Here is a 54162-nt window from a genome sequence, read left to right on the forward strand (position 1 = left end):
CCGGCCAAGTATTACGGGCTGGAAGCCGATGCCGAGGCAGTGGCCAAGGTCATCCGCCTGTGGCTCAACGAAAACGGCCGCTGGAACAGCCCCAAGTATCTCGGCGGCGAGAGCTATGGCACCACGCGCACCGCGATGGTCGCGCGCGAGCTTGAAGGCGGGACTTATAACGATGTCGGCCTCAACGGGCTGATCCTGATCTCGACCATTCTCGACTTCGCCGGGCGTGAACCGACACCGGGCAACGAAATGGCCTATGTCGTCACGCTGCCCAACATGGCCGCAGCCGCCTATTACCATGGCAAGGTGCAGGCCCCTTCGGTCGAAGAGATCGTCGACGAAGCGCGCCAGTTTGCCATCGGACCCTTCGCCACTGCGCTGCTCAAGGGGCAGGACCTGCCCGATGCCGAGCGTGCTGCAGTTCGCGCCGAACTCGCGCGGCTGACCGGCCTGTCCGAACGCTATCTCGACCAGGCCGACCTGCGCGTCACCTCGCAACGCTTCTACAAGGAATTGCTGCGCGACCGCGGGCTGACGATCGGGCGGCTCGACGCGCGCTATACCGGGCGCGATTTCGACGATGCCGGCGAGACCCCCGATAACGATCCCAGCTTCTACGGGATCGATGCGGGCTATACTGCGGCGATCAACAGCTGGACGCGCGACACGCTGGGCTTCGAGACGACCCGCGAATACCAGTCGATCGGCCGCGAGCCGGGACGCAATTGGGAATGGTCGGTCGGCAATGGCCGCGGCGCCTATCTCAATGTCGCGCCCTTCATCGGCCAGGCGATGCGGCAAAACTCGCAGCTGCGCGTGTTCAATGCGCAGGGCTATTACGATTTCGCCACGCCCTTTTTCGGCGCCGAATATTCGCTCAAGCGGATGGGGATTCCGCAGGACCGCGTGGAGTTCCAGTATTACGATGCGGGCCACATGATGTATATCCGCGACGAGGACCGCGCCAAGCTGTCACGCGACATCCGCGCCTTCATCCGCGCGCGCTGAGGATAGCGCGGGATGGCCGCTTGAATGCTGTCACGCCTGTGTCATAGCGCGCGCATGCGTCGCGCCTCCCCTCTCGTACTGCTGGCCGTTCTTGCGGCCTGCAAGCCCCCGGCCTCGGACGATTACGTCGAGCGTACGCGGATCGATACGCCCGTCGAAGGGCCGGCGGAACCGATCGATTCCCCCGATACCGAGGGCGCGATCTGGGCACCGGCGGCCGCAGGCGCGCGATTGCTTTACGGCAAGCCGGGCGAACGCCCGCTGTTCGCCGTGGAATGCCTGAGCGACGGGAGCGAACCGATGCTCGGCTATACCCGCTTCGCCCGCGCCGATGCGGACGCGCAGGCGGTGCTGGCGCTGATCGGCAATGGCCATGTCGCGCGGCTCAAGATCGATGCAGTGCAAATCGGCGATGTATGGCGCTGGGAAGGCGCGATCGAAGCCGCCGATCAGCGGCTCGACGTACTCACCGGCAACCGCGAGGTCGAAGCGACCGTGCCCGGGGCAGGCAGCGTGATCCTCAATTCCAGCGCGCTGCCCGGCGAACTCGTCGAGCGGTGCCGCGCATTGGGCGAGCCGCTGGGCGAGGACGACCCTCTTAGCGAGGGCGAGCCGACGCCCGCGCCTTCTCCACCAGCAGATCCGGCGTAAGCACCTGCGGCAATTGCTCGGCGTCGCCGCCGGGTTCGTACCACAGATAGAGCGGCACCCCGGCTGCGCCCTGCTGCGTCAGCATGCGCGAGATTTCCGCATCGGGCTGCGTCCAGTCGCCGCGCAGCGCGATGACCCCGGCGGCATCGAACGCATCGCGGGTCGCGCTGCGTTCGATCGCCACGCTTTCATTGACCTTGCAAGTGACGCACCAGTCGGCGGTAAACCAGACGAACACCGGGCTCCCCGAACCGCGCGCTTCGGCCAGCGCCGTTTCGCTATAGGCAATCGGATCGAGCAGGCTTGCGCCCGGCGAAGCCTGCGCCAGCGGACGCGGGAGCAGCGCAGTGCCCAGCCCCAGCACGACCACCAGGCTTACGCCCAGCATCATTGCGCCCGACCGGGACTTGCGCTGGAACAGCCCCACCAGCGCGAGCCCGCCCAGTGCCAGCGCGCCGAGGATCAGCACCAGAGCGAGATATTCGCCCTCGCCGATCCGCCAGACCAGCCATGCCAGCGCCAGCGCGGTCAGCCCCATCGGCAGCGCCATCCATTTGCGGAACCGCTCCATCCATGCGCCGGGCTTGGGCAGAAGGCGGCGGATCGCTGGGACGAACCCGACCAGCAGGAAGGGCAGCGCCAGCCCCAGCCCCAGTGCAGTGAATACAAGCAAACCGTTGATCGGCTCAATCACCAGCGCCGCGCCCAGCGCGACCGCCATGAACGGCCCCGTGCACGGCGTCGCCACGAACGCTGCAAGCAGCCCGGTCGAGAAGGACCCTGTCTGCGAGGGCGAGCCGCCCGAAACCGCCATGCCGGGGATCTCGAACAGACCGAGGAAATTGGCCGTGATCGCCAGCGCGAGCAGGAACAGGCTGACGACGACCACGGGCTCCTGCAACTGGAACGCCCAGCCGACCTGCTCGCCCGCCGCGCGCAGCAGCAGGATCGCCCCGCCCAGCGCCGCACAGGCCACCACCACGCCTGCCGTATAGGCGAGCGCATCGCGCCGCGCCGCGCGTTCGTCGCCGCCCGCCTTGGCCAGCGCCAGCGCCTTGAGGCTGAGAATGGGGAAGACGCAGGGCATGATATTGAGCAGCACCCCGCCCGCCAGCGCGGCGAGCAGCAGCCGCCACAGCACCGGCTCGGCGCTGCCGCCCAGCGGCTTGGCACCTTCGAGCGGGACATCGCCCGGAACGGCGGTCAGGCGCACCCCGCGTCCCTCGCCGAAATCGAGAATGCCCGCGATGGTCTGCGGACGCGGTTCGGCGGCGAGTTCGACACCCGGCGGCACGTCGAATTGCTCGATCGGCATCTCGACCACCAGCAAATCCCCTTCACGGATGAAGCGCTGCTGCGCGGCGTAGCTCGGCCGGTCGCCCTCTCCCAATTGCGAGGTACCAAGGTAGAAATGCGGTTCGCCCAAGGCGGTCGCTGCCGGGACCGGGATGCCGATACGCAAATGCGTCGCGGTGAATTCGAACTGCGCGCCGCTGTCGAGCGGGGGGACCACTGCCGCGCGCCAGCGGTCGAAACGCGGATCGGCCCCGGCGCGCGCCGGATCGAGCGACAGCGCCGCGCGCTGCGGCACGCAAATCGCATCGGTGCAGGCGAGATAGCTGGCGGTCACGGCGATCGGCGCGGGCTGTGCGCCTGCCGCGCCCTTGGGCACGGTGATGGGGACCAGCACCGCGTAGTCGCCTTCATAGACATGGTTCATCAAGCCGCCGATCACCAGCCGCTGCGGCAGCGGATAGAGCGGCTCTCCCGCCCGCCACCCCTCAGGCAGGTCCCAGTCGAGCTGCATGCCCAGCCCCGCATCACCGGGGTTCGACCAATAGCCATGCCATTCCGCCGACGAGGGGGTGAAATGCAGCGCAAGCGTCCATGTCTCGCCCGGCTGCGGCGCGCTTTCGGCGACCAGTTCGACCGCGATCCGGTCGCTGGTCGCATTCTGCGCCGCCACCGGCGCGGCGAATGCCAGTGCCACCAGCGCCACCAGCGCCGCCAATCGTTCCAATATCCTTGCTTCGATCACGTCGCTGGCTCTAGGGCTAGGCCCCATGACAGACAAGCGAGACCTGCTGATCCTGGGCGGCGGCCTGGTGGGCATGACCCTGGCGCTGGCTGCGGCGAAGAAGGGGCTGTCGAGCCACTTGGTCGACCGTGCCGATCCCGCCAGCCTGACCGCCGACGGCTTCGACGGGCGCGCCTCGGCGATCTCGACCGCGAGTTGGCGATTGTTCCGCCACATCGGGCTTGAGAGCGTGCTCGAACCGCATGGCTGCGACATTGCCGCGATCGGCGTACTCGACCAGATGAAGCCGGGCCGCCTCGATTTCCGGCCCGAACCGCATGAAGGCACGCTGGGGCGCATGTTCGCCAATCGCCAGCTGCGCCTCGCGCTGCACGAAGCTGCGACGCAGGAACCGCTGATTGCGTGGCATGCCCCGGTCGAAGTGGTCGCGCGCGAACGCGGCGAATTCGGCGTCTCGGCCACGCTGGGTGACGGGCGCACGCTCGAAGCCGCGCTGATGATCGGCGCCGAAGGGCGCGGTTCGCCATCGCGCGAAGAGGCGGGCTTCAAGATGGCGCAGTGGGATTACAGCCACCGCGCGATGATCGCCGGGCTCGACCACGCCAAGCCGCACGAAAACGTCGCATGGGAAATCTTCTATCCCGACGGCCCCTTCGCGCTACTCCCCATGCTCGACGGCCCCGATGGCCAGCACCGCAGTGCGTTGGTGTGGACCGTCGACGAGAAGGACGCTGCAGGCGTGCTCAAGCTGTCCGACCGCGCGTTCCTGGCCGAAGTGCTCAAGCGCATGGGCGACCTGCTCGGCGATCTCACGCTCAACAGCGCGCGTTCGTCCTATCCGCTCAGCTTCCAGCACACCGCCAGGATCGTCGACCACCGGCTCGCGCTGGTCGGCGACAGCGCGCATGGGATGCACCCGATCGCGGGCCAGGGTCTCAACCTCGGCCTGCGCGATGTCGGGGCGCTGGTAGACGTGCTCGACGAGGCACTGCGGCTCGGCCTCGACCTTGGGGATACGCAGGTGCTCAAGAAATACGAGGAATGGCGCGCGCTCGATGCGCTGATGGTGATGGGCGCGACCGACAGCCTGACGCGGGTCTTCGGCATTCGCGGCAAGACCGCGAGCGCGGTGCGGCGACTGGGCATGGCGGGTATCCAGCGCTCGGGCTGGCTCAAGCGCCTGTTCATGGACGAGGCGCGCGGCATCTCGGGCAAGCTGCCCGAATTGCTCAAGGCCTAGTTTTCTTCCGCAGGACTTGGCTGGTCGATCCGGTTGCCCGCCCCGTCACGCAGGCGCCGCGGTTCGAGCACGGCAGCGGTTTCGATCAGATCGAGCGAGCGCTGGAGCGTGGCATAGCGTTCGGCATCGCGCAGCCAGCCTTCGGCGTTTTCCGCGCCCGGCAGATTGCGTACTTCGGCAATCGCTGAATCGGTCCGCCCGCTTTCGAGAAACAGCCGCGCGCGATCGAGGCGGCGCTGCGGTTGCGGCGATGGCGCGCTTTCGCGGCGCACCACGAACAGCTGCGACAGTTCTTCGCCGAACCGCGCGAAACCGTTCTGGCTGCTTGGTTCGGCCAGCTTCGGCGACAGCCCTTCGAGCCGTGCGATCAGCTGGTCGAGCGTGATCGGATCGCGGCTGGTGCGGATGATCGTGTCCACCGCATTGGGCATGGCATCGCCGAAGCGCAGTCGCAGCTGGTCCGCCAGATACCCAAGCTCGGCACCCTTTTCGAGCGCGCGGCGCGTGGCGAAGGCGATCAGCAGCCCCTCGGCGCGCGCGGTATTGCCCGCGGCGGCCTGCGCCTGCAGGTCGAGCCGCGCGAGGCGCTGTTCGGCAGCGGCGAGCCGCGTGTCGAGCCCGCCCTGCTGTTCGGCCACGCGGTCGACCGCTTCTTGCGCCGCCTGGCTGGCGCTGGGCGTAGGAGTTGGTTCGGAGGTGGGGCTGGCCAGCGCCTGCGTTTCGACCGGATCCGGCGTGGCGACCGGCGCGTCACGATCGGTCAGCGTGTAGACGGCATAGCCCGCAATTGCCCCGCCAAGCAGGAAACTGGCGAGCACGGCGACCATGACCGGCCTTACCGACGGCACCTTGCGCCGGGTGCTGGTATAATTGTTCATCCGATTCCGTTCCGCGACCCCGTTGGCCCTCGTCCTGGGGCCATCCATAACATCAGCTATCGGTCTGACACAAAGCTTGCGCCAAGGCCAGTAGCTCGCTGTCTCCGGGGGCCTCGGCGATGTGGACCGAACGCCAGCCCGCGCCCGCCATTTCGGCGACCCGAGGGCCGATCACTGCCAGATCGACCAGATCGCGGGCAAGCCCGTGCCGGTCGAACTCGACCTTGAGCCGTTCCGCCGCCGCCCCCGAATGCAGCACGACCACCCCGCCGGTGTGCAGGATCGAGAGATCGTCCTCCGACAAGGCTTCGGGCACCGCGCGGTACAGGATCCGCGTATCGACTTCGAGCTGGTCGGGCACGCGCAAGGTCACGCGATCTTCCCCCGCCAGCCGCAGCAAGTGGAGCTTGCGGTTGCCGAGTTCGTCGAGCAGGTTCTGCAGCCCCCCGCGCCCCGTCCGTCCAACCAGGAAGCCCGCCCTGCGCGCGGCATCGGCGGTCGTATCGCCCACCGCATGGACCGGCAGCTTGGTCAGTTTGCCGAGCTGCTTGCCGCCATGGCGGAAGACATTGGCGCTACCGACCAGCAGCCCGTCGTAATCCGTCGCCGCGGGCGCATCCCAGGCGACCGGCTCAATGGTGAACAGCGGCCGGCCGTGCACATCGAGCCCCATCGCCTGCGCGGTCTCCGCGCTGACCGACCAGCCCGGTTCGGGGCGGAGCAGGAATAGCGGTTTCACAGCGGCTGGCCGAAATGTTCGGTGACTTCGCGCGGCGCGCGGCCGAGCAGGCTGCGCGCCAAAGCCAACGGCGCCTCGTCGTCCCCGGCGGCGAATTCGCTCTCGTCACCGATGCGGACCGTGCCATCGGAGCTGAAAATCGCTGCGCTCAGCGCAATGCGGCTCCCGCTGGTACGCGATAGCGCGGCAATCGGGCTGCTGCACGATCCGCCCAGCCCTTCGAGCAAGCGCCGTTCAGCGGCAATTTCGGCATGGCTTTCCGCGTGATTGATCTCACGCAGCAGGTCGTGCGCGCGCGCATCGTCGCTGCGGCATTCGATCCCGATGGCCGCTTGCGCGGGCGCGGGCATCCATACGGCGGGGTCGAGCCGTACGCCCACTGCATCCTCGCCCAGCCGGTCGAGACCGGCAGCGGCAAGAAAGGTCGCATCGGCGTCGCCCGCTTCGAGCTTGGCCATCCGCGTGGCGACATTGCCGCGAATGCCCACCACCGTCAGATCGGGCCGCAAGTGGAGCAATTGCGCGGCGCGGCGCGGGGCACTGGTGCCGATCCGCGCACCCGCCGCGATGGCGGCGATCGACTCTGCGCCGAGCAGCCGGTCGGCCTTGTCCGCACGCGGCAGGATCGCGGCGATGGCGATGGCTTCGGGGCGCAGCGTCTCGACATCCTTCATCGAATGGACCGCGCCGTCGATTCGCCCTTCGACCAGCCATTGGTCGAGTTCGCGCGTCCACAGCGCCTTGCCGCCGATCTCGGCGAGCGGACGGTCCTGTATGCGGTCGCCGCTGGCCACCACCGGCACCAGTTCGACCGCCGATTCGTCCCAGCCATGCGCGGCGCACAGCCGCGCGCGCGCTTCGTGCGCCTGCGCCATGGCAAGCGGAGAGCGACGGGTTCCGAGGCGAATGAGAGGTTGGTCCGGCATAGGGTCGGCTTGCCCTAGCGAGCCATGCCGCTAAGGGAAAGCTAGATGGCACTGGTTCTCGGCATAGAAAGCTCCTGCGACGAAACCGCGGTCGCGCTGGTCGATAGCCAGCGGCGGATCGTCGCACAGCGGATCGCCTCGCAGGATGCCGAGCACGCCCCCTTTGGCGGGGTGGTCCCCGAGATCGCCGCGCGTGCGCACGCCGAACGGCTTGCCCCGATGATTGCGGGCGTGCTGGATGATGCGGGTATCGCCCTGACCGATTGCGATGCCATCGCCGCCACAGCCGGGCCCGGCCTGATTGGCGGCGTGATGGTCGGGCTGGTCAGCGCCAAGGCGCTGGCGATGGCGACCGACACGCCATTGATCGCGATCAACCATCTCGAAGGCCACGCGCTGAGCCCGCGCCTAGCGGACGCGAGCATCGCCTTCCCCTATGCGCTGCTGCTGGTGTCGGGCGGGCACTGCCAGATTCTCCGTGTCGATGGCGTGGGCGAATATCGCCGCCTTGCCACCACGATCGACGACGCGCTGGGCGAAGCCTTCGACAAGACCGCCAAGATCCTCGGTCTCGGCTTCCCTGGTGGTCCCGCGGTCGAACGCAAGGCACGGGAAGGCGATCCCAGGGCTGTGCCGCTGCCCCGCCCGATGGTCGGCAGCGGCGAACCGCATTTCTCCTTCGCGGGCCTCAAGAGCGCGGTCCTGCGCGCGCATGACAGCGGACAGTACGAAGTCGCCGATATCGCCGCCAGCTTCCAGCAGGCCGCGGTCGATTGCGTAACCGACCGGTTGCGCATCGCCCTCGGCGAGATGGACGATGTCGAAACACTGGTGGTCGCGGGCGGGGTGGCGGCCAATGCCACCGTGCGCGCCGCGCTCGAACAGCTTGCCGCCGCGCATGGCATGCGCTTTGCCGCGCCGCCGCCCCGGCTGTGCACCGACAATGCCGCGATGATTGCCTGGGCGGGGATCGAACGGCTGGGGCAGGACGACCCGCTCGACATTTCGGCGCGGCCGCGCTGGCCGCTCGACCCGCAAGCCGAGCCGGTGCGCGGAGCAGGAGTAAAAGGATGACCCTTCGACAGGCTCAGGGCGAGCGGGTGGGCGTTCTCGGCGCGGGTGCGTGGGGTACCGCGCTGGCGCAAATGCTCGCGAGCGACGGCCGCGACGTGCTCATCTGGGCGCGCGAGAGCGAACTGGTCGCGGAAATCAATTCCGCGCACACCAATTCGGTTTTCCTCTCTTCCGTCACGCTGGCAAAGACCATCCGCGCGACCGGCGATCTGGCCGATATGGCCGCGCTGGACACGCTGCTGGTGGTCACGCCTGCACAGCATATGCGCAGCGTGCTCGAAGCCATGCCCTCGCATCCGCGCGATCTCGTGCTGTGTTCCAAGGGGATCGAGGCGGGCAGTGGGCGGCTGATGAATCATGTCGCCAAAGCCGCTGCCCCCGATAGCGCGGTGGCGGTCCTCTCCGGGCCAACCTTCGCGCATGAAGTCGCCGCGGGTCTGCCCACCGCGGTGACGCTCGCCTGCGCCGAGGGCGAAGCGCAATGGGACCGGCTGGCACCCGTGATCGCGCGCCAGACCTTCCGGCCCTATTATTCCGACGATGTGACCGGTGCCGAAATCGGCGGATCGGTCAAGAACGTGCTCGCGATCGCCTGCGGCGTGGTCGATGGGCTGGGCCTGGGACAGAATGCGCGCGCGGCGCTGATCGCGCGCGGCTATGCCGAGATGCTGCGGTTCGGCGAAGCGCTGGGCGCACGGGCCGAAACGCTCGCGGGCCTGTGCGGACTGGGCGACCTCGTGCTGACCTGCTCGTCCACCTCGAGCCGCAATTTCTCGCTCGGCAAGGCGCTGGGCGAAGGGCAGAAAGCCGAAGATTTGATGGCCGACCGCAAGACCGTGGCCGAAGGGGCGCATACTGCCCCTGTGCTGGTCGAACTGGCCGCACGTCACGGCATCGCGATGCCGATCGTCACTGCGGTCTATGGCCTGCTCAAGGGTGAAGAGCCACGCGCCGTCGTTTCCGGCCTGCTCGCCCGGCCACTGCGCGCCGAACAGGGCCACCCCGGGTGACCGACGCAAAACCGGACGAAGACCTTTCCGCACTGGCCAAGGGCGGGAGGCAGAATTTCTTCGGCTTCATCCTGCGGCTGGTCGCGCGGCTGCCGTTCCTGTTCATCGCCGGCCGTCTTTACGGCCCCGATGCGCTGGGCCGCTTCGCCTCGGCGCTGGTGGTGGTCGAACTGGTCGCGCTGCTATGCGCGATGGGCGAGAAGCGCGGGCTGGCACAGCGGATGGCCGAAGGCGACCAAAGCCATCCGGCCAATCTCGTCTATGACGGCATGCTGCTGGCGCTGCTGTTTTCCGCGCTGGCAGCGGCCTTCTTCTGGTTCGTCCCCGCCCCGCTGTTTCCCAGCGGCGACTATACCGAGCTCGACCGGTTCATCGTGCTGGCGATCCCCGCCTACGCGCTGACCGAAATCGTGCTCGCCGCGCAGGCTTACAAATACGATATCGCCACCACCGTGCGTGCGCGCGCGGTGATCGAACCGTGGACGATCTCGATCATGGCGGGCGTGTTCTATTTCCTGCCTGCGGTCAGCGATTCGGGGCTGGCGCTCGCCTATCTGGCGTCGATCTATGCCGGTCTGGCGACCGGGCTCTGGTCCTTCTTCCGCAGCTATGGCCGCCCGCGCGGCTGGCGCCCGCGCCCGGCCTATATGGGCAGGCTGACGATGCGCGCGCTGCCGCTCGCCACCGCCGATGCGATCGAATGGGGTACGAGGCGCATCGATATCTTCATCCTCGGCCTGTTCGCGGCCCCCGCAGCTGTCGGCGTCTATTATATCGCGCAGCAGGTCGCGAGCCTGCCGCAAAAGCTGAAGACCAGCTTCGAGCCGATCCTCGGCCCGGTCATCACCAAGAACCTCAAGACCAAGAACTACCAGGCGATTGCCAGCCAGATCTGCCAGGTGGGCTTCTGGATCGTGGCGATGCAGGCGGGCATCGCACTGGCGCTGGGCGTGCCGGGCGAAGCGGTGATGGGCCTTGTCGGGCCCGAATTCGTCGGCGGCACGGGGGCGCTTGCCTTCCTGCTCGCTGCCGAAGTCGTTGCCGCGACCGCAGTCGTGTCCGAAGCGGTGCTGGTCTATGTGGCGCGCGTTCGCAATCTGTGGATCTCGATCGGCACCATCGCGCTTCAGGCGGTACTGACCGTCGTGCTGATCAAGGCAATGGTCGCGGGCGGCTATGGCGAGCCGTACAAGGCCGCCGCCGCCGCGATCGCGCTGATGCTGGCGCTGGGCACCGCCAGCCTCGTGAAAGCGGTGCTGCTGTCGCGCATTTTGGGCCAGTCGATCAACACCTTCCGCTGGCCGCTGGTGTGGGCGGTCGCGCCTGCAGTGCTGGTCGGGTGGGCGGCGACGCAACTGCCCGAATGGGCCGAACTGATCGTGGGCATCCCGGCGATCCTCGGCATTTACGGCTACATCATCTGGACCCGCGGCTTCGGGCCCGAGGACCGCGTGCTGTTCCGGCGCAATCTGGACAAGGACGAGCCCGGACGAACCTGATCCGTTCGTCGTAAACCAGACACGTTCAGTAGGTATTCACCCCCCGAGCGGGTAGCGTGGAGCACTCGCAAGGAAGGGGAGGACTGCCCATGCGTTTCGCAAGATTTACCGTTACTTGTGCAGCAGCTGCGCTGATCGCCGGCTGCGCCACACAGCCCGGTGGCGATACTATCACCACCACCAGCGCCAAGGCCGATCGCACCGAAGCGGGCCGCACGCCGCCACCACCACCACCGCCACCACCACCTCCCCCGCCGCCAGCGCATATGGCCGGCCCTTCACCCCTTATCGTCAGCGGGTCCCGAGTTAGTGCCGACGCGGCTACCCCATCCACCGAAACATCGGTCATCGAGCCAGGTTATCGCTATTTCCCGCCGGTATTCGTGCCCACACGGCCCAGCCGCGAGCAGTATGACGGCGAGGAAGTGTCCGCCATCAAGGTGGTCGCCAGCGAACCCGTCTCGACCTTCTCGGTCGATGTCGACACCGGCGCCTATACCAATGCCCGCCGGTTCATTTCCGAAGGCCAGATGCCGCCCAAGGGCGCGGTGCGGATCGAGGAATTCATCAATTACTTCCGCTACGACTACGACCGGCCCGACAGTCTCGACCAGCCGTTCACGGTCAATACCGATGTCGCGGTGAGCCCGTGGAATGCCAACGCGCGCCTGCTGCGCATTGGCCTCGCCGGGTATGAACTGCCCGCGCAGGAACGCCCTGCCGCCAATCTCGTCTTCCTGCTCGACGTATCCGGGTCGATGGGCAGCCCCGACAAGCTCCCGCTGGTCAAGACCGCGATGCGCCAGCTCGCCGGGCAGCTGACCGAGCAGGACCGCGTGTCGATCGTCGTCTATGCCGGCGCCGCGGGCCTCGTGCTCGAACCGACCAATGACGAACACACAATCAAGGACGCGCTGAACCAGCTCAATGCCGGCGGATCGACTGCGGGCGGTGCGGGTATCGAACTCGCCTACCGCGTGGCCGAGGCCAACCGCATCGACGGCGGCGTCAACCGCGTGATCCTGGCAACCGATGGCGATTTCAACGTTGGCACCTCGAACCGCGAAGCGCTGGTCGAGCTGATCGAGAAGAAGCGCGAAACCGGGGTGACGCTGTCGGTGCTGGGCTTCGGCCGCGGCAATCTCAACGATGCGATGATGGAGCAGGTCGCCAATAACGGGAACGGCAATTACTCCTACATCGACAGCGCGCTGGAGGCGCGCAAGGTGCTGGGCGATGAAATGGGCGCGACGCTGTTCACCATCGCCAAGGACGTGAAGATCCAGGTCGAGTTCAACCCCGCGGTGATCAGCCAGTATCGGCTCGTCGGCTATGAGAACCGCGTGCTGCGCGAAGAGGATTTCGACAACGACGCAGTCGATGCCGGCGATATCGGCGCAGGCCACCAGGTCACCGCGCTGTACGAAGTCGTGCCGGTAGGCGCGGACGGCTGGATCAAGGCCCGCCGCTACGCCGACAAGCCCGACGCGCGTGCATCCGAACTGGCCAGCGAAGCCGCCTATGTGAAGCTGCGCTACAAGCGGCCCGATGGCGACACGTCGCAGCTGCTGACCTATACGCTGCCGGCCTCCGCGCTGGACACCAGTCGCGCACCCGCTGGCGATTTCGCCTTCGCCGCGGCGGTGGCAGCCTTTGGCCAGAAGCTGCGCGGCGATACCCTCCTGGCGGATATGTCCTACCGCCAGATCGCCGCGCTGGCGGGCACGCAGACCAGCTTCTGGCGGCAGGAATTCATCGAGCTGGTGAAGACTGCCGAGGGGTTGGAATAAGCGTCCGCTGACGCTTGGCAGGCGGGTCGGGAGGCGGCTAAGAGCCATGCCATGCCGATCCGCCCTTCCCTCGCCATCCTGGCCGGTGCCGTGCTGACGGGCGTCTCCGCCTTTCTGCTCGCCGAACCCGTGGCCCCCGACTTCATCCCCCGGATGGAAGTGCAAGCCGCCGAGGCGATCGAGTCGACGGGTGGAACCGGCGTCACCGCGCGTTTTGCCAACGCCAGCGGGGCGCCCTCGCGTCATCCACTGCTGCGCGGGGGCGAGGCGCTCGATCCCACCACGCGGACGCGGATCGCGCACGCCGTCGACGAGGTGTCCGGGGTCGGCGGAGTGATCTGGAGCGACGGGACCGCCCGCGCCGAAAGCGGCGAGCCGACCTACCAGCCGCTCCATTGCCAGGAGGACGTCGAAGGCTTGCTCCAGACACGCTCGATCCGTTTCGAGGAAGCCAGCAGCGCGCTGCTCCCCGCCAGCCGCATCCTGCTCGACGAGGTTGCCGAGGCGCTGCGCCCGTGCCTCGGTTCGATCATCGCGATCACCGGCCATACCGATAAATCGGGCACCGAACCCGGCAATCTCGCGCTTAGCATGGACCGCGCGCGCGCCGTTCGCGAAGCCCTTGTCCGCCGCGGTATCCCGCGCGACGGCCTGCGCGCCACCGGGGTCGGCTCGAGCCGGCCGGTCGCAGGTCTCGCGCCCAGCGATCCCGCCAATCGCCGGATCGAATTTTCGGTCATCCGCACCGAACCGCTGCGGCCCACTCCCGTCGATACGCCCGAGGCCAGGTAACATGCCGTTGTGGTTCGAACTCGCTGCGCTGATGATCGCCGCCTATGTTGCGGGGATCGGTATCGGCTGGGCCCTGTGGGGCCGCCACGACCAAGAAAAGGAATAGTCCATGAGCGAATTGCTGCAGACCTATTGGCCCCTGATCGTTGCCGCGCTGGTGCTCGGTCTCGCGGTCGCATGGTATGTCTTCAATGCCTCGCGCAAGACCCGCATTACCGGTACCAGCCGCGATGTGCTCGACGAAGGCGCCGCTCCGGCAGAGCGGAACAAGGCGCTGATCGACAGCGCCCCCGCGGCTACCCCGATGCAGCCCGCCGCCGGTGTGCCCGCCACCCCTGCGGCGTCTGGCGACGATCTGACCCGTATCAAGGGTCTTGGCCCCAAGCTCAGCGCCACGCTGCGCGATGCGGGCGTTACATCCTTCGCGCAGATCGCCGCGTGGGGCGATGCCGATATCGATCGCATCGATGCCCAGCTCGGCCGGTTCCAGGGGCGCATCCGCCGTGACGACTGGGTCGGCCAGGCCAAGTTGTTGGCGCAAGGCGACGAGAACGGGTTCGCCGAACGATACGGCAAGCTGTCCTAGGGACCGGAACTAACCTTCGTGTGTGGTATTTATATACTTGGGTCGACACACGAGGAGAGCCTGATGGGCCAGCAGTTACGAGTACTCGTTGCCGAAGACGAACTGATCGTCGGATACGACCTGTGCGATACGGTCGCCGAAGCAGGCTATATTGTAGAAGGACCGTTCGACGATTTGTCCTCGGCCATGCTCGCCTACCAGAAGACCAAACCCGATATTGCGATTCTCGACGTCCAGCTGGGCGACGGTATCGTCTATCCGCTGGCCGAACGGATGATGGCGGAAAACGTCCAGATTATCTTCCATTCGGGTCACATACGCCCCCACGACGTGACCGCCCGGTTCCCCAACGCGCAGGCACTGTTGAAGCCCTGCCCGCCAGCCGATGTCATCCACTCGATCCAGCGCGCCGCTGCCAACGGCTGACCGCTTTCCGGCGGACTGCCGGAACATCGGGACGGCGTGAGCCATTCCTTGGACAAACCCCCAAGGAAAGGAAGATCACATGTCCCTCCCAAAAATGATCAACGCCCACCCGCAGGTGCAGGACGAGACCGAGGAGCTCGTTCTCGCCGCGCGGCATGCGATGCTGTGTTCGCTGTTCTGTACCAGCTGTTCGGACGCCTGCGTGGCCGAAGACACGGACATGGCGCAGTGCATCCGCACCTGCCTCGATTGCGCCGATGTCTGTGCCGCGACCGCGCGGCTAGCAGTACGCCGGACCGCGCAGAACATCGATGTGCTGCGCGCCCAGCTCGAGGCCTGCATCACCGCCTGCGAAACCTGCGCCGCCGAATGCGAGAGCCATGACAATCCGCATTGTGCGCTGTGCGCCAAGATGTGCCGCGAATGCGCTGATGATTGCCGCAAGGCGCTGCCGCTGGTGAAGTAAGCTTCGGCACCCGCGCGGGCCTTGCCCCGCGCGGGCAACCCTGCCAGTGGCAAGGGTGGAACAGAGGAGACCACATGGCCGCTATGGTGCCTTTCGCCTGGGACGATCCCTTCAACCTCGACGACCAGTTGACCGAGGACGAGCGGATGATCCGCGATGCCGCCCATGCCTTTGCGCAGGGTGAATTGCAGCCGCGAGTGATCGAAAACTTCTCTAAGGAAGTCGACGATCCCGAGCTGTTCCCGATGATGGGCGAAGCGGGCCTGCTGGGCGCGACCGTGCCCGAGGAATATGGCGGCGCGGGTGCCAGCTATGTCGCCTATGGCCTGATCGCGCGCGAGATCGAGCGGGTCGACAGCGGCTATCGCTCGATGGCCAGCGTCCAGTCGAGCCTCGTGATGTACCCGATCCTTGCCTATGGTTCCGAAGACCAGCGCAAGAAGTACCTCCCCGGTCTTGCCAGCGGGCAGCTTATCGGCTGCTTCGGCCTGACCGAACCCGACGCGGGCAGCGACCCCGGGGGGATGAAGACCACCGCCAAGAAGGTCGATGGCGGCTACGTCATCTCCGGTTCCAAGACCTGGATTTCCAACGCCCCTTTCGCCGACGTCTTCGTCGTCTGGGCGAAGAGCGAGGCGCATGGCGGCGGTATCCGCGGCTTCGTGCTCGACAAGGGCATGAAAGGGCTGTCCGCCCCCAAGATCGAAGGCAAGCTCAGCCTGCGCGCCTCGACCACCGGGATGATCGTGATGGACGAGGTCGAAGTGGGCGAGGACGCTTTGCTACCCGAAGTCCAGGGGCTCAAGGGCCCGTTCGGCTGTCTCAACCGCGCGCGCTACGGCATCAGCTGGGGCGCGATGGGCGCGGCCGAGTTTTGCCTCCACGCCGCACGGCAATACGGTCTCGACCGGCACCAGTTCGGCGTGCCGCTGGCCAGCAAGCAGCTCTACCAGCTCAAACTCGCCGACATGATCACCGAGATCTCGCTCGGCCTGCAATCGAGCCTGCGCGTCGGGCGGCTGATGGACGAAGGCAAGTTCGCGCCCGAGATGATCAGCATCGTCAAGCGCAACAATGTCGGCAAGGCGCTCGATATCGCGCGCAAGTCGCGCGACATGCATGGCGGCAACGGCATTTCGCAGGAATACCAGGTGATCCGTCACATGGTGAATCTCGAGACGGTCAACACCTATGAAGGCACGCATGATGTCCATGCGCTTATCCTTGGCCGGGCGGTGACGGGGATCGCGGCGTTTTGACTCCTCGCGCGCGAGCGATCCTGTCCTACAGGGCGGCCCTGTGCCACATGGGCGCCATGCCCCACAGCCTTCCCCGCCCCGTTCGTATGCGTACCGCGCCGCGCGTGAGGGAGGCAGGTTTTTTGCGTTTGGACCGTGTAACATGCGGTCCATGTCGTGGAAGCACCCTCGGCCACTCCAACAAGACCGCAGCCGCAGGAGCCGCATCATGATCCGCCTTCACGGCTACTATCGCAGCTCCACCAGCTACCGCCTGCGCATTGCGCTCGAGCTGAAGGGGCTGGACTATGAATACGTCCCGGTGAACCTGCTCGAAAGCGAACAGAAGGGCGCCGCCTTCACCAGCCGCAACCCGTTCGGTTCTGTCCCGCTGCTCGAAGCGGGCGGCAAGGACCGCGTCCAGTCGATGGCGCAGCTCGAATGGCTCGACGAAGCCTATCCCGAGCGTCCGCTGCTCGGCCGCGATATCGAAGACCGCTATGTCACGCGCGAACTCGCCTATGCCATCGCCACCGAACTGCATGCCCCGCTGAACCTGGCGGTGCTCAAGTATCTCGCGCAGGAATACGGCAAGTCGCAGGACGAAATCGGCGTGTGGTACCGCCACTGGCTCGCGCGCACGCTCGACCCGCTCGAAGCGCGGCTGGCGCAGCTGGGCACGGGCGACTTCCTGCACGATGCCCCCGGCCTGTTCGAGGCCTGCCTGCTGCCGCAGGTGTACAATGCCCGGCGCTTCGGCTTCGACTTCGCCGACAAGCCGCACACCACCCGGATCGAGACCGCCTGTCTCGCCCTCCCCGCGTTCCAGCGCGCGCATCCGGACAACCAACCCGACAATCCCGAGAGGACATAACCCCCATGAAGCTCGCAACGATCAAGGACGGAACCCGCGACGGCAAGCTCGTCGTCGTCTCCAAGGACCTCACCCGCTACTGCGCGGCGGACAACATTGCGCCGACGCTGCAGGCTGCGCTCGACGATTGGGACACAATCGCGCCCAAGCTGCAAGCGCTCTACACCGATGTCGAGCATGAGGCGGTGCCGTGCGAACGGTTCCACGAACGCGAGGCGCATTCGCCGCTGCCGCGCGCCTATCAGTGGGCCGATGGCTCGGCCTATATCAACCATGTCGAACTGGTGCGCAAAGCGCGCGGGGCCGAGGTGCCCGAGAGCTTCTATCACGACCCGTTGATGTATCAGGGCGGCAGCGACAACTTCCTCGCCCCGCGCGACGACATCCCGCTGGGCGACACCAAGTGGGGCTGCGACATGGAAGGCGAGATCGCAGTGATCACCGACGATGTGCCGATGGGCGTGTCGAAAGGCGACGCAGCGGACCACATCAAGCTGGTCATGCTGGTCAACGACGTCAGCTTGCGCGGGTTGATCCCGGGCGAACTGGCCAAGGGCTTCGGCTTCTTCCAGTCCAAGCCCGCCAGCGCGTTCTCGCCCGTGGCGGTGACGCCCGACGAACTGGGCGATGCCTGGCAGGGCAGCGTGATCCACCTGCCGCTGATGGTCGATTACAACGGCCAGCCCTTCGGCCGCGCCAATGCGGGCGTCGATGCAACCTTCAGCCTCGCCGAGCTGGTCGCGCATGCGGCGAAGACGCGTACGCTGTCTGCGGGCACCATCATCGGGTCGGGTACAGTCTCGAACCAGGGGCCCGACGGCGATCCGGGCAAGCCGGTGGCCGAAGGGGGCCTTGGCTACAGTTGTATCGCCGAGATCCGCATGATCGAAACCATCGCCAGCGGCGAAGCGAGCACACGCTTCATGGTCCCCGGCGACAGCGTCCGCGTCGAGATGAAGGACGCCGCAGGCCACTCGATCTTCGGCGCGATCGAACAGAAGGTGGTCGAGGCCTGACCCGTTCGCCCTTAGCTGAAGTCGCACCATGTCCCCGAAACCGCAAAGCGCGCGCCGCTGGAAGCTGGCGCTCGGCCTGATTGCAGCAGCGCTATTGGCGCTCGTGCTGCTGTTCACGGGCAGCCAGCCATGGGTCAAGGAAACGCGGCATGCGAGCGCCGAACAGGTCGCGGTCGCACGCGCGCTGGCGAACGAAGCGCGCAAGAGCCGCGCGAGCGGCGAACCGGTCGCGATCAAGGTCGATGCAGCCGAGCTCGAGGCGATCTCGGCGATGGTAACGCAGGGTTTCGCCCCCAATCGCTTCGACGCTGAGGTCGAGGACGGCGTGCTCACGCTGACGGGGAGTCGCCCGTTCCTGTTCCGCTGGATCAACATCCGCGCCGAGGCGAGCGGAAGCAGTGCGGGTATCCCCGACTTCGCGGTGCGCATCGGGGCGGTCCCGCTGCCGCGCTGGCTGTCGGAATGGGCGCTCGCGCGGATCCAGCAGCGCATGGCGGACCAGGGTGAAACGCTGCCGTCCGTGGACACGATCGTCCGCTCCATGACCATAGGGAATGACGGCCTGACCGCGCGCGTGCTTGTGCCGCAGGGCAGCCTGCTAGCGCATGCGCGCGCAACCGGGACACCGCCGATCGATGAAGATGCGGTCGCGGCGATCTACTGCCGCCTCGCGCGTGCGGACGAAACGCAGCCCGAGCCGCTGCTGGCACGCCAGCTGGGCCGAGCATTAGCGGCCACCGAACCGACCAGCGAAGGACACAGTGCCGCGCTCGTCGCGCTGGCGCTGTTCGCTGCAGGACCCGAGGCCCGCGAAGTCGCGGGTGATCGCGTTGCGCTGGGCGATTGCAGCGGCCCTCCTGCACGCCTCACCCTGCAGGGACGCGAGGACTGGGCCAAGCACTGGGCGCTGTCCGCCGCGCTGGAAACCGCGGCCGGCAGCCGGATCAGCGCGGCGATCGGTGAATGGAAGGAACTCGCCGATACGCTGGCGAAGGGTCCGCTGCTGGCACCCAAGGACCCCAGCGGCTTCTCCTTCGTCGACCTCGCCGCCGACCGGTCGGGTATCATGACCGCGCAGGCGCTGCTCGATCCGGCGCGGCTCGAAGACAGCCGTGCCCGGTTGTTGCGGGCCAGCGAAGCCGGTCTACTACCAGCCCGCGTCCTCGAGCTCAGCGATGGGCTGACCGACGCTCAGTTCGCGCGTCGCTATGGCGCGACCGACGACCCGCGCTTCGCCGCCAAGGTCGAGCAGATCGACGCGATGCTGCGGCGGGGCGGGATCGGCGAATAGCGCCGCCCCGCCCTGCGCGCGAGCCGCTTACATCGAGCGGGCGATGACCATTTTCATCACTTCGTTCGACCCGCCGAAGATGCGGGTGATGCGGCTGTCGCGGAACATGCGCGCGATCGGGTAGTCGTTGATGAAGCCTGCGCCGCCGTGGAATTGCAGACATTTGTCGACCACTTCGCCCTGCAATTCAGTGACCATGTATTTGGCCATGCAGGCGGTCGGCACGTCGAGCTCGCCCTTGAGGTGCTTGGCAATACAGTCGTTGACGAACACCCGTGCCGCGGTGCCGCGCGCGTTGAGATCCGCGAGCACGAACTGCGTGTTCTGGAAGTCCCAGATCGTCTGGCCGAACGCCTTGCGGTCCTTGACGAACTCCAGGGTGACTTCGAGCGCCTTCTCGATCCCGGTCATCGCGCCCATGGCGATGATCAGGCGTTCCTGCGGCAGTTCGCCCATCAGCTGGTAGAAGCCCTTGCCTTCCTCGCCGCCGAGCACGTTCGCCGCGGGCACGAAGACATCGTCGAAGAACAGTTCGGACGTATCCGCCGCATCCATCCCGACCTTGTCGAGCTTCTTGCCGCGCTGGAAGCCTTCGGCGCCCTCGGTTTCGAGTAGCATGAGCGAAATGCCCTTGGCGCGCTCGTTGGGATCGGTCTTGGCGACGATGATGATGAAGTCCGCCGTCTGGCCGTTCGAGATATAGGTCTTGGCGCCGTTGATGCGGTAGCCATTACCATCCTTGAGCGCGGTGGTGGTGATGCTCTGGAGGTCGGAGCCGACGCCCGGTTCGGTCATCGCAATCGCGCTGACCAGTTCGCCGGTGACGAGCTTGGGCAGATATTTCTTCTTCTGCTCTTCGGTCCCATGACGCACCAGATAGGGCAGGATCACCGTGTTGTGCAGGCTAGCGGCGAAACCTTCGACGCCGTTCTTCGCCTGCTGGTCGATCACCACCATGTCATGCCGGAAATCGCCGCCATGGCCGCCATATTCCTCGGGCACCGACACGCCGAGCAGGCCGGCTTCGCCCGCCTCGTTCCAGAACTCGCGCTCGACCTGGCCGTCCTCGCGCCATTTGAGGATACGCTTTTCAGGGGCGTGCTGCTGGTAGAACTTGCCCACAGCATCGGCGAAGATCGAAATCTCCTCGTCTTCCATGAACTCGGGCTGCGGTACGTTGATTGCTGGCATTCTGGGTATCCTCTCGAATTTGGTCTCGTCGCGCCGAAGGGTCTTACTTGCCCTTCCAGTTCGGCGCGCGTTTCTCGGCAAAGGCGGCGGCGCCTTCGCGGGCGTCTTCGGAAACGAAGACCGGCGCGATCAGCTGGGTCTGGCGCTTGTAGCGCTCGTCCATCGGCCAGCCGCGCGATTGCTTGATCACTTGTTTCGACACGCGCACTGCGAGCGGGCCGTTGGCGACGATCCGCGCGGCGAGTTCCTTGGCCCCGGCCAGCGCATCGCCATCGGTCACGCGGTTGATCAGGCCCAGCTCATAGGCGCGCGGCGCGTCGATGAAATCGCCGGTCAGCGCCAGCTCCATCGCGATCCGTTCGGGGATCTGGTCGGGCAGCATCATCACCCCGCCGGCTGCGGCAACGAGGCCGCGCTTCACTTCGGGAATGCCGAACTTGGCGCCCGCGTTGGCGACTACGAGGTCGCAGGCGATCATCAGTTCGAGCCCGCCCGCCAGCGCATAGCCTTCGACGGCGGCGATGAGCGGCTTTTCGGGCGGCTGCTGCACCACCCCGCCAAAGCCGCGCCCTTCGACGCTAGGCGATTCGCCGCGCAGGAAACCCTTGAGATCCATGCCCGAACAGAAAGTTCCGCCTGCGCCGGTCAGGATCCCGACGCGCAGATTGTCGTCGCTGTCGAGCCGGTCCATCGCCGCCGCGATACCCTCGGCCGCGGCCTTGGTCATCGCGTTCTTGGCATCCGGCCGGTTGATGGTGACGACGAGGATGCCGTCTTCTTCGCTCGTCAGAACTTCCTCGGACATAGCCGCTCTCTCCCATTTCAAATCGAAACTTGTCTTGCGCCCTTGCTGCGCGACGTTTACGCAAACGTCAACCGGCATTCGCCGCACAAAAAGACAATTCGAGAGGAGTCCCAAGTCATGGCCGAAGCCTATATCATCGACGCTGTCCGCACCCCGCGCGGGATCGGCAAGCAGGGCAAGGGCGCTCTCGCCCACATGCATCCGCAGCATCTTGCCGCGACCTGTCTCAAGGCGATCAAGGACCGCAATCACCTCGATACGGCGACCGTCGACGATGTGATCTGGTCGGTCAGCACGCAGGACGGCATGCAGGCCGGCGACCTGGGCCGGATGGCGGCGCTCGATGCCGGCTATGACGTTACCTCGAGCGGCACCACGCTCGACCGGTTCTGCGGCGGCGGGATCACCAGCGTCGCGCTGGCCGCGGCGCAGGTGATGAGCGGCATGGAAGACTGCGTCGTCGCCGGCGGGACCGAGATGATGAGCCTCACCGCGCAGATGTCGAAGGACAAGATGGCCGCGGGCATCAAGCCGCCGATGATGGGCAGCCACAACGAACGCCTGATGCGCTCGCATCCGCAAAGCCACCAGGGCGTGTGCGGCGATGCGATTGCCACGATCGAGGGGTTCACCCGCGAAGAGCTTGACGAGGTCGGCTATCGCAGCCAGCAGCGCGCCGCCGCCGCAATTGCCGAGGGGCGGTTCGACAAATCGCTCGTCCCGGTGACCGACGACGACGGCAATGTCGTGCTCGACAAGGAAGAGTTTCCCCGCCCGCAGACGACCCGCGAAGGCCTCGCCCAGCTCGAGCCTGCCTTCACCAAGATCGCCAATGTCCCGCTCGACAAGAGCGGCACGACCTTCGCCGGGCTGGTGAATGCGAAATATCCCGATGTCGACATCAAGCACTTCCACCATGCGGGCAACAGCTCGGGCGTGGTCGATGGCGCCGCAGCAGTGCTGGTGGCGAGCAAGGATTACGCACAGAAGCACGGGCTCAAGCCGCGCGCGCGCATCGTCGCCACCGCCAATATGGGTGACGATCCCACGCTGATGCTCAACGCGCCGGTCCCCGCGGCCAGGAAAGTGCTCGAAAAGGCTGGCCTGACCAAGGACGACATCGACCTCTACGAAATCAACGAGGCCTTCGCCGTCGTTGCAGCCAAATTCGTCCGCGATCTCGATCTCGACTGGGACAAGGTCAACGTCAACGGCGGCTCGATCGCGCTTGGTCATCCGATCGGCGCGACCGGCTCGATCCTGATCGGCACGATGATCGACGAACTCGAACGCCAGAACAAGCGTTACGGCCTCGTCACCATGTGCGCGGCCGGCGGCATGGCCCCCGCCATCGTCATCGAACGGGTGAGCGATTTCGTCGACTGATCGCGTGTGAGCATGCGCGCCCTCGCCTCCGGTCGCGAAAGCGGCTAGAGGGCGCGCCATGCATTTCCTCGACCAAGCCAAGATCTATCTCAAAGCCGGCGCCGGCGGCCCCGGTGCCGTCAGCTTCCGGCGCGAAAAATATATCGAATATGGCGGCCCCGACGGCGGCAATGGCGGCAAGGGCGGCGATATCATCTTCGAAGCCGTCCAGGGCCTCAATACGCTGATCGATTTCCGCTACGCCCAGCACTTCAAGGCCAAGCGCGGCAATCACGGCCAGGGCAAGGACCAGACGGGTGCGGGTGCGCCCGACCTCCTGATCGAGGTTCCTGTCGGCACGCAGATCCTGAGCGAGGACAAGGAAGAAGTGCTCGCCGATTTCACCGAAGTCGGCCAGCGGATCGTCTTCATCGAAGGTGGTCTGGGTGGCCGCGGCAATGCCAGCTACAAATCCAGCACCAACCGCGCCCCGCGCCAGCACCAGCAAGGCGAACCGGGCGGCGAAATGTGGGTCTGGCTGCGGCTCAAGCTGCTGGCCGATGTCGGCCTGCTGGGCCTGCCCAATGCGGGCAAGAGCACCTTCATCAATCAGGTGTCGAACGCGCGGGCCAAGGTTGGCCATTACGCCTTCACCACGCTGATTCCCAAGCTGGGCGTGGTCACGCACAAGGGCCGCGAATTCGTGCTCGCCGATATTCCCGGCCTGATCGAGGGCGCCGCCGAAGGGGCGGGGATCGGTGACCGGTTCCTCGGCCATATCGAACGGTGCCGCGCGCTGATCCACCTGATCGACATTTCGGGCGACGATCCGGCCGAAGCCTATCGCACGGTCAATGCCGAGCTCGAAGCCTATGGCGACGAGCTGGCCGACAAGCCGCAGCTGGTCGCGCTCAACAAGCTCGACCTTGCCGACGAGGAACTGGGCGAAGGTTTCGCCGAGGAACTGCTGGCTGCGGGCGCGAAGAAGGTCTTCACGATCTCGGGCGCGACCGGCGCAGGCATTGGCGAATTGCTCGATGCCGTGCTCGGCTATCTTCCCGACCGAACCGCAACCGAAACCAACGCGGTCGAAATCGAGGACGTGCCCGAAGACGGCTCGGGCGACTGGTCGCCGATCTGAGCGCAAAGCCGCGCTTCGGTCCGGCCAAGCGAAGGCGGCTTCCGCGCACGACCCGCTTTGGCTAATCGTGCTTCGATGGATTTCGCCGCTCTCTCCGACCTGCGCAAGACGCGCCGCCTGGTCATCAAGGTCGGATCGGCCTTGCTGGTGCGGGACGGCGCGCCCCGTGCGGAATGGCTGGCGACGCTCGCTACCGAGATCGCCGAACTGCGGCGCAGCACCGAGATCATCGTCGTGTCCTCGGGCGCAATCGCGCTGGGCGCTGCCAAGCTCGGGCTTGCCCGCAGCGGCCGCGGGAGCCTCGCCGATGCTCAGGCCGCTGCTTCGGTGGGACAGGTCGAACTCGCGCGCCTGTGGGCGGATGCGCTCGGCGCGCATGGCATCACTGCCGCGCAAATGCTGGTGACGCTGGGCGATCTCGAGGATCGCCGGCGCTATCTCAACGCCTCGGCCACCCTCGCCCGCCTGCTGGAGGCAGGCGCGGTGCCGGTGGTCAATGAGAACGACAGCGTCGCCACCGAGGAAATCCGTTTTGGCGATAACGACCGGCTTGCCGCGCGCGTCGCGCAGGCCGCCGGGGCCGATGCCGTCCTGCTGCTCTCCGATGTCGACGGCTTGTACGACCGCGATCCGCGCGAGGCGGGCGCCACGCTGATCGAGCGAGTCGCAGGCGTCACACCCGAGATTATCGCCATGGCCAGCGGCGAATCGACTTCGGGCCTGGGTTCGGGCGGAATGCTCGCCAAGCTTCAGGCAGCGCGCATCGCTGGGCGGGCGGGAATAGCGCTCGCTATCGTCAATGGCACGCATGCCGCCCCGATCGGGCGCGCGCTCGATCACGAGGTCGGGACGCTGTTCCAACCCCAGTCCGATACCAGCGCGCGCAAGGCGTGGCTCGGCGGCCGTCTTGCCCCCGCAGGCGTGCTCTCGGTCGACGCCGGTTGCGCCGCCGCGCTCGACAAGGGCGCGAGCGTACTGGCCGCGGGGCTGACGGCGGTCGAGGGCGAGTTCGGGCGCGGCGACCTCGTCGCGCTTCACGGTCCGCAAGGCGAACGGCTTGGCCAGGGCCTGTGCGAATATTCTGCGGCGGAATGCCGCGCGATCCTCGGCCTGAGGGAGGAACAGCAATTGGCGAAGCTTGGCTACACGCCCCGCGCAGCGGTGATCCACCGCGATCACATGGTGCGGACATGACCATCGCAATGACGGGGGCCACCGGCTTCGTCGGGCAGGCAGTGCTGGCCGAAGCGCTGCGCTACGAAGAGCCGGTGCGCGCGTTGACCCGGCGGCACAGGTCGCAGCGAGAGGGTGTCGAATGGGTCGAGGGAACACTGGACGAGAAGCCCGCGCTCGCCCAGCTGGTCGCGGGCGTAGACGCGGTGATCCATGTCGCGGGGCTGACCAATACGCCCGATCCGGACGCATTTCACCAAGCCAATGTCGTGGGCACGCAGAACTTGCTGCGCGCCTGCCAGGATGCGCGGGTCAAACGCTTCATCTTCGTATCCTCGCTCTCCGCGCGCGAACCCGAACTGTCGCGCTATGGCCAATCGAAGGCCGAAGCCGAGAAATGGGTGAGCGCTAGCGGGCTCGACTGGACCATCGTCCGACCGCCAGGTGTCTATGGTCCGCACGATGTCGACTATTTCGAAATGTTCCGCAGCGCGCAATTCGGTTTCGTACCGCTACCGCCCGGCGGGGCCAGTTCGATCATCCATGTCGACGATCTTGCGCAGCTGTTGTTCGCGCTGGTCGACGCCTCTCCCGCGCTGGTGCGCCGCCGCACGTTCGAACCCGATGACGGGCGCGAAGGCGGCTGGTCGCACAAGGAATTGGCCAAGGTGATCGGCAAGGCGGTGGGGCGCCCGGTATTCGCCCCGCACCTGCCCCGCGCGGTGCTCGAAGCCGCGGCCAAGGTCGATCGCATGCTGCGCGGCGACAAGGCGCGGCTGACCGCCGACCGCGTGGGGTATATGACCCACCCCAACTGGGTCGCGCGCTCTGCGATGAAGGTACCCGAAGCGGTCTGGTCCCCGCGCGTACCGGGCGCTGAAGGCCTTGTCTCGACCGCGCGCTGGTATCGCATGGAGGGCTGGCTGTGAGGGTCTGGACATTCGCGCCGGTTTGCTTGAAAGGCGCGCTTTCGGAGTGCCGGCTTAGCTCAGTTGGTAGAGCAGTTGATTTGTAATCATCAGGCCGCGGGTTCGATTCCTGCAGCCGGCACCATTCACCGCAGGCGGGCTTAGAGGAACGGTTCCTCGCCCGGCTTGTGGATGCCGCATTCGACCTTGTCCCAGCCCGACCAGCGCCCCGCCCGCGCATCTTCGCCCTCGCCGACCTGGCGGGTGCAGGGTGAGCAGCCGATGCTGGGAAAACCGCGTTCGATCAGCGGGTGGCGCGGCAGATCGTGGGTTTCGAAATAGGCGGAGATGTCGTCCGCCGACCAGTCGATCAGCGGATTGATCTTGAGCCGCCCCTGTGCGTCGGAGGTATCGATCTCGAAGCGCGGCAGATTGGCACGTGTCGCCGACTGGAACGCCTTGCGACCGGTGAAGCTGGCATCGAAATTGACCAGCACCTTTTCGAGCGGCCGGACCTTGCGCAAGTCGCAGCACCCGTCGGGATCGTAGGACCAGCGCAGCCCGCTTTCGTCGCGTGTCTCCAGATCGGCGATCTCGGGATAGAGATCGACCCGATTCAAACCGAGGCGATCGGTCAGTTCGTCACGATAGGCGAGCGTTTCGGGGAAATGCTTGCCCGTTTCGAGAAACAGCACCGGGACGGTCGCATCGGCCTGCGCGATCAGGTGCAACAGCACCGCGCTTTCGGCGCCGAAGCTCGACACCACCGCCATATCGCCCGCCAGATTGCCCTCGATCACCGCGCGCAGCCATTCCTCGGTCTCGGTCCCGCGGAACATGCGGTTGAGACGGATGGCATCCTGCTCGGAAAACCGGGGGCCGGTGTCGATACGGTCGATGGCGCGCATGTCGTTCACGGGTGCCGCTTGCTCCAGATCGGCGTGCGGGTATCCGCCGCGTTCTGGTACACTTCGGGCCAGCGCTCGAAGGCCGCAGTCACATCCTCTTTGTCGAGCTGCTGGTCGGGCTCGAAGGCATCGAAACCGCAGCGGCGCATATAGGCGAGCTGGTCGACCAGCACATCACCCACCGCGCGCAGTTCGCCTTCGTAACCCGCCTCTCGCAGGATACGCGCCGAGGAATAGCCGCGCCCGTCGCCAAAGGCGGGAAAGTTGACCTCGACCAGCGCCAGCCGGCCCAGATGCGGCAGGAGCTCGCGGGCATCGTCGCCCGGTTCGATCCGCACCGCGGCTGCATTCGACTGATCGACGAAGGAATCGACGGTCACCGCCGGATGGTCGACGGGTTCGTCATCGCGATAGCGCAGCATCTCAGCCATAGAGCGCCTCCTTGAAGGGGTTCATGCCGATGCGGCGGTAGGTATCGAGGAAACGCTCGCCATCCTGGCGCTCGCTTTCGTAAACATTGGTCACGGTTTCGACCGCATCGATGATGCCATTCTCGTCGAAACCGGGGCCGGTGATCTTGGCGAGGCTGACATCTTCCGCCTCGCTGCCGCCGAGCAGAAGCTGGTAATTTTCCACCCCTTTCCGGTCGACGCCGAGAATGCCGATGTGACCCGCATGGTGATGCCCGCAGGCATTGATGCAGCCCGAAATCTTGAGCTTGAGTTCGCCCAGCGTGCCGGTTTTGCCATTAGCGGCGAAACGTTCCGAAATACGCTGCGCGATCGGGATCGAGCGGGCGTTGGCGAGGCTGCAATAGTCTAGCCCGGGACATGCGATGATATCTTCGACCGTGTCGAGATTGGGACTGCCCAGCCCGGCTTCCTCGAGCGCGGTCCACAGCGCGTGCAGATCGGCTTTGCGCACATGCGGCAGGACGATGTTCTGCGTATGCATCACGCGCAGTTCGTCGAAGCTGTAATCGCGCGCCAGATCGGCCATCAGCCGCATCTGTTCGGCGGTCGCATCGCCGGGAATGCCGCCTACCGGCTTGAGGCTGATCACCGCCGAAACATAGCCCGCTTCCTTGTGCGCGATCGTATTGCAATCGACCCACACCGCGAAATCGGGATCCGAACGATCGAGTTCGGTAGCCGCACCCGCTTCGAACAGCGGATCGGTGAAATATTCCTTGATCCGTTCGAGCTCGGCAAGCGGCGGCTCGACGCCCTGCTCGAGCAGATACGCGAATTCGGCATCGACCTGACGGGTATATTCCTCAGCGCCGAGTTCATGGACGAGGATCTTGATCCGCGCCTTGAACTTGTTGTCGCGCCGGCCATGGCGGTTGTAGACGCGCAGGCAAGCCTCCGAATAGGTCACCAGCTGGTCGAGCGGCACGAAGGGATTGATGCAGGGCGCGACCATCGGCGTGCGGCCCATGCCGCCACCGACATAGAAAGCGGCCCCCAGCTCGCCCGCATCATTGCGGACGATGTTGATGCCGATATCGTGCAAGCGCATCGCGGCGCGGTCATGCTCGCTGGCAATCACCGCGATCTTGAACTTGCGCGGCAAATAGCTGAATTCCGGATGGAAGCTCGACCACTGGCGCAACAATTCGGCATAGGGGCGCGGATCGACCAACTCGTCGGCGGCAGCGCCGGCAAAATGGTCGGACGAGATATTGCGGATGCAATTGCCGCTGGTCTGGATGGCGTGCATCTCGACCTTGGCGAGATCGGCGAGGATATCGGCCGCATCCTCCAGCTTGATCCAGTTGTACTGGATGTTCTGGCGCGTGGTGAAGTGGCCATAGCCGCGGTCGTATTTATCCGCGATATCCGCCAGCGCGTGCATCTGCTGGCCGTTGAGCGTGCCATAGGGAACGGCAACCCGCAGCATATAGGCGTGCAACTGGAGATAGAGCCCGTTCATCAACCGGAGCGGCTTGAACTGGTCTTCGGTGAGCTTGCCTTCGAGGCGGCGGCGCGCCTGGTCGCGGAATTCCTCGACGCGGGCATCGACCATCGCCTGGTCGTAATGATCGTATTTATACATCAGATCACCCAATTGCCGATTTCGGGATCGGCGGGCTTGAGGGTCAGGTCGGGGCGAACGGTGGGACCGAGCGCGCGGACGCGCTCCTTGATATGCGATGGCCGGGGGCTGCCGTCATGCAGTTCGGCATCGATCGGATAGGGCGAATTGACGCGGCGAGCGGCCTCCTCGCGGCGCGCGATCTCGTCTTCACCGCCGTCGACATCGGCGGCATCCTCGACATGGATCGACCAATCGCTGCCGGTCCACCAGGTGACCGCTCCGGTCAGCAAATCGTTTCCGGTCAGCAGTCTCATCGCGCTGCCTCCTGCGCAGCTTCGGCGAGCAGAACGGCGTCCGCACGCGCGGTAACTTCACCGATCACGATGAGCGCCGGACTGACCACGGCTTCACGCGCGACCAGATCGGGCAGGCCTGCAAGCACCCCGCGCAGCACACGCATATCGGGGCGTGTGCCGTTTTCGATCACTGCCACGGGCATGTCGGGGGCCAGCCCGTCGGCCATCAGCTTCTCGGCGATCTGCGGCGCGGTCTTCACGCCCATGTAGATGACCAGCGTCCGCCCCTTGCCTGCAAGCCCGGCCCAGTCCTGATCCTTGAGGCCCTTGCACTGGCCGGCAACAAAGCTGACGATGCTGGCGGCGTCGCGATGGGTCAGCGCGATCTGCGCCGCCGCTGCGGCGCCGTTGGCGGCACTGATACCGGGGACGACTTCGACGGGGACGCCCGCAGCGCGGGCCACTTCGACCTCTTCGCCGCCGCGTCCGAAGATGAAGGGGTCGCCGCCCTTGAGCCGCACGACATCCTCACCGGCACGCGCGAGGCGGACCAGCAGGTCGCTGATCTCTTCCTGCGGGAGCGTGTGGTGCGAACGGCGCTTGGCCACCGAGATGAGCACCGCGTCGGCGCTCGCGGTCGCGAGGATCGCCGGGTCGACGAGACCGTCGTGGACGATGGTGTGGGCGCGCTCGATCAGCCGAGCCGCGCGGATCGTCAGGAGGTCGGGGTCGCCCGGTCCTGCGCCGACGAGATAGATGGTTCCGGTTTCTGCCATGGTCGCAAGATGCGGCGCACGGCCGATCCGCGCCAATCAGAATGCGTGTCCGGCGGGGAAGGCGATATTTTAAAACCCGCGCTGTGCGCGCGGCAACCTAATCTTTCGCGCTGCCGGGGGTGCCGCCACCCTGCTCCATCACCCCGATCAGTCGTTCGAACTGGTCGCTGGCACGGATATGCAGATCGCGCTGCGGGAAGGGGATTTCGATCCCGTTGTCCTTGAACAGCCACCACAATTTCTTGAGCACCGCGCTGCGCACATTGCCGACGCCATCCTCCGGATCCTTGATCCAACAGTGGATGACAAAGTTGACCGAATTGTCGCCATATTCGCTCATCCACACGGTCGGCGGCGGGGCGCTGAGCACCCGGTCGCAGCTGCGTGCGGCCTCGAGCATCAATTCCTCGGCGAGGTTCATATCGGCCTCGTAGCTGACTCCGACCGAGACCTGCATGCGGACGTTCTTCGACGAATAGGACCAGTTTTCGACTTGGTTGATCATCAAATTTTCGTTGGGAATCAGATACTCGCGCTGGTCACGCGTAGTTACCGACACCGCGCGGATGCCGATCTTGCGGATCTGGCCGAAGCTTTCCTTGCCCACTGTATCGGCCACAGCGATCACATCGCCCGGCTTGATCGAGCGGTCCATCAGCAGGATGATCCCCGCGATGAGATTGCCGAAGGTCTTCTGCAGCCCGAAGCCGATCGCGAGACCGAAAGCGCCCGAGAACACCGCAAAGGCAGTCAAGTCGATACCGAGCAGGTCGATACCGAGGAAGAAAGCCGTCGCCCAGATGACAATGGTAACGAGCTTCTCGACCAGCAATTGCTGCGCATCGTCCAGCTTGGTCATCCGCCGTACCACGCGGCGTCCCATCCGGCTGACGAACCAGGCGAACACCAGGACGCCGGCGATCACTGCGCCGACAATCAGCACATCGAACACCGAGATGCGGAAATCGCCGAAGGACAGCGCCACCGCATCGACCGTGTCGATAACCGAGCCGACCGTTTCGCTCTGCGAGCTAAGCGCTTCCTTGGCGCCCTCGGCCGCGGCAACCGAGCTTTCCTCGCTTACCGGTTCGGCGAGGCTCCACGCCTGTTCGACCGGCGCTGCAGAACCTGCATCGGCGGCGCTTGGTGGGGTCTCGCCCTGCACATCTATCCTTCGGTTAGCGCCGCGAACCCGCTGGCGAGATCGGCGATCAGATCATTCTGGTCTTCCAGCCCGATCGATAGCCGGATGGCATGGCGATCCTCAACCCCCCATCCCGCTTTGGGCCATGGCATCGTATCGCGAACCGGTTCGACATCGAAGGGCAGCGCGAGGCTTTCGAACCCGCCCCAGCTATAGCCGATGCCGAACAGCGCAAGCGCATCGACGAGCCGGCAGCGCGCGGCATCGTCCCCGCCCTTGAGCACGAAGCTGAACAGGCCGCAGCCGCCCGAAAAATCGCGCTGCCACAGTTCGTGGCCGGGTGCGCCGGGGAGCATTGGCGCGAGAACATGCGCGACCTCGTCGCGGCCCGCGAGCCATTCGGCAACCGCCAGCGCGGTGGCGCTCTGTTTCTCCAGCCGGACGCCCATGGTGCGTAATCCGCGCAGCACGAGCGCGGCATCGTCAGGCGAAACGACATGGCCGAGCTGCTGCGCGCCCAGCCGCAGGCGGCGGTACCAGCGATCGCCCGCGCTCGCCGAACCCATCATCACATCCGAATGGCCGCCGACATGCTTGGTCAGCGCGGTAATCGCGATATCGCAGCCATGCTCGAGCGCAGGGAAGCCAAGCGAGGTCGCCCAGGTGTTGTCGATTAGGCTGACCGCACCCTTGGCGCGCGCGATCCGGGCGAGCGCGGGAATATCACACACTTCCATCGTCAGGCTGCCCGGCACTTCGAGCATGACCGCACGTGTGCGGTTGCAGAAGGCGGCCTCATAGGCGTCGAGGTCGAGCGGGTCGAAGAAGCGGTGCTCGATCCCGAACCCCGCGAGCAATCCGGTCGCGGTGTTGCGCGTCGGATCATAGGCATTGTCCGCCACCAGCAGCACATCGCCGCTGCGCAGCACGGTCAGCAGCGCTCCGACCAGCGCCGCCAGCCCGCTGGGGTAGAGCACGGTTCCGGCGGCCCCCGGTTCGAGTGCGGTCAGGGCCTCGGCCAGCGCCCATTGCGTCGGCGCACCGCGGCGTCCGTAGAAGAACTGCCCGTCGCGATTGGCCGCCTTGCGCGAACGCAAATCGGCACAATTCTCATAGAGATGCGTACTCGCGCGCCACACCGGCGGATTGACTACGTCGTGCGCGAAATCGCCCGACCGTCCGCCGGTGACCAGCCGCGTGGCCGGCCGGTATTTGCTGTCGTCGTCTCCAGCCATCGCTAGCGTGCCGCTCCCTGTTCTTTTGGCGTTTCCGGATCGCTGCCCCATTCGAGCCAGCTACCATCGTAAAGCGCAACATCCTGCTTGCCCGCCAAATGCAGGCCGAAGGCCAGCACCGCCGCGGTCATCCCGCTGTTGCAGGAGGTGACGACCGGACGATCGAGCGCGATCCCAGCCTCGGCGAAAAGCGCCGCGATCTGCTCAGGCGCGCGATAGGTTCCGTCCTTGGCGAACAGCAGCGGGAACGGGACATTCGCCGCGCCGGGAATATGGCCTGCCGATCCGCTGCCTGCCTCACCGGCATAGCGCGCGGCATCGCGGGCATCGACCACTTGCTCGGAGCCTTGGTCGGAGCCTTGGCCGCAATTGGCCATGATCTCGGCCTTCGAGCGGGTGCCAGGCTCGCGGCGAGGAACGGGAAATTCCGTCCGTGTCACCTCCGTTTGGCCAGCTTCGAGCGCGCGCCCCTCGGCCTTCCATTTGGCCAGCCCGCCATCGAGGATCGCCACCTTCGCGAAACCATAGAGCCGGAAGACAAACCACGCGCGCGCGGCGCTTTTGATCTGGCTGTCGTCATAGAGGACCACGCGGCTTTCCGGCGTGATGCCGAGGTGGCCGAGCCTGTTGGCAAACTGCTCTGCCGTCGGAACCGCCTTGGGCACCGGCGATCCCGCATCGACGAAGCTTGCCAGATCGAGCCAGCGCGCGTCCGGCACATGCGCCGCAGCATATTCCGCCGCGGCATCGCGCGGATTGTCGGGTAGGTGCATCGTGGCATCGAGCACCACCAGATCCTCGGCGCCGAGTTGGTCGGCCAGCCACCGGGTCGAAACAAGACTATCCATCATGGCCCGAGTAGCGGGCGGATCGGTGCAAGTCGAGCTAGGCGAGTTCGCGCTGCGCGATCGGCGCGTAGCTGCGCGGCCCTTCGTCGAGGCGGAAGGGTTGCACGCGGCCACTGCCCGGCGTGCCCTGCCCGACCACATAGGTCTTGAGCAAAGCGCCCTCGCCCGGTCCGTCGATCCGCACCCGCAGCAGCGGCACCAGCAGCGGATAGCGCCCCTGCCGGATGACATGCGCTCCGGCCAAAGCGAGCTGGACCTGTCCCTCCAGCGTCACGCTTTGCCGCGGCGAGATGCGTGCGATGGCATGGCGCTGGTCCAGCGCAGTCGCGATGGTCGCGACCTGGTCCTCCATTGGCGCGCCGGCATGGGCGGAGACGAGATCGAGACCCACCGCGACATCGGTCAGCGCGGCATCGGTCCGGTTGACCAGCGTCATGCGGTATTTGAGTGTGGCAAAGGCAGCGCTGCGGATCAGCTTGTCGTTCTCGACCTGCACCGCCAGTACAGCGGACATCGGTACCGGGCCGGACGGGGCGGCGGTGCCGACCGTGGGCCGCTCGATCTGCGGCACCGCTGCCGCGCTGCGGCGACGCCATGCGAAACCCGCCACTGCGAGAAGCGCCAGCATGATCGCGCCGCCGATCGGTAGCCACGGCCATTCTTGCGCAGGTTCCTCGACCGGCGCTGGCGCTTGCGGCATGGGAAGCGGCGTCGGTGATGGCGTCGGCGTGGCTGGGGCGCCGGGTGCCGGTGCATCGCTCGCCGCCGTCGTGGGTCCAGTGGCCGGGACCTGCGTTTCCGGGCTCCCCGTCTCGGCCGCGCGCGGCGTCCCCGCAGGGCTCGAGCGCAGCGCGGGTGTGGTCGCCGAAGGTTGCGGCGCCGGGGTTGTGGCCGCGGGCGTCGGACTGGGGGTGATCGCCGGTGAAGGCGCTCGCGTGGGCGTATTGACCGCACGCGGCCTGATCTCGACTCCGCTCTGCGTATCCGCCGGGCCCTGCGCCTGCGACGTAGCGGTCGGGCTAGGGGCCGGTTCGAGCGTAAAATCATTGACCGATTGCGCATGCACCAGCGCCGGGAGCGCGGCGGCCAGAGCCATCAGGGAAAGGCGAATAGGAGGGGGCATCCAGGGTCGTTTCACGGAAGGGAGGCGCGACAGTGCAGGGGCGCGCTGAATAGGTACTGAAGCGCGCGCTTCCAAGCCCCGGCTTGCGCTGCGCCGCGCTTCGCGGCAGGAGCGCGGCATGAGCGACACACCTGCCCCCAAGTTCCTCGGCACCAACACCGGGCTGCCCGATTCCCCCGAAGCGGCCGAACTCGATTACGTGCCCAATCCGCGCACCGGACAGCTGTATATAGTCCGCTTCGCCGCGCCCGAGTTTACCTCGCTATGCCCGGTGACCGGCCAGCCCGATTTCGCGCATCTGGTGATAGACTATGCGCCCGGCGAAACGATCGTGGAATCGAAAAGCCTCAAGCTGTTCCTCGGCTCGTTCCGCAACCACTGCGGCTTCCACGAGGATGTGACGGTGGGCATCGGGCAGCGCCTGTTCGACGAGATGCAGCCGCGCTGGCTGCGCATCGGCGGCTATTGGTATCCGCGCGGCGGCATCCCGATCGACGTGTTCTGGCAAAGCGGCGCCCCGCCGCAGGATCTGTGGCTGCCCGACCAGGGCGTCGCGTCCTACCGCGGACGCGGCTGACCCCGTCCGCCAGAGGGCGTTGCGCAGCATGAACGGCTGATCGAGAAGGTCCCGTGGCGGAGAGGGTGGGATTCGAACCCACGGTACTGTTGCCAGTACACTGCATTTCGAGTGCAGCGCATTCGACCTCTCTGCCACCTCTCCGCATATGTCGGGTGCGCTTCGGGCCAAAGGCCCCGGTCGAAGCAAGGCGCGCCGATTAGCCGAGCGCCCCCTCCTTGCCAAGCCCCTTTTCACGAGATTTCGGGGGATCGGCCGCGCATGCCCATTGTAAGCGGGCCGGTGCACCCCATATCGTCGGTTCTCATGGATCGAGCACAGTATTTCTCCGCCCAGGCTGGTCGCACCATCGATGCCCCGCGCCGCATGAAAAGCCGCTTCGCCATCGGCGATGTGGTGAAGCACCGCATGTTCGACTTCCGCGGCGTGATCTTCGACATCGACCCCGTCTTCGCCAATAGCGACGAATGGTACGAGGCGATCCCCGAAGACATCCGGCCCGACCGCAACCAGCCGTTCTACCACCTGCTCGCCGAAAGCGACGACAGCGATTATGTCGCTTATGTCAGCCAGCAGAATTTGGTGACGGATTCGATCTCGGGCCCGGTTTCGCATCCCGATGTGCACCAGTATTTCGAGCATTTCGAAAACGGCCGCTATCGTATGCGGCGGAGCATGACCCACTGATCGCGCGAAGCGATCAGTTCTTGATTTTCCAGCCTGATTTCAGCAGCTTGTAAGTGCCCAGCGCGAGCAGTGCGTTGAGCGCGAGCAGGCCCAGTGCCGCCATGGCCACCGCTGTTGCATCGCCGATATCGCTCTGGCCGAGAAAGCCGTAGCGAAAGCCCGAAATCACATAGAAGAACGGGTTGGCGCGGCTGACCGCCTGGAACGCGGGTGCCAACCGGTCGATCACGTAGAAGGTGCCCGACAGCATCGCCAGCGGGGCAATCACGAAATTGGTCACCGCGGCATTGTGGTCGAATTTCTCCGCCCAGATCGACGCGAGCAAGCCGAGCAGCGAGAGCATCATCGCCCCCATCAGCCCGAACCACAGGACCGCCCAGGGATGCGTCATCGCGAGGCTGACACCGGGATAGAGCATCATCGCACCGGCCACCACGAACCCCACCGCCACCGCGCGGGTCATGGCGGCGCCGACGATCCCGCCCATCAGCTCGCCTTCGGACAGCGGCGGCATCAGCAGGTCGATGATCGTGCCCTGGATCTTGCCCGAGAGCAGCGAGAAGGACGAATTGGCAAAGGCGTTCTGCATCATTGCCATGGCAATCAGCCCCGGCGCGACGAAGGTCGGGAAGTTGACGCCGAGCACTTCGCGTCCGCCGCGCCCCAGCGCGACAGAGAAGATGACAAGAAAAAGCAGCGTAGTGATCGCCGGGGCCCAGATTGTCTGCGTCTGGACCTTGAGAAACCGGCGGACCTCCTTCATATAGAGGCTCCACAGGCCGATCCCGTTGATCCCGCGAATCACCGGGTGTCCCCGCGGCGGAAACCGGCCCCCCCTTCCGGCATTACCCTCCACGAAGGAGGCGTCCGGGTGATCGCTTCCGGGCGATACGGGCGGGGCTTGATCGACCATGGGGGCGGCGACTAGGCCCAAGCGTCACGGCATGCAAGCTGCGACGTCGAGACACGAGATACAGGACTGCAAATGAGCTGGACCGACGAACGGATCGCAACGCTGAAAAAGATGTGGGAGGGCGGCTCGACCGCCAGCCAGATCGCCGACGAACTGGGCGGGGTCAGCCGCAATGCCGTGATCGGCAAGGCGCATCGCCTTGGCCTCAAGTCGCGTCCTTCGCCGGTGAAGGCCAACGATAAGAAAAAGGCCCCGACCAAGCCCGCACCGGCGCCCAAGCCGGCGGCCAAGAAAGCCGCCAAGCCTGCGCCGAAGACAGCGCCTGCCGCTGCCGCGCCTACCAAGCCCGCTGCTCCTGCCGCAGCCGGTCCCAAGCAGGACGGTGCGGCCCAGTCTCAGCCGCTGCCCAACCGGTCTTCCAACCTGCCCAAGATCGTATCGGTCGGCCCCGGCGGCTTCCTGCGCCAGGGTCCGGGCGATCAGCAACCGCCGATCCCGCCCGCGCCACCGCGCCGGCTGGTGCCCGCCAAGCCGAGCGCCGAGATTGCCGACAAGACCAGCCTGCTCGACCTGTCGGACAAGGTCTGCCGCTGGCCGATGGGCCATCCGGGCGAACCCGATTTCCATTTCTGCGGTGAAGCCGTGAACCCCGGCTTCCCTTATTGCGTCGAACATTGCGGCCGGGCCTATCAGGCGCAGCTGCCCCGCGGTGCGCGCCGTCCCCCTCCGCCGCTGCCGTTCGGCGGACCGCGCGTTCGCTAGACACCGAATTCCGGGTCGCTCCGTCGCCCTACCCCAAAATGGGAGGGTGTAAGAATTAGGCATACCGCTCGCCCCACCGCTCACCGGCGGTGGGGTCGAGGCCGTTTGGTATGCGCCAGCCATGGGGGGCCGGGAAAGCGAGATGGAATGGGGGAGCGTCACTTTCGGCGCATTTCTGGGCGTGGCCGGGACTTTCGGCATGCTCGCGCTGGCGTTCTATCCGGTCATGCGGCGCACCTTCCTGCTGTGGAACGCGGTCCGAACGTTCGCCTTCTGCCTCATGGGGCTGGCACTGTTCCCGGTGGAACTGCCCGCGTTCTTTCCGACGGGCGAGGCACGCATCGACATTGGCGAGATCGCGCTGTCGATCGCGATCGGCTGCACCGGCCCGTTCCTCGCCGCCTATATCGAAGAGCACGCCCGCTACGCCCGGATCCGCTTCTGGCTGCGAACGATGTTACCGATCGGCGTCCTTGGCGGCACCGCGACTGCGCTGGCGCCGTGGTGGCCGCGGCTCGACTGGCTGCACGATTTGATCATCCTCGCCATGATCCTCGGGCTGCTGGTCGCGCTGATCGTGGCGGTGCGCGCGGGCAGCCGGGCGGCGCGGTTCCAGGCGGTCAGTTACTCTCCGCTGATCGCGGTCGCGCTTGTCGTGCTGTCCTATGAGCTGAGCACCGGCGAGCCGATGCCCTATTGGCAGGTCGCCGCATTGTTCGCGATCCTGGCCGATTTCCTCTTTACCGGCGTCGGAGTGATCGACGGCTTCATGGTCATCAAACGCCAGCGCGATGCGGCAGTGGCCGATGTGCGCGAGGCGCGGATTGCGGTCGCCACCGACCCGCTGACCGATATCGCCAACCGCCGCGGCCTGGCACTACGCTTTCGCGATAGCGGCCATGGACGTCCCCGCGGACTGGCAGTGATCGACTGCGACCATTTCAAACGCATCAACGACATGTTCGGCCATGATGTCGGCGATGAAGTGCTGATCGCGGTGGCCGAAGGGCTCAAGCACGACAATGTCTTCCCTGCGCGGCAGGGGGGCGAGGAATTCGTCGTGCTGCTCTATGGCGACGATTGGCAGCGGCTCGCCGAAACTGTGCGCCGCCGGATCACGATCTCGGTGCTCGAGCTGGTACCCGAGGTGCCCTTCCCCGTTACCGCCAGCGCCGGGCTGACGCAGGTCGGCGAGCAGGACACGCTCGATTCTGCGGTAAAGCGCGGCGACGATGCGCTGTATGCCGCCAAGGACGCAGGCCGCGACAAATTGCTGCTGTGGCAGGATGGCAAGCATTCCCAACCCCGGCTGGTCCGCGAGGTCTGAGCGGATTGCGGCTGGCACGGGCGAACTTCTCGCCTATGGTCGGCACCAAATTCGGGAGAGAAAATCACTATGCCGCTATCGCTTCACGCCGCCTATGTCCCCAGCGCCTTGCAGATGCTCGGAACGGCAAACCACCTTGTCGACATGGCCGAGAAATGGTGCGGCGAACATGATTGCGGGCACGATGAATTCATCGGCGCGCGCATCTTCGATGACATGCTGCCGTGGTCGTATCAGGTCAAATGCGTGGCCGAGCATACGCAGGGTTCGATCGAGGGCGTGCGCGCCGGGCTCTATTCGCCCGATCTCAACCCCCCGCCCGCCAGCTTCTCCGATTTGCGTGCCAAGCTCGCCGGCGCGGTGGCCGCGCTTGAAGCACTGACCGAGGAGGAGATGGAGAGTTTTATCGGCCAGCCGATGCGGTTCGAATTCAAGGACCGCGGGATGGATTTCACCGCCGAGGACTTCCTGCTCAGCTTCAGCCAGCCGAACTTCTATTTCCACTGCGCGACCGCCTATAACATCCTGCGGATGAAGGGCGTGCCCGTGGGCAAGATGGATTTCATGGGCCGCGTGCGGATCGCCCGCTAAAGCTTGCGGGCGAACCAGATAGTGTGCCGCGGGCCCTTGTTGTTGGGGCGCGCGCGCACTTCGCGCACTTCGACATCGAACCCGCCTTCCTTGAGGCGCTGGGTGAACTTGTGGTCGGGCGCGGCCGACCAGATCGCGAGGATGCCGCCGCGGTTCAGCGCATCGCGTGCCTTGGCGAGGCCGGTCCGGCTGTAGATACGGTAATTGGCATCGCGGACGATCCCGTCGGGGCCATTGTCGACATCGAGCAGGATCGCATCATATTTGCCCGTGGTGCCATCATTGGCATCGTCGATCAGCGCCGCCACGTCGCAGATCACGACCTTGCCGCGGTCGTCGGACAGGCTGTCGCCGGTCAGATGCGCCAGCGGCCCCGCCGCCCAGTCGATTATCTCCGGAACGATTTCGGCCACGGTCACCGAGCCGCCCGCAGGCAGTCGGTCGAGCGCGGCGCGATAGGTAAAGCCCATGCCATAGCCGCCGATCAGCACCCGCGGCTTCGGCGCCGCGAGCTCGGCCAGCGTAAGCTCGGCCAGTTGCTCCTCGGAAAACTGCATGCGCGTGCCCATCAGCTCGTCGCGGCCGAGCATGATGATGAAATCGCGCCCGTGGCTGACCAGCGTGAGCGTTTCGCCGTCGGGGATGTCGGCAGTGGCAATGGTTTCGCGCGGAAGCATGGCAAATCTCCAAAGCAAAGGGGCCGCAGGCGAACCCGCGACCCCTTCCCTAATCGTTAGCGAAGGATCAGTCCTTCAGGAAGTCGGGAACGTGAGCTTCACCGCCCCCGTCCTTGTCGCCGCCGCCATCACGGTCGCGGCGCGGGCCACCCCGGCCACCGCGGCGGTCGCCGCCACGGCCACCACCGCCGCCACGCGGGCCACGGTCACCGCGCGGTTCGCGCGCAGGACGGGTGTCTTCCAGCTCTTCGCCGGTTTCCTGGTCCACGACACGCATCGACAGACGGACCTTGCCGCGCTGGTCGATCTCGAGGACCTTGACCTTCACTTCCTGGCCTTCCGACACGACGTCGGTCGGCTTTTCGACGCGCTCGTTCTTCATTTCGCTGACGTGGACGAGACCGTCCTTGCCGCCCATGAAGTTCACGAAAGCGCCGAAGTCGACGATGTTGACGACCTTGCCGTTGTAGATCTTGCCGACTTCCGCCTCTTCGACGATGCCTTCGATCCACTTGCGGGCAGCTTCGATCTCGTCCGAGTTGGAGGAGCTGATCTTGATCACGCCCTCGTCGTCGATGTCGACCTTGGCGCCGGTTTCGGCGACGATCTCGCGGATCACCTTGCCGCCGGTACCGATAACGTCGCGGATCTTCGACTTGTCGATCTGCATGGTCTCGATACGCGGTGCGTGCTTGGAAACCTCGGTGCGGGCGCCGGTCAGCGCCTTGTTCATTTCACCCAGGATGTGCGCACGGCCGGCCTTAGCCTGCTCGAGCGCGGTCTTCATGATTTCCTGCGTGATGCCGGCAACCTTGATGTCCATCTGGAGCGACGTGATCCCGCTTTCCGAACCGGCGACCTTGAAGTCCATGTCGCCCAGGTGATCTTCGTCACCGAGGATGTCCGACAGGACGGCAAAGTCGTCGCCTTCGAGGATCAGGCCCATGGCGATGCCCGAAACCGGACGTTCGATCGGAACGCCAGCATCCATCATCGACAGACAGCCACCGCAAACGGTCGCCATCGAGGACGAGCCGTTGGACTCGGTGATGTCCGACAGGAGGCGGATAGTATAGGGGAAGTCTTCATGCGCAGGCAGCACCGGGTGCAGCGCACGCCATGCGAGCTTGCCGTGGCCGGTTTCGCGGCGGCTGGTGAAGCCGAAGCGGCCCACTTCCCCGACCGAATAGGGCGGGAAGTTATAGTGCAGCATGAAGTGATTGTACGACAGGCCTTCGAGACCGTCGATCATCTGCTCGGCATCCTTGGTGCCCAGCGTGGTGGTGCAGATTGCCTGCGTTTCACCGCGCGTGAACAGCGCCGAACCATGCGTACGGGGCAGCAGACCGACCATGGCTTCGATCGGGCGAACCTGGTCGAGCTTGCGGCCGTCGATGCGCTGACCGTCCTTGAGGATGGCCCCGCGGACGATTTCGGCTTCGAGCTTCTTGACCGCTTTGTTGGCGACCATCTGCGTCTGCGCTTCTTCGCTGGCGAATGCTTCCTTGGCCTTCGCCCGCGCTTCGTTGAGCGCATTCGAACGCGCCGACTTGTCGGTCAGCTTGTAAGCGGCAGCGATGTCGTCACCGACGATGCCGCGCAGCTGTTCCTTGATCGCCGAGGTATCGTCCGAAGCGTCGACTTCCCACGGCTCCTTGGCAGCCTGTTCGGCCAGATCGACGATCGCGCCGATAACCTTGCGGCTTTCCTCATGTGCGAACAGCACCGCGCCGAGCATTTCCTCTTCGGTCAGCTCCTTGGCTTCGGATTCGACCATCATCACCGCGTCCTGCGTCGCAGCGACGACGAGGTCGAGACGACCGTCTTCGTCAAGCGCGGCACCAAGGCTCGGGTTCAGTTCGTATTCGCCATTGCGGTAGCCGACGCGTGCAGCGCCGATCGGGCCCATGAAGGGCACACCGCTGATGGTCAGCGCAGCCGAAGCGGCGATCATCGCGACGATATCGGGCTCGGTCTCGCCATCATACGACAGGACCTGGCAGATCACGTTGATTTCGTTGTAGAAACCTTCGGGAAACAGCGGTCGCACGGGGCGATCGATGAGACGCGAGGTAAGCGTTTCCTTCTCCGTCGCGCGGCCTTCGCGCTTGAAGAAGCCGCCGGGGATCCGGCCCGCAGCGGAGAATTTTTCCTGGTAGTGGACGGTCAGCGGGAAGAAGTCCTGCCCTTCGCGTACACTCTTGGCGGCGGTCACGGCGCACAGCACCACGGTTTCGCCATAGGTGGCCAGAACGGCGCCGTCAGCCTGACGGGCGATGCGGCCGGTTTCGAGGGTGAGGGTCTTTCCGCCCCACTCCAGCGATACGGTTTTCGTGTCGAACATGTATTTTCCTTATGAACCCGCGCGGCCTTATTGCGGTGCGGGGCCTACTGTGCCGGGTATTCCGTCCCGGTCCGGTGCGAGGCTTTTCGCGCCCCTAGTTTCCGCCCCCGCGCCGTATTGCGCGGATGCCGGATAAACAAAGGGGCGGCCTGAGCCACCCCTTTGAGAAACTCTTACTTGCGAAGACCCAGCTTCTGGATCAGCGCGTTGTACCGCTCGACGTCTATCTTCTTGAGATAGGCGAGCAGGTTGCGGCGCTTGTTGACCATCATCAGCAGACCACGGCGCGAGTGGTTGTCCTTGTGATTGGACTTGAAATGCTCGGTCAGGTTGCGGATACGCTCGGTGAGGATCGCGACCTGGACTTCCGGCGAACCGGTATCGCCTTCGGCGACGGCATTGTCCTTGATGATCTCTTGTTTCTTTTCGGCAGTTACCGACATTCATTCTACTCCGCGACATCCGGCAGGTTAAAACCCCGCACGACCTTGGCCGTGCCCCCGCTGAGTTCCATCAAGGCTACCGGCACATCGTGCGCGGTGGCGAGGTAGAGCCCGTCGGTATGGGGCAGTTCCGACAATACCCGGCCCTGGCGGACCGCCTGCGCGCTGTCGGGATCGAGGGTGAGGACCGGGATGTCGTCCAGTCCCGCCTCAAGCGGCAGGAGAAGGTTTTCAATGGCCGCGCCCTTAGCGATTTCCTCCAGCGTGTCCAGCGAAATCGCCTGTTCCTCGAGGAACGGCCCGGCCTTGATCCGCCGCAGATAAGTGACATGGCCGAGCGTGCCAAGCGCGCGTGCGATATCCCGTGCCAGCGACCGGATATACGTGCCCTTCGAGACATGCGCGATCAGCGTGACGCTGTCCGCCAGTTCGAGCGGGGCCTGCGGATCGTATGGATCGGGGCGGCCGGCAGTGGTCTGGAATGCGCTGACGAGGCCAACACCACCATCGTCACCCCCGCGAAGGCGGGGGTCCAGCCGCCCCCGAGCGAGAGAGCTGTCCTTGTCTGGATCCCCGCCTTCGCGGGGATGACCGGCGAGATAAAGGTCGTGAACCGTCACAGCGCGCGTCTTCATTTCGACCGTTTCGCCCGCGCGGGCACGGTCGTAGGCGCGCTTGCCATCGATCTTGAGTGCCGAATAAGCGGGCGGCACCTGTTCGATGGGGCCGGTGAAATGGTCGAGCACGCCCGCGATCGCTGCCATCAGCGGCCGGCGATCGTTGCGCTCCGTCACCTCGCCCTCGGTGTCGAGCGTAGCGGTCTCCTCGCCGAACTGGATGGTGAAGGCGTAGATCTTTTCGGCATCGAGCATGCGCCCCGCCAGCTTGGTCGCCTCGCCCAGCGCGATCGGGAGCACGCCTTCGGCCAGCGGGTCGAGCGTGCCGCCGTGACCGACCTTGGTCTTCGCATAGCCGCCTTGGCGCAGCACGCGCTTGACCATGCCGACGGCCTGCGTCGAGCCAAGCCCGCGCGGCTTGTCGAGGATCAGCCAGCCATGCGATGCGGGCTTGAGGTCGCTCATTCCGCAATCCCGCGTGCGACCCACTCGGCCAGTTCGAAATAGCGTTCCTGCATCCACAATACCGGCGGCAGCACGGTGTTCTCGATCAGCCCGCTGTCGGGGAAGGCCCAGGTTGCGGCGATCAGCACGATGAAGAACAGCATGCCGAGCGACTGGAGCCTCTGCCAATTGACCGCCCATTTGCGTGGCAGCAGGCCGCCGACGATATGCGAACCATCGAAGGGCGGGATCGGCAGCAGGTTGAACAGCGCCAGGAAGACGTTGATCAGGATGAACATGCCGCCTGCGGTCAACAGCCAGTCGGGCGGCACCGCGCCCGCGGCGATGATCGTGCCCGAAAGGGCGCCGAACACCACGGCCCCCACCAGGGCCAGCAGCAGGTTGGTCCCCGGTCCTGCCGCGGCCACAGCGACCATGCCGAAACGGGGATTGCGCAGGCGGTCGCCGCGTACCGGGACGGGTTTCGCCCAGCCGAAGATCGGTCCGCCGAACAGTGCCAGCGTACCGGGGACCAGCAGTGTGCCGATCGGGTCGATATGGCGGATCGGGTTGAGCGACAGCCGCCGCTGTTCCTTGGCGGTGGGATCGCCCAGCGCAAGCGCGGCCCAGCCATGTGCCACCTCGTGGAACACGATGGCGACGATCAGGCACGGGATCAGGATCGCCGCGAGGAGGAGGGTTTCGGTCATGGTCGGCTAGATAGGGTGCGCCGGGTCAACCCGCCAGCGCTTCGCAAAAATGCCGCCGGCACATGGCGACATAGCGGTCGCTCCCGCCGATTTCGGTCTGCGCGCCTTCGCGCACCGCTTTGCCTTGTGCATCGACGCGCAGGTTCATCGTCGCCTTGCGGCCGCAATCGCAGACCGCCTTCAATTCGATCAGCGCATCGGCAATGCCAAGCAGCGAGGCGGAGCCGGTAAACAGTTCGCCCTGGAAATCGGTGCGCAGGCCATAGCAGAGCACCGGGATACCCGCATCGTCGGCCAGCCGCGCCAATTGCCAGACATGGTCGCGGGTGAGGAATTGCGCCTCGTCCACCAGCACACAGGCGATCGGGTCGGCGGCATGGTCGGCCAGCACCCGGGTTTCGATATCGGTATCGGTTTCGTAGCGATGCGCATCGCTGGCCAGCCCGATACGGCTGGAAATCGCGCCGAACCCCGGCCGATTGTCGAGCGCCGCAGTCCACAGCGACACGCGCATACCGCGCTCGCCATAATTGAACGCGGTCTGCAGCAGGGTCGAGCTCTTCCCCGCATTCATGCTCGCATAATAGAAATAGAGCTTGGCCACTCAGTCCTCGTCGTCGAGGTCGCGCACCACCTTGGGATCGCTCAGCAATTGTTCGATCCGGTCGGCCTCGTCGAAGCTCTCGTCGGGCTGGAAGTTGAGCTTGGGCGCGAATTTGAGGCCGAGCCGCTGCGCGACCTCTTTCTGGAAGAAGGCGGTGTTGGTCCGCAGCGCCTTGAGCACCTGCCCCTCGTCCTCGCCCAGCAGCGGTTTCACATAGGCCTTCGCATTGCGCAGATCGGGCGTCATCCGCACTTCGGTGACCGCGATGTTGCTGGCCGAGAGCACGTCGTCATGCGCCTCGCCGCGCGCGAGCAGTTCGGACAGGATATGGCGGACCCGCTCGCCCACCTTGAGGACGCGGACCGATTGCTGTTCGGGAGTGGAGTCGTTGCGGGCCATCAGGCAAGTCTTTCGGTAATTCGCTAGAGCGCGACGGGATAGGCCATCAGGCGGCCCCGCCCGGACGCGGTGTGGGGATCGCGGTACTGGTCGCGCGGGCGAGCAGCTTGCCCGCCTCGTCGAACAGTTCGCCTTCGAGGAAGATGACCTTGCGCCCGCGGCGGATTACCCGGCCCTTGCCGATCAACGGCCCCGCCATGACCGGCTTGAGCAGGCTCATCGAAATGTCGAGATTGAGCGGCGCTTCGGCGTGATCGGTGGCCCAGACATGCGCCCAGCCCATCACCTCGTCGAGGAAACCCGCGACGAGCCCGCCCTGCACGCTGCCGCGCGGGGTAATGAAGCTGTCGGGCGCGTGAAACCGTAGGGTGATTTCCTCGCGCTCCTTGTCGAAGCTGTCGAATGCGACCCCCATGAGGTCGGCATGGGCCGCGCCAAGCGCGTGTTCGGTCGCAGTCACTTGCTCACTCGCATCCCTCGATACCCTCGCCATCGTCGCTGATGGGATTCGATGGCGAGCCCGGCACCATTTGCGGTGTGGCCGGGCTCCCCTTCGGTTTACTCTTGGAACGGAAGGACGCGCTTACAGCGTCCGTTCGCGCTCCTCGACTTCGAAGACTTCAAGCTGGTCGCCCGCCTTGATGTCGTTCGTGTCGGCCAGCACCACGCCGCATTCGAGCCCGGTGCGGACTTCGTCCACATCGTCCTTGAAGCGCCGCAGCGAAGCGATCGTGGTCGCCGAGACGATGACGTCGTCGCGCGTGAGGCGTGCATGCAGCCCCTTGCGGATGACGCCTTCCTCGACCAGCAGACCAGCCGCCTTGTCCTTCTTGCCCGACCGGAACACTTCCTTGACCGCGGCGCGGCCAACGACATGTTCGATCCGTTCCGGACCCAGCTCGCCCGCCATTTCCTTCGCGATCTCGTCGGTCAGGTGGTAGATGACGTCGTAATATTTCATCTCGACGCCATCGCGCTTGACCAGTTCGCGCGCCTTGGCGTTCGGACGCACGTTGAAGCCGATGATCGGCGCCTTCGAGGCGGCCGCCAACTGGACATCGCTTTCGGTGATCGCACCCACGCCGGCGTGCAGCACGCGAACCTTGATGAGATCGTTCGACAGATTGTGCAGCGCGGAGGTGATGGCTTCCACCGACCCCTGGACATCGGCTTTCACCAGCACGGGGAATTCGACCACATCCGAAGCGAGGTTGTTGAACATCGTATCGAAGCTGGTCGGCGCCAGCGCGGTGCGCTTCTCGGTCGCCTTTTCCTGGCGGTATTCCGCCACTTCGCGCGCGCGCTGTTCGTTTTCGACCACGCTCAGCACGTCACCGGCAGACGGCACGCCGCCCAGCCCGAGGACCTCGACCGGCATCGACGGGCCGGCCTTCTTGATCTGCTTGCCCTGGTCGTTGACGATCGCGCGGACGCGGCCGCTTTGGGTGCCCACCACGAAGGTGTTGCCACGCTCGAGCGTACCGCGCGTCACCAGCACAGTGGCCACCGGCCCGCGGCCCTTGTCGAGCTGCGCTTCGATGACCGTCGCTTCGGCCATGCGATCGGGATTGGCCTTCAGTTCGAGCAGTTCGGCCTGCAGGCTGATCGCGTCGAGCAGCTTGTCGAGACCGGTCTTCTCCTTTGCGGAGATTTCGACGTCCTGCACCTCGCCCGACATCTTCTCGACGATCACTTCGTGTTCGAGCAGACGCGTGCGGATGTTGTCCGGATTGGCTTCGGGCTTGTCCATCTTGTTGATCGCAACGATCATCGGGACGCCCGCGGCCTTGGTGTGATTGATGGCCTCGATCGTCTGCGGCATGATGCCGTCATCGGCCGCCACCACCAGCACCACGATATCGGTGACATTGGCACCGCGCTGGCGCATCTCGGTAAAGGCGGCGTGACCCGGCGTGTCGAGGAAGGTGATGGCATCGCCGCCCTTCGTCTGCACCTGGTAGCTGCCGATATGCTGCGTGATACCGCCGGCTTCACCCTTGACGACATTGGCGCCGCGCAGGGCATCGAGCAGGCTGGTCTTGCCGTGATCGACATGGCCCATGATGGTGACCACTGCCGGACGCGGCTTGAGCGTTTCGGGCGGATCGACATCGGCTTCCTTGGCGATGTCGACATCGGCTTCGGAAACCTTCTCGATATTGTGGCCGAACTGGTCGACCAGCAATTCCGCAGTGTCCTGGTCGATCGTCTGGTTGACGGTAACCATCATGTCGAGATTGAAGAGTTCCTTGACGAGGTCGGCACCCTTTTCGCCCATGCGCTTGGCCAGTTCGCCAACCGTGATCGCCTCGGGGACGATAACATCGCGGACCTGCTTTTCGCGCGGCTTCGACGGGCCGCCCTGCATCCGGCGTTCCTTCTCGCGCGCACGCTTGAGCGCGGCGAGCGAACGGGCACGGCGACCTTCGTCCTCGTTGAGGGCCTTGTTGACCGTCAGCTTGCCCGACCGGCGCTTGTCGACGGGCTCTGCACCGCGTGCAGGCTTTTCTTCCTTCTTCTTGCGCTCGGGTTTCTTGGGCTCGGGACGCGCAACCGGGGTGAACCGGCGCGGCGCAGGCGAAGGCGTGCTGCCCGCATCCTTGGCGGCGGGCGCTTCCTCGGCGGGCGTTTCTTCGGCCACTTCCGCAGGCGCTTCGGCAGCGGGCTTGGTCGCAGTAGCAGCCTGCTGGGCAGCCTCTTCCTCGGCCTTGCGCTTGTCTTCGGCGCGCTTCTTCTGGTCTTCGGCAGCCTGACGCGCCTGCTGTTCTTCGCGCTTGCGCGCGTCCTCGGCCTGCCGCAGGCGATCTTCCTCGGCTTCGCGCTGGAGCCGCGCGACGCGTTCCTGCGGAGTCTCGCCAGCGGGCGCGGCTTTCTTCTTCGGCGCAGCCTTTTCGGCAACCGGTGCCGGAGCCGGGGTCGGCTCGGGTGCGGGCGGCGGCGGCGCGGGCGCCGGCTCTGCGGGCGGCGGGGTTTCGCCGGGCTTCACGAGCTTACGGCGGCGCTTCACCTCGACCGCGACCTTGTTGGTGCGGCCGTGGCTGAAGGTCTGCTTGACCTCGCCCGGCTGCGCACCCTTCAGGGTCAGCGGCTTGCGGGCTGGTTTCTTTTCGTCGTCGCTCATTCTTGCTCGTTTCTCTTCTTTATCTCGTTCAATTCGTCATCGGCGCGCGGCGTGGCGGCCCATCCGCGGCGGGCAGATCATGCCCCAAATAATGCATGAGGCGCTTCAGGGGCTTCATCACCCTTGCAGCCGCAGCTTCATCGGCCAGCGCCAGATGGACGACATTGTCGCGGCCCAATGCCACAGACAAAGCGTTCCGGTCCAGAGGCAGTTCGAGGCCGCGTTCGCCCGAGCCTTCCGCATCGCGCCCGACACGCCATGCCTGATCGAGTTTCTTGCGCCCGTCTTCGCTGGCATCGCGGGCATGCAGGAGCAAGGCTACCGCCCCGCCGCGTGCCTGTTCGGCGATGCGCTGGGTGCCCAAGATAAGACTTCCCACGCGCATTTCGAGCCCCAGCCGGTCGAGCAATACGCGGGTCAGCGCATTTTCGACCATCTCGGGCAAATTCCCGGACACTTCGAGATCGCCGGTCTTGAACGCGCGTGCCAGCGCGCCCTTGAGCTTACCTGCTGCAAGCGCAGCGGCAAACTCGTCACGCGAGACCCCGATCCAGGCACCGCGCCCGGGGGCCTTTTCCTGCGCGTCGGGCAGGATCAGTCCCGCAGGCGAGGCGACCAGCCGCACGAGCGTTTCGCGCGGGGCCGTCTCACCCGACAGGATGCAGCGCCGTTCGGGCTCGGAAGCTTTCCGGGCCTGCGGCGTGTCAGCGATGTCGGAACTCAGGCTCTCATTGGGTGGAGTCCGCATCGGCGGCCTCCTGCGTGTCGGACGTCTCGGCGGGTGCCGGAGCTTCCTCGTCTTCGAACCAATGCGCGCGGGCCGCCATGATGATCTCGTTGCCCTGCTCTTCGCTCAGGCCATAATCACCCAGCACGCCGCCCTTGTCCTGCTCGCGCACCGAGGGGCGCCGCATCGGCGGGCCATCGGCGGGAGCATTGTTGCGGCGACGCGGTGCTTCGCGCTTGCGCGCAATGAGTTCGTCGGTCGCGAGGTCGGCCAGATCGTCGAGCGTCTTGATGCCTGCCTTGCCCAGCGTGACCAGCATGGCTTCGGTCATGTGCGGCAGCTCGGCCAGGTCGTCCTCGACGCCCAGTTCACGGCGCGCTTCGCGGTGCGCGGCTTCCTGGCGGTCGATCGCTTCCTTGGCGCGGTTCTGGAGTTCCTCGGCGAGGTCGTCGTCGAAGCCTTCGATCGCGGCCAGCTCCTCGAGCTCGACATAGGCGACTTCCTCGAGTTCGGCGAAGCCTTCGGCAACCAGCAGCTGCGACAGCGTTTCGTCGACGTCGAGTTCTTCCTCGAACATCTTCGAGCGCTCGGCGAATTCCTTCTGGCGCTTCTCCGAGGCTTCTTCCTCGGTCATGATGTCGATCTGGTTGCCCGTCAGCTGGCTGGCGAGACGCACGTTCTGGCCGCGGCGACCGATGGCGAGCGACAGCTGGTCGTCGGGAACGACGACTTCGATGCGGCCTTCCTCTTCGTCGAGCACGACGCGGGCGACGGTGGCCGGCTGAAGCGCGTTGACGATGAAAGTCGCGCCGTCATCGCTCCAGGGAATGATGTCGATCTTTTCGCCCTGCAGTTCCTGCACGACCGCCTGAACGCGGCTGCCCTTCATGCCGACGCAGGCACCGACCGGGTCGATGCTGCTGTCGTGGCTGATCACGCCGATCTTGGCGCGGCTGCCCGGATCGCGGGCGGCGGCCTTGATCTCGATGATGCCATCGTAGATTTCGGGCACTTCCTGCGCGAACAGCTTCTTCATGAAATCGGGATGCGCGCGGCTGAGGAAGATCTGCGGGCCGCGGTTGTTGCGTTCCACCTTGGTGATCAGCGCGCGGACGCGTTCGCCAACACGCGCGGCTTCGCGCGGGATCTGCTGGTCGCGGCGGATGACACCCTCGGCGCGGCCGAGGTTGACGACCACATGGCCAAACTCGACCGATTTGATCACGCCGGTGATGACTTCGCCCGCGCGGTCCTTGAATTCTTCGAACTGGCGTTCGCGTTCGGCATCGCGGACCTTCTGGAAGATCACCTGCTTGGCGCTCTGCGCGTCGATGCGGCCAAGGTCGACCGGAGGCAGCGGGTCGACGATGAAATCGCCGATCTTGGCATCGTCCTGCAGCTTTTCAGCGGCCTTGAGGTCGATCTGCTTGAAGTAGTCCTCGACTTCCTCGACGACCTCGACGACGCGCCACAGGCGCAGATCGCCGGTCAGCGGATCGAGCTTGGCGCGGATGTCGTTTTCCGCACCGTAACGGTTGCGGGCAGATTTCTGGATCGCTTCTTCCATCGCCTCGATGACGATCGCCTTGTCGATCATCTTTTCGGAGGCGACCGAGGTTGCAATCGCGAGGAGTTCAGCCTTGTTGGCGGAAATGGCACTGGCCATCAGTCGTCTGCCTTTTCTTCTTCGATGTCATCGGCACCGCTCGTGTCGAGCGGCTGGGTGGCGGCAATCAATTCGTCGGTAAGAACGAGTTTGGCCGAGTGTATCTGGTCGCGGGGAAGAAACACATCGCCCGCCTTGCGGTCTTCGACGGCAACCGTGTCGCCTTCGATACCCTTCAATTCGCCGCGCAGATTGCGCTGGCCGTCATAGCCTTTGGCCATGGAAATCTTCACTTCGTGCCCGGCCCAATTGGCGAAATCCTTCGCGCGGGTCAGCGGACGGTCGATGCCGGGGCTGGAAACTTCGAGGTGATAGGCGCCGGCCACCAGCACTTCACCCTGTTCCTCGAGCGCGTCCATACGCTCGGACACCCGGCGCGACAACGCAGCGCATTGTTCGATCACCAGCTGGCCGGTGGCGGGATCTTCGGCCATAATCTGCAGCGCCTCGCCGCCGTCACCGGCTTCCGAGGACACCATCTTGACGCGCACGAGCTCGAAACCAAGGGCCTGTGCCTCGGGTTCGATCACTTCGGTCAAGCGTTCCAGATCGGCCATTCGTTCTCCACTTACGCGCCCCGTGCGACAATGGGGCTTCGTGCCGGCCCCTTGCGGCGCCAGCCCCTCCAGTGTCGCGACAATGTCGGGATGAGCAGCCAGATAAGCGGGAGTCGGTTGAAAAGCAAGCGCGAAGACGCGCCCGTTCAGCTGTCGTCGGCGAGCGCGTGTTTCTTGATGCAATGCCGTAGCTGATCATACGACAGACCAAGCGCCTTGGCGGTCTGGCGCTGGTTCCAGCGATGCTTGCCCAGCGCATGCTCGACGATGGTGCGTTCATGCCCATCGACCGCCGCGCGCAGATCGTCGATGCTTTCCAGATCGGGCCCGGAGGACGCGGGCGCGGCCGTGGGAGCCGCTGCCTGGTCTGCGCGAAACGCGGGACTGAGGGGTTTCCACGGACTGTCGAAGGGGTCGAACACCGCATGGCCGATCGGTGCGCTCCAGTCGTCCCAGCGATAGATCGCGCGCTCGACGACATTGCGCAATTCGCGGACATTGCCCGGCCAGTCGTATTTCTCGAGCTGCTCGGCGACATGCGGCGCAAAGCCCGGCCAGCCTTCCCAGCCAAGCTCGGCGGCCATCCGGCGGCCGAAGTAGTCTGCCAGCACTTCGACATCGCCCTCGCGTACGCGCAGCGGCGGTAGCGTGATGACCTCGAAGGTCAGCCGGTCGAGCAGATCGGCGCGAAACTCGCCGCGCTCCGCCTTGGCCGGCAGATCTTCATTGGTCGCGGCAACGATGCGCACATCGACGCGTGTCGGACGACTCGAACCGATGCGGGTGACCTCGCCATATTCGACCGCGCGCAGCAGCCGTTCCTGCGCGCCCATCGACAAAGTACCCAGTTCGTCGAGAAATAGCGTGCCCTTGTCGGCTTCTTCGAACCGGCCCGCGCGCACTCTGGTAGCGCCGGTAAAAGCGCCCGCTTCATGGCCGAACAATTCGGCCTCGATCAGCGTTTCGGGCAGCGCGGCACAGTTCATGACGACCAGCGGTTCGTCCCACCGGGTAGAGAGGCGATGCAGGCGCTCGGCGATCAATTCCTTGCCGGTTCCGCGCTCGCCGATGACCAGCACCGGGCGCCGCATCGGCGCCGCGCGACTGGCCCGTTCGACCGCGTCGAGAAAGGCCCCCGACTGGCCGATAAACTGATTTTCCCGCTCCATGACCAAGATATAGGGAAAATTCCCAAAGCTTAGCAACAGAAACCAACACATCATTTGGCACTGCACTCAGAAACCACGTATTTCTCCCGTTTTTCTGGTTTGGCACAGCGCTTGCTGAACAGGGTACAACAGCAATCGGCCCACGGGCCCAGGGAGTTACCCAAATGTATAACCGCAGTTTCTTCCGCAGCCAGCTTGGACAGGCCGCCCTCGCCAGCATGGCAGCGATGGCCACTTTCGTCCTGCTGAGTTCGCAGATCGCGGTGACGGCACCCACGCCGGTGCTGGCCGCATACGAACAGGTCGAGATCGCATGACCCTGCCTCCCGATCATGATCCCCTAGGGCCGGAGAGTCGGTCCCCCGACAGTCCCCGCGGCAGCAATGCCGGCGACTCTCCGGCCCGCCCCGATCACCGGCCGCGCTTGTCGCGTATCGAGGAAGAGGTAGAACGGCTCCGCCGGTCGCCGACTCCGACCCGCGACAGCGGACGGCCCAAGACATCGGACTTTTTCTCCAGTGGAGCACCATTGATGGGCATTTTTAGCCGAACTCGCGATATCATCGCCGCCAATTTCAACGATATGCTGGACAAGGCGGACGACCCCCAGAAGATGATCCGCATGATTATCCTCGAGATGGAGGAAACGCTGGTCGAGGTCCGCGCGAGCGCCGCGCGCACCATTGCCGACCAGAAGGAAATGCACCGCCACACGGTCAAGCTCGACAAACTCCAGGCCGACTGGAACGAGAAAGCGCAGCTCGCCATCTCGAAGGACCGCGAGGATCTCGCCCGCGCCGCGCTCGTCGAGAAGAAGAAGGCGGTCGATATGAGCGAGCAGCTCAAACAGGAAATCGCCGTGCTCGACGACGCGTTGCGCGCCTATGAGCAAGACATCCAGAAGCTGCAGAACCGCCTGCGCGAAGCCCGCAGCCGGCAGACGGCGATCGCCGCCCGGCTCGAAAGCGCGGAAAACCGCGTCAAGCTGCGCAGCCTGATGACCAACGAACGCGTCGACGATGCGCTGACGCGGTTCGACCAGCTCGAACGCCGCGTCGATTATGCCGAAGGCCGCGCCGATGCGCTGAGCATTGCCGACAACTCCGACAAGCCCAGCCTGTCGGACGAGATCGCCGCGCTCGAGGGCGCCGATGCGATCGATGATGAACTCGAACAGATGAAGAAGGCGCTCGGCAAGGGCAGCGCCGGCAAGGAGGACTGAGACCCATGGAAGAGCTTATCATCATTCCCGCGATCTTCATCGGGCTTCCGTGGATCATCCTCCACTACATCACCAAGTGGAAGACATCGGCCACGATCACCGGCGACGAC

The 54162-nt window shown here is 65.5% G+C and carries 56 protein-coding genes and 2 tRNA genes (2 of these 58 only partly in view); 28 read left to right on the top strand and 30 right to left on the bottom strand.

From position 1 onward, the window contains the following. On the top strand, window positions 1–1008 hold the 3' portion of the coding sequence (locus tag N6L26_RS07445) for a S10 family peptidase (protein ID WP_263604983.1). 501 nt of this gene lie to the left of the window's left edge; only the last 1008 of its 1509 coding nucleotides appear in the window; the start codon falls outside the window, past its left edge; it ends in the stop codon at window positions 1006–1008. 54 nt (window positions 1009–1062) lie between these two features. Beyond that, the gene (locus tag N6L26_RS07450; protein ID WP_263604984.1) at window positions 1063–1659 is read left to right on the top strand and encodes a hypothetical protein; all 597 of its coding nucleotides are present in this window, start codon (window positions 1063–1065) and stop codon (window positions 1657–1659) included. Here N6L26_RS07450 and N6L26_RS07455 read toward each other — a convergent pair. Next, window positions 1607–3679 carry a protein-disulfide reductase DsbD family protein gene (locus N6L26_RS07455; RefSeq protein WP_318173593.1) on the bottom strand — a complete coding sequence of 691 codons (2073 nt, stop codon included), beginning with the start codon at window positions 3677–3679 and terminating at the stop codon, window positions 1607–1609. The two genes, N6L26_RS07450 and N6L26_RS07455, sit on opposite strands and share 53 nt — an antisense overlap. A gap of 43 nt (window positions 3680–3722) precedes the next feature. Between N6L26_RS07455 and N6L26_RS07460 the strand changes: the two genes are divergently transcribed. Further along, the gene (locus N6L26_RS07460) at window positions 3723–4937 is read left to right on the top strand and encodes an FAD-dependent monooxygenase (protein WP_263604985.1); all 1215 of its coding nucleotides are present in this window, start codon (window positions 3723–3725) and stop codon (window positions 4935–4937) included. Here the strand turns inward: N6L26_RS07460 and N6L26_RS07465 are convergent. From N6L26_RS07465 to hemC, 3 genes are read right to left on the bottom strand one after another with little or no spacing between them, the layout of a single operon-like run. Next, complete coding sequence (locus tag N6L26_RS07465; protein WP_263604986.1) at window positions 4934–5815, bottom strand: hypothetical protein; 882 nt, start codon at window positions 5813–5815, stop codon at window positions 4934–4936. The two genes, N6L26_RS07460 and N6L26_RS07465, sit on opposite strands and share 4 nt — an antisense overlap. A 52-nt stretch (window positions 5816–5867) precedes the next feature. Then, window positions 5868–6554 (bottom strand): uroporphyrinogen-III synthase, encoded by a 687-nt coding sequence (locus N6L26_RS07470; protein WP_263604987.1) that lies wholly within the window; start codon window positions 6552–6554, stop codon window positions 5868–5870. After that, the gene (gene hemC / locus N6L26_RS07475) at window positions 6551–7480 is read right to left on the bottom strand and encodes a hydroxymethylbilane synthase (RefSeq protein WP_263604988.1); all 930 of its coding nucleotides are present in this window, start codon (window positions 7478–7480) and stop codon (window positions 6551–6553) included. Before hemC ends, N6L26_RS07470 begins: the two co-directional genes overlap by 4 nt. Before the next feature lie 45 nt (window positions 7481–7525). Between hemC and tsaD the strand changes: the two genes are divergently transcribed. The 12 genes from tsaD to N6L26_RS07535 all read left to right on the top strand — a co-directional run bounded on the left by tsaD (window position 7526) and on the right by N6L26_RS07535 (window position 19542). Beyond that, the gene (gene tsaD, locus N6L26_RS07480; RefSeq protein WP_263604989.1) at window positions 7526–8554 is read left to right on the top strand and encodes a tRNA (adenosine(37)-N6)-threonylcarbamoyltransferase complex transferase subunit TsaD; all 1029 of its coding nucleotides are present in this window, start codon (window positions 7526–7528) and stop codon (window positions 8552–8554) included. Continuing rightward, a complete protein-coding gene (locus N6L26_RS07485; RefSeq protein ID WP_263604990.1) occupies window positions 8551–9564 on the top strand; it encodes an NAD(P)H-dependent glycerol-3-phosphate dehydrogenase in 1014 nt (337 codons plus the stop codon). The genes tsaD and N6L26_RS07485 overlap by 4 nt, the downstream gene beginning before the upstream one ends. Further along, window positions 9561–11063, top strand: coding sequence for a lipopolysaccharide biosynthesis protein (locus N6L26_RS07490; RefSeq protein WP_263604991.1), 1503 nt, complete (start codon window positions 9561–9563; stop codon window positions 11061–11063). The genes N6L26_RS07485 and N6L26_RS07490 overlap by 4 nt, the downstream gene beginning before the upstream one ends. Before the next feature lie 89 nt (window positions 11064–11152). Beyond that, window positions 11153–12853 (top strand): vWA domain-containing protein, encoded by a 1701-nt coding sequence (locus tag N6L26_RS07495; protein WP_263604992.1) that lies wholly within the window; start codon window positions 11153–11155, stop codon window positions 12851–12853. 51 nt (window positions 12854–12904) lie between these two features. Further along, window positions 12905–13645, top strand: a complete 741-nt coding sequence (locus N6L26_RS07500) for an OmpA family protein (protein WP_263604993.1) — start codon at window positions 12905–12907, stop codon at window positions 13643–13645. Window positions 13646–13754: 109 nt separating this feature from the next. After that, a complete protein-coding gene (locus N6L26_RS07505) occupies window positions 13755–14231 on the top strand; it encodes a hypothetical protein (protein WP_263604994.1) in 477 nt (158 codons plus the stop codon). Between the two features lie 63 nt (window positions 14232–14294). Continuing rightward, on the top strand, window positions 14295–14657 hold the full coding sequence (locus N6L26_RS07510; protein ID WP_263604995.1) for a response regulator: 363 nt from the start codon (window positions 14295–14297) through the stop codon (window positions 14655–14657). 79 nt (window positions 14658–14736) lie between these two features. Continuing rightward, window positions 14737–15123, top strand: coding sequence for a four-helix bundle copper-binding protein (locus N6L26_RS07515; RefSeq protein WP_263604996.1), 387 nt, complete (start codon window positions 14737–14739; stop codon window positions 15121–15123). A gap of 74 nt (window positions 15124–15197) precedes the next feature. Then, on the top strand, window positions 15198–16382 hold the full coding sequence (locus N6L26_RS07520; RefSeq protein WP_263604997.1) for an acyl-CoA dehydrogenase: 1185 nt from the start codon (window positions 15198–15200) through the stop codon (window positions 16380–16382). Window positions 16383–16593: 211 nt separating this feature from the next. After that, entirely contained in the window at window positions 16594–17235 is a 642-nt protein-coding gene (gene maiA / locus N6L26_RS07525; RefSeq protein WP_263607272.1) for a maleylacetoacetate isomerase, read from the top strand. A 5-nt stretch (window positions 17236–17240) separates the two neighbouring features. Beyond that, window positions 17241–18251 (top strand): fumarylacetoacetate hydrolase family protein, encoded by a 1011-nt coding sequence (locus N6L26_RS07530; protein ID WP_263604998.1) that lies wholly within the window; start codon window positions 17241–17243, stop codon window positions 18249–18251. Window positions 18252–18279: 28 nt separating this feature from the next. Continuing rightward, window positions 18280–19542 (top strand): hypothetical protein, encoded by a 1263-nt coding sequence (locus N6L26_RS07535; protein ID WP_263604999.1) that lies wholly within the window; start codon window positions 18280–18282, stop codon window positions 19540–19542. Between the two features lie 27 nt (window positions 19543–19569). Here the strand turns inward: N6L26_RS07535 and N6L26_RS07540 are convergent, their stop codons facing one another. Both N6L26_RS07540 and N6L26_RS07545 read right to left on the bottom strand, forming a co-directional pair. Beyond that, a complete protein-coding gene (locus N6L26_RS07540; protein ID WP_263605000.1) occupies window positions 19570–20733 on the bottom strand; it encodes an acyl-CoA dehydrogenase family protein in 1164 nt (387 codons plus the stop codon). A gap of 43 nt (window positions 20734–20776) precedes the next feature. Beyond that, on the bottom strand, window positions 20777–21538 hold the full coding sequence (locus N6L26_RS07545; protein WP_263605001.1) for a crotonase/enoyl-CoA hydratase family protein: 762 nt from the start codon (window positions 21536–21538) through the stop codon (window positions 20777–20779). A gap of 117 nt (window positions 21539–21655) precedes the next feature. Here N6L26_RS07545 and N6L26_RS07550 point away from each other — a divergent pair, with 117 nt between their 5' ends. The 5 genes from N6L26_RS07550 (at window position 21656) to N6L26_RS07570 (ending at window position 26270) form a co-directional block, all read left to right on the top strand. Beyond that, window positions 21656–22924 (top strand): acetyl-CoA C-acetyltransferase, encoded by a 1269-nt coding sequence (locus tag N6L26_RS07550; RefSeq protein ID WP_263605002.1) that lies wholly within the window; start codon window positions 21656–21658, stop codon window positions 22922–22924. A gap of 58 nt (window positions 22925–22982) precedes the next feature. Continuing rightward, window positions 22983–24044: a GTPase ObgE gene (obgE, locus tag N6L26_RS07555; RefSeq protein WP_263605003.1), complete on the top strand. Its 1062-nt coding sequence runs from the start codon at window positions 22983–22985 to the stop codon at window positions 24042–24044. A 75-nt stretch (window positions 24045–24119) separates the two neighbouring features. Next, complete coding sequence (gene proB / locus N6L26_RS07560) at window positions 24120–25238, top strand: glutamate 5-kinase (protein WP_263605004.1); 1119 nt, start codon at window positions 24120–24122, stop codon at window positions 25236–25238. Then, window positions 25235–26146 (top strand): NAD-dependent epimerase/dehydratase family protein, encoded by a 912-nt coding sequence (locus tag N6L26_RS07565; protein ID WP_263605005.1) that lies wholly within the window; start codon window positions 25235–25237, stop codon window positions 26144–26146. Before proB ends, N6L26_RS07565 begins: the two co-directional genes overlap by 4 nt. Window positions 26147–26194: 48 nt before the next feature. After that, window positions 26195–26270, top strand: a tRNA-Thr gene (locus tag N6L26_RS07570). Window positions 26271–26286: 16 nt separating this feature from the next. Here N6L26_RS07570 and N6L26_RS07575 read toward each other — a convergent pair. The 9 genes from N6L26_RS07575 to N6L26_RS07615 all read right to left on the bottom strand — a co-directional run bounded on the left by N6L26_RS07575 (window position 26287) and on the right by N6L26_RS07615 (window position 34468). Continuing rightward, window positions 26287–27033, bottom strand: a complete 747-nt coding sequence (locus N6L26_RS07575) for a phosphoadenylyl-sulfate reductase (protein WP_263607273.1) — start codon at window positions 27031–27033, stop codon at window positions 26287–26289. A 5-nt stretch (window positions 27034–27038) separates the two neighbouring features. Further along, window positions 27039–27464: a DUF934 domain-containing protein gene (locus tag N6L26_RS07580; RefSeq protein WP_263605006.1), complete on the bottom strand. Its 426-nt coding sequence runs from the start codon at window positions 27462–27464 to the stop codon at window positions 27039–27041. Next, a complete protein-coding gene (locus N6L26_RS07585) occupies window positions 27457–29091 on the bottom strand; it encodes a nitrite/sulfite reductase (protein WP_263605007.1) in 1635 nt (544 codons plus the stop codon). The genes N6L26_RS07580 and N6L26_RS07585 overlap by 8 nt, the downstream gene beginning before the upstream one ends. Then, complete coding sequence (locus tag N6L26_RS07590) at window positions 29091–29387, bottom strand: DUF2849 domain-containing protein (RefSeq protein ID WP_263605008.1); 297 nt, start codon at window positions 29385–29387, stop codon at window positions 29091–29093. Before N6L26_RS07590 ends, N6L26_RS07585 begins: the two co-directional genes overlap by 1 nt. Then, window positions 29384–30145 (bottom strand): uroporphyrinogen-III C-methyltransferase, encoded by a 762-nt coding sequence (gene cobA, locus N6L26_RS07595; RefSeq protein ID WP_263605009.1) that lies wholly within the window; start codon window positions 30143–30145, stop codon window positions 29384–29386. Before cobA ends, N6L26_RS07590 begins: the two co-directional genes overlap by 4 nt. A 97-nt stretch (window positions 30146–30242) precedes the next feature. Continuing rightward, window positions 30243–31310, bottom strand: a complete 1068-nt coding sequence (locus tag N6L26_RS07600) for a mechanosensitive ion channel family protein (protein WP_263605010.1) — start codon at window positions 31308–31310, stop codon at window positions 30243–30245. A 2-nt stretch (window positions 31311–31312) separates the two neighbouring features. Continuing rightward, window positions 31313–32524: a cystathionine beta-lyase gene (gene metC / locus N6L26_RS07605; RefSeq protein WP_263605011.1), complete on the bottom strand. Its 1212-nt coding sequence runs from the start codon at window positions 32522–32524 to the stop codon at window positions 31313–31315. Window positions 32525–32526: 2 nt separating this feature from the next. Then, on the bottom strand, window positions 32527–33372 hold the full coding sequence (locus N6L26_RS07610; protein ID WP_263605012.1) for a sulfurtransferase: 846 nt from the start codon (window positions 33370–33372) through the stop codon (window positions 32527–32529). Between the two features lie 37 nt (window positions 33373–33409). Continuing rightward, complete coding sequence (locus tag N6L26_RS07615) at window positions 33410–34468, bottom strand: hypothetical protein (RefSeq protein WP_263605013.1); 1059 nt, start codon at window positions 34466–34468, stop codon at window positions 33410–33412. Window positions 34469–34613: 145 nt separating this feature from the next. On the opposite strand from N6L26_RS07615, the gene queF reads away from it, so the two are divergent. Beyond that, on the top strand, window positions 34614–35072 hold the full coding sequence (gene queF, locus N6L26_RS07620; RefSeq protein ID WP_263605014.1) for a preQ(1) synthase: 459 nt from the start codon (window positions 34614–34616) through the stop codon (window positions 35070–35072). Window positions 35073–35126: 54 nt separating this feature from the next. On the opposite strand, the gene N6L26_RS07625 is transcribed toward queF, so the two are convergent. Beyond that, window positions 35127–35216 (bottom strand) — tRNA-Ser (locus N6L26_RS07625). A 162-nt stretch (window positions 35217–35378) separates the two neighbouring features. On the opposite strand from N6L26_RS07625, the gene hspQ reads away from it, so the two are divergent. Continuing rightward, entirely contained in the window at window positions 35379–35759 is a 381-nt protein-coding gene (gene hspQ, locus N6L26_RS07630) for a heat shock protein HspQ (protein WP_263605015.1), read from the top strand. A 13-nt stretch (window positions 35760–35772) separates the two neighbouring features. Here hspQ and N6L26_RS07635 read toward each other — a convergent pair whose 3' ends face one another. Further along, the gene (locus tag N6L26_RS07635) at window positions 35773–36672 is read right to left on the bottom strand and encodes an ABC transporter permease (protein WP_412071318.1); all 900 of its coding nucleotides are present in this window, start codon (window positions 36670–36672) and stop codon (window positions 35773–35775) included. A 72-nt stretch (window positions 36673–36744) separates the two neighbouring features. Between N6L26_RS07635 and N6L26_RS07640 the strand changes: the two genes are divergently transcribed. From N6L26_RS07640 to N6L26_RS07650, 3 genes are all read left to right on the top strand, one after another. Then, window positions 36745–37434, top strand: coding sequence for a GcrA family cell cycle regulator (locus N6L26_RS07640; RefSeq protein WP_263605016.1), 690 nt, complete (start codon window positions 36745–36747; stop codon window positions 37432–37434). 121 nt (window positions 37435–37555) lie between these two features. Further along, window positions 37556–38761, top strand: coding sequence for a sensor domain-containing diguanylate cyclase (locus N6L26_RS07645; protein WP_263605017.1), 1206 nt, complete (start codon window positions 37556–37558; stop codon window positions 38759–38761). 69 nt (window positions 38762–38830) lie between these two features. Continuing rightward, window positions 38831–39352 carry a DUF1993 family protein gene (locus N6L26_RS07650; protein ID WP_263605018.1) on the top strand — a complete coding sequence of 174 codons (522 nt, stop codon included), beginning with the start codon at window positions 38831–38833 and terminating at the stop codon, window positions 39350–39352. Here the strand turns inward: N6L26_RS07650 and N6L26_RS07655 are convergent. The 13 genes from N6L26_RS07655 to pspF form a co-directional block, all read right to left on the bottom strand. Then, complete coding sequence (locus N6L26_RS07655; RefSeq protein ID WP_263605019.1) at window positions 39349–40029, bottom strand: spermidine synthase; 681 nt, start codon at window positions 40027–40029, stop codon at window positions 39349–39351. The genes N6L26_RS07650 and N6L26_RS07655 overlap by 4 nt on opposite strands. 67 nt (window positions 40030–40096) lie before the next feature. After that, window positions 40097–42373, bottom strand: coding sequence for a polyribonucleotide nucleotidyltransferase (pnp, locus tag N6L26_RS07660; protein WP_263605020.1), 2277 nt, complete (start codon window positions 42371–42373; stop codon window positions 40097–40099). A gap of 173 nt (window positions 42374–42546) precedes the next feature. Continuing rightward, window positions 42547–42816 (bottom strand): 30S ribosomal protein S15, encoded by a 270-nt coding sequence (rpsO, locus tag N6L26_RS07665; RefSeq protein ID WP_263605021.1) that lies wholly within the window; start codon window positions 42814–42816, stop codon window positions 42547–42549. 5 nt (window positions 42817–42821) lie between these two features. Then, on the bottom strand, window positions 42822–43898 hold the full coding sequence (gene truB, locus N6L26_RS07670; RefSeq protein ID WP_263605022.1) for a tRNA pseudouridine(55) synthase TruB: 1077 nt from the start codon (window positions 43896–43898) through the stop codon (window positions 42822–42824). Beyond that, on the bottom strand, window positions 43895–44587 hold the full coding sequence (locus N6L26_RS07675) for a site-2 protease family protein (protein ID WP_263605023.1): 693 nt from the start codon (window positions 44585–44587) through the stop codon (window positions 43895–43897). Before N6L26_RS07675 ends, truB begins: the two co-directional genes overlap by 4 nt. 25 nt (window positions 44588–44612) lie before the next feature. Then, entirely contained in the window at window positions 44613–45191 is a 579-nt protein-coding gene (locus N6L26_RS07680; protein WP_263605024.1) for a thymidine kinase, read from the bottom strand. After that, on the bottom strand, window positions 45192–45590 hold the full coding sequence (gene rbfA / locus N6L26_RS07685; protein WP_263605025.1) for a 30S ribosome-binding factor RbfA: 399 nt from the start codon (window positions 45588–45590) through the stop codon (window positions 45192–45194). Between the two features lie 46 nt (window positions 45591–45636). Beyond that, on the bottom strand, window positions 45637–46050 hold the full coding sequence (locus N6L26_RS07690) for a PaaI family thioesterase (protein WP_318173594.1): 414 nt from the start codon (window positions 46048–46050) through the stop codon (window positions 45637–45639). Between the two features lie 123 nt (window positions 46051–46173). Beyond that, window positions 46174–48711, bottom strand: a complete 2538-nt coding sequence (gene infB / locus N6L26_RS07695) for a translation initiation factor IF-2 (RefSeq protein ID WP_263605026.1) — start codon at window positions 48709–48711, stop codon at window positions 46174–46176. Between the two features lie 28 nt (window positions 48712–48739). After that, window positions 48740–49459 (bottom strand): DUF448 domain-containing protein, encoded by a 720-nt coding sequence (locus N6L26_RS07700; RefSeq protein WP_263605027.1) that lies wholly within the window; start codon window positions 49457–49459, stop codon window positions 48740–48742. Then, window positions 49440–51104, bottom strand: coding sequence for a transcription termination factor NusA (gene nusA / locus N6L26_RS07705; RefSeq protein WP_263605028.1), 1665 nt, complete (start codon window positions 51102–51104; stop codon window positions 49440–49442). Before nusA ends, N6L26_RS07700 begins: the two co-directional genes overlap by 20 nt. Beyond that, window positions 51104–51661, bottom strand: coding sequence for a ribosome maturation protein RimP (gene rimP, locus N6L26_RS07710; protein ID WP_263605029.1), 558 nt, complete (start codon window positions 51659–51661; stop codon window positions 51104–51106). Before rimP ends, nusA begins: the two co-directional genes overlap by 1 nt. 146 nt (window positions 51662–51807) lie before the next feature. Beyond that, window positions 51808–52830 carry a phage shock protein operon transcriptional activator gene (pspF, locus tag N6L26_RS07715; protein ID WP_263605030.1) on the bottom strand — a complete coding sequence of 341 codons (1023 nt, stop codon included), beginning with the start codon at window positions 52828–52830 and terminating at the stop codon, window positions 51808–51810. Window positions 52831–52994: 164 nt separating this feature from the next. On the opposite strand from pspF, the gene N6L26_RS07720 reads away from it, so the two are divergent. The 3 genes from N6L26_RS07720 to pspB all read left to right on the top strand — a co-directional run. Next, entirely contained in the window at window positions 52995–53147 is a 153-nt protein-coding gene (locus N6L26_RS07720) for a hypothetical protein (RefSeq protein ID WP_253522793.1), read from the top strand. 107 nt (window positions 53148–53254) lie between these two features. After that, the gene (gene pspA / locus N6L26_RS07725; RefSeq protein WP_412071319.1) at window positions 53255–54052 is read left to right on the top strand and encodes a phage shock protein PspA; all 798 of its coding nucleotides are present in this window, start codon (window positions 53255–53257) and stop codon (window positions 54050–54052) included. Window positions 54053–54057: 5 nt separating this feature from the next. Next, window positions 54058–54162: the beginning of an envelope stress response membrane protein PspB gene (gene pspB, locus N6L26_RS07730; protein WP_263605032.1), read on the top strand. It continues 192 nt past the right edge of the window; 105 of the gene's 297 nt are visible here — the first part of the coding sequence; its start codon is at window positions 54058–54060; its stop codon lies beyond the right edge, outside the window.

It is taken from the genome of Qipengyuania sp. SS22, from assembly GCF_025736935.1.
Classification (GTDB): domain Bacteria; phylum Pseudomonadota; class Alphaproteobacteria; order Sphingomonadales; family Sphingomonadaceae; genus Qipengyuania.

What these genes read in the sequence shown, in the direction of transcription:
- rpsO (WP_263605021.1), bottom strand. Translation starts at nt 42,816, where the DNA reads ATGTCGGTAACTGCCGAAAAGAAACAAGAGATCATCAAGGACAATGCC.
- N6L26_RS07520 (WP_263604997.1), top strand. Translation starts at nt 15,198, where the DNA reads ATGGCCGCTATGGTGCCTTTCGCCTGGGACGATCCCTTCAACCTCGAC.
- N6L26_RS07500 (WP_263604993.1), top strand. Translation starts at nt 12,905, where the DNA reads ATGCCGATCCGCCCTTCCCTCGCCATCCTGGCCGGTGCCGTGCTGACG.
- N6L26_RS07515 (WP_263604996.1), top strand. Translation starts at nt 14,737, where the DNA reads ATGTCCCTCCCAAAAATGATCAACGCCCACCCGCAGGTGCAGGACGAG.
- rbfA (WP_263605025.1), bottom strand. Translation starts at nt 45,590, where the DNA reads ATGGCCCGCAACGACTCCACTCCCGAACAGCAATCGGTCCGCGTCCTC.
- N6L26_RS07460 (WP_263604985.1), top strand. Translation starts at nt 3,723, where the DNA reads ATGACAGACAAGCGAGACCTGCTGATCCTGGGCGGCGGCCTGGTGGGC.
- N6L26_RS07615 (WP_263605013.1), bottom strand. Translation starts at nt 34,468, where the DNA reads ATGGCTCTGGCCGCCGCGCTCCCGGCGCTGGTGCATGCGCAATCGGTC.
- tsaD (WP_263604989.1), top strand. Translation starts at nt 7,526, where the DNA reads ATGGCACTGGTTCTCGGCATAGAAAGCTCCTGCGACGAAACCGCGGTC.
- metC (WP_263605011.1), bottom strand. Translation starts at nt 32,524, where the DNA reads ATGGCTGGAGACGACGACAGCAAATACCGGCCGGCCACGCGGCTGGTC.
- N6L26_RS07530 (WP_263604998.1), top strand. Translation starts at nt 17,241, where the DNA reads ATGAAGCTCGCAACGATCAAGGACGGAACCCGCGACGGCAAGCTCGTC.
- N6L26_RS07585 (WP_263605007.1), bottom strand. Translation starts at nt 29,091, where the DNA reads ATGTATAAATACGATCATTACGACCAGGCGATGGTCGATGCCCGCGTC.
- N6L26_RS07635 (WP_412071318.1), bottom strand. Translation starts at nt 36,672, where the DNA reads ATGGTCGATCAAGCCCCGCCCGTATCGCCCGGAAGCGATCACCCGGAC.
- N6L26_RS07550 (WP_263605002.1), top strand. Translation starts at nt 21,656, where the DNA reads ATGGCCGAAGCCTATATCATCGACGCTGTCCGCACCCCGCGCGGGATC.
- N6L26_RS07700 (WP_263605027.1), bottom strand. Translation starts at nt 49,459, where the DNA reads ATGCGGACTCCACCCAATGAGAGCCTGAGTTCCGACATCGCTGACACG.
- proB (WP_263605004.1), top strand. Translation starts at nt 24,120, where the DNA reads ATGGATTTCGCCGCTCTCTCCGACCTGCGCAAGACGCGCCGCCTGGTC.
- rimP (WP_263605029.1), bottom strand. Translation starts at nt 51,661, where the DNA reads ATGGCCGATCTGGAACGCTTGACCGAAGTGATCGAACCCGAGGCACAG.
- truB (WP_263605022.1), bottom strand. Translation starts at nt 43,898, where the DNA reads ATGAGCGACCTCAAGCCCGCATCGCATGGCTGGCTGATCCTCGACAAG.
- cobA (WP_263605009.1), bottom strand. Translation starts at nt 30,145, where the DNA reads ATGGCAGAAACCGGAACCATCTATCTCGTCGGCGCAGGACCGGGCGAC.
- nusA (WP_263605028.1), bottom strand. Translation starts at nt 51,104, where the DNA reads ATGGCCAGTGCCATTTCCGCCAACAAGGCTGAACTCCTCGCGATTGCA.
- hemC (WP_263604988.1), bottom strand. Translation starts at nt 7,480, where the DNA reads ATGCCGGACCAACCTCTCATTCGCCTCGGAACCCGTCGCTCTCCGCTT.
- N6L26_RS07565 (WP_263605005.1), top strand. Translation starts at nt 25,235, where the DNA reads ATGACCATCGCAATGACGGGGGCCACCGGCTTCGTCGGGCAGGCAGTG.
- pspF (WP_263605030.1), bottom strand. Translation starts at nt 52,830, where the DNA reads ATGGAGCGGGAAAATCAGTTTATCGGCCAGTCGGGGGCCTTTCTCGAC.
- N6L26_RS07645 (WP_263605017.1), top strand. Translation starts at nt 37,556, where the DNA reads ATGGGGGGCCGGGAAAGCGAGATGGAATGGGGGAGCGTCACTTTCGGC.
- infB (WP_263605026.1), bottom strand. Translation starts at nt 48,711, where the DNA reads ATGAGCGACGACGAAAAGAAACCAGCCCGCAAGCCGCTGACCCTGAAG.
- pnp (WP_263605020.1), bottom strand. Translation starts at nt 42,373, where the DNA reads ATGTTCGACACGAAAACCGTATCGCTGGAGTGGGGCGGAAAGACCCTC.
- N6L26_RS07590 (WP_263605008.1), bottom strand. Translation starts at nt 29,387, where the DNA reads ATGAGACTGCTGACCGGAAACGATTTGCTGACCGGAGCGGTCACCTGG.
- N6L26_RS07495 (WP_263604992.1), top strand. Translation starts at nt 11,153, where the DNA reads ATGCGTTTCGCAAGATTTACCGTTACTTGTGCAGCAGCTGCGCTGATC.
- N6L26_RS07575 (WP_263607273.1), bottom strand. Translation starts at nt 27,033, where the DNA reads ATGCGCGCCATCGACCGTATCGACACCGGCCCCCGGTTTTCCGAGCAG.
- N6L26_RS07640 (WP_263605016.1), top strand. Translation starts at nt 36,745, where the DNA reads ATGAGCTGGACCGACGAACGGATCGCAACGCTGAAAAAGATGTGGGAG.
- N6L26_RS07655 (WP_263605019.1), bottom strand. Translation starts at nt 40,029, where the DNA reads ATGCTTCCGCGCGAAACCATTGCCACTGCCGACATCCCCGACGGCGAA.
- N6L26_RS07485 (WP_263604990.1), top strand. Translation starts at nt 8,551, where the DNA reads ATGACCCTTCGACAGGCTCAGGGCGAGCGGGTGGGCGTTCTCGGCGCG.
- N6L26_RS07580 (WP_263605006.1), bottom strand. Translation starts at nt 27,464, where the DNA reads ATGGCTGAGATGCTGCGCTATCGCGATGACGAACCCGTCGACCATCCG.
- N6L26_RS07465 (WP_263604986.1), bottom strand. Translation starts at nt 5,815, where the DNA reads ATGAACAATTATACCAGCACCCGGCGCAAGGTGCCGTCGGTAAGGCCG.
- N6L26_RS07540 (WP_263605000.1), bottom strand. Translation starts at nt 20,733, where the DNA reads ATGCCAGCAATCAACGTACCGCAGCCCGAGTTCATGGAAGACGAGGAG.
- N6L26_RS07450 (WP_263604984.1), top strand. Translation starts at nt 1,063, where the DNA reads ATGCGTCGCGCCTCCCCTCTCGTACTGCTGGCCGTTCTTGCGGCCTGC.
- queF (WP_263605014.1), top strand. Translation starts at nt 34,614, where the DNA reads ATGAGCGACACACCTGCCCCCAAGTTCCTCGGCACCAACACCGGGCTG.
- N6L26_RS07510 (WP_263604995.1), top strand. Translation starts at nt 14,295, where the DNA reads ATGGGCCAGCAGTTACGAGTACTCGTTGCCGAAGACGAACTGATCGTC.
- N6L26_RS07675 (WP_263605023.1), bottom strand. Translation starts at nt 44,587, where the DNA reads ATGACCGAAACCCTCCTCCTCGCGGCGATCCTGATCCCGTGCCTGATC.
- obgE (WP_263605003.1), top strand. Translation starts at nt 22,983, where the DNA reads ATGCATTTCCTCGACCAAGCCAAGATCTATCTCAAAGCCGGCGCCGGC.
- hspQ (WP_263605015.1), top strand. Translation starts at nt 35,379, where the DNA reads ATGGATCGAGCACAGTATTTCTCCGCCCAGGCTGGTCGCACCATCGAT.
- N6L26_RS07610 (WP_263605012.1), bottom strand. Translation starts at nt 33,372, where the DNA reads ATGGATAGTCTTGTTTCGACCCGGTGGCTGGCCGACCAACTCGGCGCC.
- N6L26_RS07505 (WP_263604994.1), top strand. Translation starts at nt 13,755, where the DNA reads ATGAGCGAATTGCTGCAGACCTATTGGCCCCTGATCGTTGCCGCGCTG.
- N6L26_RS07535 (WP_263604999.1), top strand. Translation starts at nt 18,280, where the DNA reads ATGTCCCCGAAACCGCAAAGCGCGCGCCGCTGGAAGCTGGCGCTCGGC.
- N6L26_RS07545 (WP_263605001.1), bottom strand. Translation starts at nt 21,538, where the DNA reads ATGTCCGAGGAAGTTCTGACGAGCGAAGAAGACGGCATCCTCGTCGTC.
- N6L26_RS07650 (WP_263605018.1), top strand. Translation starts at nt 38,831, where the DNA reads ATGCCGCTATCGCTTCACGCCGCCTATGTCCCCAGCGCCTTGCAGATG.
- N6L26_RS07720 (WP_253522793.1), top strand. Translation starts at nt 52,995, where the DNA reads ATGTATAACCGCAGTTTCTTCCGCAGCCAGCTTGGACAGGCCGCCCTC.